The sequence below is a fragment of the Nocardiopsis sp. NPDC101807 genome, from assembly GCF_044766605.1.
Taxonomy (GTDB): Bacteria; Actinomycetota; Actinomycetes; order Streptosporangiales; family Streptosporangiaceae; genus Nocardiopsis; species Nocardiopsis tropica.
The window spans coordinates 657,363-713,641 of the sequence record NZ_JBIWMK010000001.1 but is presented as its reverse complement, the minus strand read 5'-3'; the positions used below and the strand labels follow the sequence as shown (position 1 = coordinate 713,641).

At 72.9% G+C, this 56,279-nt stretch carries 54 protein-coding genes (1 of these 54 only partly in view); 40 read left to right on the top strand and 14 right to left on the bottom strand.

All coding sequences use genetic code 11. The features are described 5' to 3' along the window. The 12 genes from murD to ACIRPH_RS03060 form a co-directional block, all read left to right on the top strand. Positions 1-723 carry the final stretch of a UDP-N-acetylmuramoyl-L-alanine--D-glutamate ligase gene (gene murD, locus ACIRPH_RS03115; RefSeq protein ID WP_402908582.1) on the top strand. It extends 750 nt beyond the left edge of the window, so the window shows 723 of its 1,473 coding nt (coding positions 751-1,473); its start codon lies beyond the left edge, outside the window; it ends in the stop codon at positions 721-723. A 164-nt stretch (positions 724-887) separates the two neighbouring features. Further along, complete coding sequence (ftsW, locus tag ACIRPH_RS03110) at positions 888-2,312, top strand: putative lipid II flippase FtsW (protein ID WP_402908580.1); 1,425 nt, start codon at positions 888-890, stop codon at positions 2,310-2,312. Beyond that, positions 2,309-3,469 (top strand): undecaprenyldiphospho-muramoylpentapeptide beta-N-acetylglucosaminyltransferase, encoded by a 1,161-nt coding sequence (gene murG / locus ACIRPH_RS03105; protein ID WP_330159622.1) that lies wholly within the window; start codon positions 2,309-2,311, stop codon positions 3,467-3,469. Before ftsW ends, murG begins: the two co-directional genes overlap by 4 nt. Further along, positions 3,466-4,932 (top strand): UDP-N-acetylmuramate--L-alanine ligase, encoded by a 1,467-nt coding sequence (gene murC, locus ACIRPH_RS03100; protein ID WP_402908577.1) that lies wholly within the window; start codon positions 3,466-3,468, stop codon positions 4,930-4,932. The genes murG and murC overlap by 4 nt, the downstream gene beginning before the upstream one ends. Before the next feature lie 26 nt (positions 4,933-4,958). Further along, on the top strand, positions 4,959-5,687 hold the full coding sequence (locus ACIRPH_RS03095; protein WP_402908575.1) for a cell division protein FtsQ/DivIB: 729 nt from the start codon (positions 4,959-4,961) through the stop codon (positions 5,685-5,687). Between the two features lie 505 nt (positions 5,688-6,192). Further along, complete coding sequence (gene ftsZ / locus ACIRPH_RS03090; RefSeq protein ID WP_402909494.1) at positions 6,193-7,668, top strand: cell division protein FtsZ; 1,476 nt, start codon at positions 6,193-6,195, stop codon at positions 7,666-7,668. A 128-nt stretch (positions 7,669-7,796) separates the two neighbouring features. Beyond that, positions 7,797-8,516: a peptidoglycan editing factor PgeF gene (gene pgeF, locus ACIRPH_RS03085; protein WP_402908573.1), complete on the top strand. Its 720-nt coding sequence runs from the start codon at positions 7,797-7,799 to the stop codon at positions 8,514-8,516. A gap of 155 nt (positions 8,517-8,671) precedes the next feature. Continuing rightward, a complete protein-coding gene (locus ACIRPH_RS03080) occupies positions 8,672-9,400 on the top strand; it encodes a YggS family pyridoxal phosphate-dependent enzyme (protein WP_402908571.1) in 729 nt (242 codons plus the stop codon). Positions 9,401-9,536: 136 nt separating this feature from the next. Continuing rightward, positions 9,537-10,064 (top strand): cell division protein SepF, encoded by a 528-nt coding sequence (locus ACIRPH_RS03075; protein ID WP_402908569.1) that lies wholly within the window; start codon positions 9,537-9,539, stop codon positions 10,062-10,064. A 39-nt stretch (positions 10,065-10,103) separates the two neighbouring features. Further along, positions 10,104-10,391 (top strand): YggT family protein, encoded by a 288-nt coding sequence (locus ACIRPH_RS03070; RefSeq protein ID WP_267945813.1) that lies wholly within the window; start codon positions 10,104-10,106, stop codon positions 10,389-10,391. Positions 10,392-10,525: 134 nt separating this feature from the next. After that, positions 10,526-11,404 carry a DivIVA domain-containing protein gene (locus tag ACIRPH_RS03065; protein ID WP_267945812.1) on the top strand — a complete coding sequence of 293 codons (879 nt, stop codon included), beginning with the start codon at positions 10,526-10,528 and terminating at the stop codon, positions 11,402-11,404. Positions 11,405-11,472: 68 nt separating this feature from the next. Then, positions 11,473-13,230 (top strand): hypothetical protein, encoded by a 1,758-nt coding sequence (locus ACIRPH_RS03060; RefSeq protein ID WP_402908566.1) that lies wholly within the window; start codon positions 11,473-11,475, stop codon positions 13,228-13,230. A gap of 175 nt (positions 13,231-13,405) precedes the next feature. On the opposite strand, the gene ileS is transcribed toward ACIRPH_RS03060, so the two are convergent. Then, on the bottom strand, positions 13,406-16,606 hold the full coding sequence (ileS, locus tag ACIRPH_RS03055) for an isoleucine--tRNA ligase (RefSeq protein ID WP_402908564.1): 3,201 nt from the start codon (positions 16,604-16,606) through the stop codon (positions 13,406-13,408). Positions 16,607-16,972: 366 nt separating this feature from the next. On the opposite strand from ileS, the gene ACIRPH_RS03050 reads away from it, so the two are divergent. The 4 genes from ACIRPH_RS03050 (at position 16,973) to ACIRPH_RS03035 (ending at position 19,353) form a co-directional block, all read left to right on the top strand. After that, positions 16,973-17,233, top strand: a complete 261-nt coding sequence (locus ACIRPH_RS03050; protein ID WP_402908562.1) for a hypothetical protein — start codon at positions 16,973-16,975, stop codon at positions 17,231-17,233. Positions 17,234-17,408: 175 nt separating this feature from the next. Next, the gene (locus ACIRPH_RS03045; RefSeq protein ID WP_402908560.1) at positions 17,409-17,819 is read left to right on the top strand and encodes a TraR/DksA family transcriptional regulator; all 411 of its coding nucleotides are present in this window, start codon (positions 17,409-17,411) and stop codon (positions 17,817-17,819) included. 29 nt (positions 17,820-17,848) lie between these two features. Continuing rightward, entirely contained in the window at positions 17,849-18,430 is a 582-nt protein-coding gene (gene lspA / locus ACIRPH_RS03040; RefSeq protein WP_402908558.1) for a signal peptidase II, read from the top strand. Further along, on the top strand, positions 18,427-19,353 hold the full coding sequence (locus ACIRPH_RS03035) for an RluA family pseudouridine synthase (protein ID WP_402908556.1): 927 nt from the start codon (positions 18,427-18,429) through the stop codon (positions 19,351-19,353). Before lspA ends, ACIRPH_RS03035 begins: the two co-directional genes overlap by 4 nt. A 58-nt stretch (positions 19,354-19,411) precedes the next feature. Here ACIRPH_RS03035 and ACIRPH_RS03030 read toward each other — a convergent pair whose 3' ends face one another. Continuing rightward, positions 19,412-20,383: a DMT family transporter gene (locus ACIRPH_RS03030; RefSeq protein ID WP_402908554.1), complete on the bottom strand. Its 972-nt coding sequence runs from the start codon at positions 20,381-20,383 to the stop codon at positions 19,412-19,414. 73 nt (positions 20,384-20,456) lie between these two features. Here ACIRPH_RS03030 and ACIRPH_RS03025 point away from each other — a divergent pair, with 73 nt between their 5' ends. Continuing rightward, positions 20,457-21,362, top strand: a complete 906-nt coding sequence (locus ACIRPH_RS03025) for a LysR family transcriptional regulator (protein ID WP_267945804.1) — start codon at positions 20,457-20,459, stop codon at positions 21,360-21,362. Positions 21,363-21,431: 69 nt separating this feature from the next. Here ACIRPH_RS03025 and ACIRPH_RS03020 read toward each other — a convergent pair whose 3' ends face one another. The 4 genes from ACIRPH_RS03020 to ACIRPH_RS03005 all read right to left on the bottom strand — a co-directional run bounded on the left by ACIRPH_RS03020 (position 21,432) and on the right by ACIRPH_RS03005 (position 25,521). After that, positions 21,432-23,114, bottom strand: coding sequence for a thiamine pyrophosphate-dependent enzyme (locus tag ACIRPH_RS03020; protein ID WP_402908551.1), 1,683 nt, complete (start codon positions 23,112-23,114; stop codon positions 21,432-21,434). 241 nt (positions 23,115-23,355) lie between these two features. Continuing rightward, a complete protein-coding gene (locus tag ACIRPH_RS03015) occupies positions 23,356-23,670 on the bottom strand; it encodes an AzlD domain-containing protein (protein WP_402908549.1) in 315 nt (104 codons plus the stop codon). Continuing rightward, positions 23,667-24,368: an AzlC family ABC transporter permease gene (locus tag ACIRPH_RS03010; RefSeq protein WP_402909491.1), complete on the bottom strand. Its 702-nt coding sequence runs from the start codon at positions 24,366-24,368 to the stop codon at positions 23,667-23,669. The genes ACIRPH_RS03015 and ACIRPH_RS03010 overlap by 4 nt, the downstream gene beginning before the upstream one ends. Positions 24,369-24,663: 295 nt before the next feature. Then, positions 24,664-25,521, bottom strand: coding sequence for a helix-turn-helix domain-containing protein (locus tag ACIRPH_RS03005; protein ID WP_402908547.1), 858 nt, complete (start codon positions 25,519-25,521; stop codon positions 24,664-24,666). A 59-nt stretch (positions 25,522-25,580) separates the two neighbouring features. Between ACIRPH_RS03005 and ACIRPH_RS03000 the strand changes: the two genes are divergently transcribed. The 3 genes from ACIRPH_RS03000 (at position 25,581) to ACIRPH_RS02990 (ending at position 27,481) form a co-directional block, all read left to right on the top strand. Beyond that, positions 25,581-26,018 carry a GNAT family N-acetyltransferase gene (locus tag ACIRPH_RS03000; protein ID WP_402908545.1) on the top strand — a complete coding sequence of 146 codons (438 nt, stop codon included), beginning with the start codon at positions 25,581-25,583 and terminating at the stop codon, positions 26,016-26,018. Positions 26,019-26,162: 144 nt separating this feature from the next. Next, entirely contained in the window at positions 26,163-26,819 is a 657-nt protein-coding gene (locus ACIRPH_RS02995) for a PaaI family thioesterase (RefSeq protein WP_402908543.1), read from the top strand. A gap of 311 nt (positions 26,820-27,130) precedes the next feature. Then, a complete protein-coding gene (locus ACIRPH_RS02990; protein WP_402908541.1) occupies positions 27,131-27,481 on the top strand; it encodes a chorismate mutase in 351 nt (116 codons plus the stop codon). Between the two features lie 44 nt (positions 27,482-27,525). On the opposite strand, the gene ACIRPH_RS02985 is transcribed toward ACIRPH_RS02990, so the two are convergent. Further along, on the bottom strand, positions 27,526-28,830 hold the full coding sequence (locus ACIRPH_RS02985; RefSeq protein WP_402908539.1) for an endonuclease/exonuclease/phosphatase family protein: 1,305 nt from the start codon (positions 28,828-28,830) through the stop codon (positions 27,526-27,528). A gap of 237 nt (positions 28,831-29,067) precedes the next feature. On the opposite strand from ACIRPH_RS02985, the gene ACIRPH_RS02980 reads away from it, so the two are divergent. From ACIRPH_RS02980 to ACIRPH_RS02955, 6 genes are all read left to right on the top strand, one after another. Beyond that, entirely contained in the window at positions 29,068-29,931 is an 864-nt protein-coding gene (locus ACIRPH_RS02980; protein ID WP_402908537.1) for a hypothetical protein, read from the top strand. Positions 29,932-30,277: 346 nt separating this feature from the next. Continuing rightward, positions 30,278-31,159 carry a Scr1 family TA system antitoxin-like transcriptional regulator gene (locus ACIRPH_RS02975; RefSeq protein ID WP_402908535.1) on the top strand — a complete coding sequence of 294 codons (882 nt, stop codon included), beginning with the start codon at positions 30,278-30,280 and terminating at the stop codon, positions 31,157-31,159. Then, positions 31,156-31,413 (top strand): DUF397 domain-containing protein, encoded by a 258-nt coding sequence (locus ACIRPH_RS02970; protein WP_402908533.1) that lies wholly within the window; start codon positions 31,156-31,158, stop codon positions 31,411-31,413. Before ACIRPH_RS02975 ends, ACIRPH_RS02970 begins: the two co-directional genes overlap by 4 nt. Before the next feature lie 222 nt (positions 31,414-31,635). Then, on the top strand, positions 31,636-31,866 hold the full coding sequence (locus tag ACIRPH_RS02965) for a DUF397 domain-containing protein (RefSeq protein WP_402908531.1): 231 nt from the start codon (positions 31,636-31,638) through the stop codon (positions 31,864-31,866). Positions 31,867-32,005: 139 nt separating this feature from the next. Further along, a complete protein-coding gene (gene dnaE / locus ACIRPH_RS02960; RefSeq protein ID WP_402908529.1) occupies positions 32,006-35,569 on the top strand; it encodes a DNA polymerase III subunit alpha in 3,564 nt (1,187 codons plus the stop codon). Between the two features lie 150 nt (positions 35,570-35,719). Further along, on the top strand, positions 35,720-36,529 hold the full coding sequence (locus tag ACIRPH_RS02955) for a PadR family transcriptional regulator (RefSeq protein WP_402908527.1): 810 nt from the start codon (positions 35,720-35,722) through the stop codon (positions 36,527-36,529). An 84-nt stretch (positions 36,530-36,613) separates the two neighbouring features. On the opposite strand, the gene ACIRPH_RS02950 is transcribed toward ACIRPH_RS02955, so the two are convergent. Continuing rightward, positions 36,614-37,147: a DinB family protein gene (locus ACIRPH_RS02950; RefSeq protein WP_402908525.1), complete on the bottom strand. Its 534-nt coding sequence runs from the start codon at positions 37,145-37,147 to the stop codon at positions 36,614-36,616. Positions 37,148-37,270: 123 nt separating this feature from the next. Further along, positions 37,271-37,801 carry a DinB family protein gene (locus tag ACIRPH_RS02945; RefSeq protein ID WP_402908523.1) on the bottom strand — a complete coding sequence of 177 codons (531 nt, stop codon included), beginning with the start codon at positions 37,799-37,801 and terminating at the stop codon, positions 37,271-37,273. Positions 37,802-37,884: 83 nt separating this feature from the next. On the opposite strand from ACIRPH_RS02945, the gene ACIRPH_RS02940 reads away from it, so the two are divergent. Continuing rightward, positions 37,885-38,586 carry a hypothetical protein gene (locus ACIRPH_RS02940; RefSeq protein ID WP_402908521.1) on the top strand — a complete coding sequence of 234 codons (702 nt, stop codon included), beginning with the start codon at positions 37,885-37,887 and terminating at the stop codon, positions 38,584-38,586. 18 nt (positions 38,587-38,604) lie between these two features. On the opposite strand, the gene ACIRPH_RS02935 is transcribed toward ACIRPH_RS02940, so the two are convergent. The 4 genes from ACIRPH_RS02935 to ACIRPH_RS02920 all read right to left on the bottom strand — a co-directional run bounded on the left by ACIRPH_RS02935 (position 38,605) and on the right by ACIRPH_RS02920 (position 42,824). Further along, positions 38,605-40,464, bottom strand: coding sequence for an AMP-dependent synthetase/ligase (locus ACIRPH_RS02935; RefSeq protein WP_402908519.1), 1,860 nt, complete (start codon positions 40,462-40,464; stop codon positions 38,605-38,607). A gap of 141 nt (positions 40,465-40,605) precedes the next feature. Further along, a complete protein-coding gene (gene ybaK, locus ACIRPH_RS02930) occupies positions 40,606-41,091 on the bottom strand; it encodes a Cys-tRNA(Pro) deacylase (protein ID WP_402908517.1) in 486 nt (161 codons plus the stop codon). A gap of 207 nt (positions 41,092-41,298) precedes the next feature. After that, positions 41,299-42,075 carry an LON peptidase substrate-binding domain-containing protein gene (locus ACIRPH_RS02925; RefSeq protein WP_402908515.1) on the bottom strand — a complete coding sequence of 259 codons (777 nt, stop codon included), beginning with the start codon at positions 42,073-42,075 and terminating at the stop codon, positions 41,299-41,301. Between the two features lie 188 nt (positions 42,076-42,263). Beyond that, entirely contained in the window at positions 42,264-42,824 is a 561-nt protein-coding gene (locus ACIRPH_RS02920) for a ferritin (RefSeq protein ID WP_267945785.1), read from the bottom strand. A 248-nt stretch (positions 42,825-43,072) separates the two neighbouring features. Here ACIRPH_RS02920 and hisD point away from each other — a divergent pair, with 248 nt between their 5' ends. The 10 genes from hisD (at position 43,073) to ACIRPH_RS02870 (ending at position 53,644) form a co-directional block, all read left to right on the top strand. Next, entirely contained in the window at positions 43,073-44,374 is a 1,302-nt protein-coding gene (gene hisD, locus ACIRPH_RS02915) for a histidinol dehydrogenase (RefSeq protein WP_402908512.1), read from the top strand. 94 nt (positions 44,375-44,468) lie between these two features. Further along, positions 44,469-45,566: a histidinol-phosphate transaminase gene (locus ACIRPH_RS02910; protein ID WP_402908510.1), complete on the top strand. Its 1,098-nt coding sequence runs from the start codon at positions 44,469-44,471 to the stop codon at positions 45,564-45,566. Positions 45,567-45,637: 71 nt separating this feature from the next. Then, positions 45,638-46,231: an imidazoleglycerol-phosphate dehydratase HisB gene (gene hisB, locus ACIRPH_RS02905; protein ID WP_267945782.1), complete on the top strand. Its 594-nt coding sequence runs from the start codon at positions 45,638-45,640 to the stop codon at positions 46,229-46,231. Then, positions 46,232-46,393 (top strand): hypothetical protein, encoded by a 162-nt coding sequence (locus ACIRPH_RS02900; protein WP_402908507.1) that lies wholly within the window; start codon positions 46,232-46,234, stop codon positions 46,391-46,393. Between the two features lie 16 nt (positions 46,394-46,409). Then, positions 46,410-47,063 carry an imidazole glycerol phosphate synthase subunit HisH gene (hisH, locus tag ACIRPH_RS02895; RefSeq protein ID WP_402908505.1) on the top strand — a complete coding sequence of 218 codons (654 nt, stop codon included), beginning with the start codon at positions 46,410-46,412 and terminating at the stop codon, positions 47,061-47,063. Positions 47,064-47,096: 33 nt separating this feature from the next. Continuing rightward, the gene (gene priA, locus ACIRPH_RS02890) at positions 47,097-47,864 is read left to right on the top strand and encodes a bifunctional 1-(5-phosphoribosyl)-5-((5-phosphoribosylamino)methylideneamino)imidazole-4-carboxamide isomerase/phosphoribosylanthranilate isomerase PriA (protein WP_402908503.1); all 768 of its coding nucleotides are present in this window, start codon (positions 47,097-47,099) and stop codon (positions 47,862-47,864) included. Further along, on the top strand, positions 47,861-48,634 hold the full coding sequence (hisF, locus tag ACIRPH_RS02885; RefSeq protein ID WP_402908501.1) for an imidazole glycerol phosphate synthase subunit HisF: 774 nt from the start codon (positions 47,861-47,863) through the stop codon (positions 48,632-48,634). The genes priA and hisF overlap by 4 nt, the downstream gene beginning before the upstream one ends. Positions 48,635-48,813: 179 nt before the next feature. After that, on the top strand, positions 48,814-49,416 hold the full coding sequence (locus ACIRPH_RS02880) for a peptidoglycan-binding protein (protein ID WP_402908499.1): 603 nt from the start codon (positions 48,814-48,816) through the stop codon (positions 49,414-49,416). A 353-nt stretch (positions 49,417-49,769) separates the two neighbouring features. Continuing rightward, complete coding sequence (locus ACIRPH_RS02875) at positions 49,770-51,794, top strand: ABC transporter ATP-binding protein (RefSeq protein ID WP_402908497.1); 2,025 nt, start codon at positions 49,770-49,772, stop codon at positions 51,792-51,794. Next, complete coding sequence (locus tag ACIRPH_RS02870; RefSeq protein WP_402908495.1) at positions 51,791-53,644, top strand: ABC transporter ATP-binding protein; 1,854 nt, start codon at positions 51,791-51,793, stop codon at positions 53,642-53,644. Before ACIRPH_RS02875 ends, ACIRPH_RS02870 begins: the two co-directional genes overlap by 4 nt. Before the next feature lie 15 nt (positions 53,645-53,659). Here the strand turns inward: ACIRPH_RS02870 and ACIRPH_RS02865 are convergent, their stop codons facing one another. Beyond that, on the bottom strand, positions 53,660-54,661 hold the full coding sequence (locus ACIRPH_RS02865; protein WP_402908493.1) for a sugar isomerase: 1,002 nt from the start codon (positions 54,659-54,661) through the stop codon (positions 53,660-53,662). 201 nt (positions 54,662-54,862) lie between these two features. Here ACIRPH_RS02865 and hisI point away from each other — a divergent pair, with 201 nt between their 5' ends. Genes hisI through ACIRPH_RS02850 form a run of 3 tightly spaced genes read left to right on the top strand, consistent with a single transcriptional unit; the run spans position 54,863 to position 56,189 of the window. Then, positions 54,863-55,207, top strand: coding sequence for a phosphoribosyl-AMP cyclohydrolase (gene hisI, locus ACIRPH_RS02860; protein ID WP_267945773.1), 345 nt, complete (start codon positions 54,863-54,865; stop codon positions 55,205-55,207). After that, positions 55,204-55,908 carry a Trp biosynthesis-associated membrane protein gene (locus tag ACIRPH_RS02855; protein ID WP_402908491.1) on the top strand — a complete coding sequence of 235 codons (705 nt, stop codon included), beginning with the start codon at positions 55,204-55,206 and terminating at the stop codon, positions 55,906-55,908. Before hisI ends, ACIRPH_RS02855 begins: the two co-directional genes overlap by 4 nt. After that, positions 55,908-56,189 (top strand): HGxxPAAW family protein, encoded by a 282-nt coding sequence (locus ACIRPH_RS02850; protein ID WP_402908489.1) that lies wholly within the window; start codon positions 55,908-55,910, stop codon positions 56,187-56,189. The genes ACIRPH_RS02855 and ACIRPH_RS02850 overlap by 1 nt, the downstream gene beginning before the upstream one ends. Positions 56,190-56,279 lie beyond the last annotated feature (90 nt).

The window sequence follows — 56,279 nt, the reverse complement described above, 5'->3', positions numbered from 1 at the left end:
GAGGACGGCGACCCGCACGCCCCGCTCGTCGGGTTCCGGCTGGACACCCCGAGGGCCGGCGAGCTGGGAGTGGTCGAGGACCTGCTCGTCGACCGGGCCTTCTCCGCCGACCCCGGCAGCAGCGCCGAGGAGCTGGCCACCCTCGCCGACGTCCGCCCGGCCGCGCCGCACAACGTCGCCAACGCCCTGGCCGCGGCGGCGCTCGCCCGCTCGATCGGCGTCGCACCGGCGTCGGTGCGGGCCGGCCTGGCCGCGTTCCGACCGGAGCCCCACCGCATCGCGCACGTGGCCTCCGTCGGAGGCGTCGACTACGTGGACGACTCCAAGGCGACCAACCCGCACGCCGCGGCGGCCTCGCTCGGGGCCTACGCGTCCGTGGTGTGGATCGCCGGCGGCCTGCTCAAGGGCGCCGCGGTCGACGACCTGGTCGCCGCGGCGGCCGGCCGGCTGCGGGGCGCGGTACTGATCGGCGCGGACCGGGCCCGGCTGCGCGAGGCCCTGGCCGAGCACGCCCCCGCCGTCCCCGTGGTCGAGGTCGAGGGCCCGGCCCCGGACGCGCCCGCGGGCCACACGGTGATGGACGCCGTGGTCGCCGAGGCCGCGGCCATGGCCCGGAAGGGCGACACGGTGCTGCTGGCCCCGGCCGCCGCGTCCATGGACATGTTCACCAACTACCCCGAGCGCGGACGGCTGTTCTCCGAGGCCGTGCACCGCCTGCCCTGAGTGACCGGACGCCGCCCGTACGTGACGAAGTCCGCGCGGGCGGCGTCCGCTGTGCCCACCGCCACCCGACCGGTCGCCAAAGATGGCCAACACGCGGGAAATGTCCACGGTTCCCGACCCGGGCGTGCGCCAGTATTGAGGCGCGAATCGTGCGGAGGGTGTGGATGGCGACGACAGCGGTTCCAGGAATGGCCCGGGCCAAGGCGAGGACGGACGCCGGAGGGCGCGGGCACGCCCTGTGGCGTGAGTGGGCCCGGTCCCTCGACCGCCCCCTCACCTCCTACTACCTCATCCTGGGCACGGCGGTCCTCCTGATCGCCCTCGGCCTCGTCATGGTGCTGTCCTCCACCATGGTCAAGTCCATCACCGAGACCGGCTCCTCCTTCTCGCTCTTCCAGAAGCAGCTGGTGTCGGCCGTCGTGGGCCTGCCCCTGATGATCCTGGCCTCGCACATGCCCCAGGCGCTGTTCCGCCTGGTCGGCTACCCCACCATGATCCTCTCGGTGGCGCTGCTGCTGCTCACCGTCTTCCAGGGCGTGGAGGTCAACGGCGCCACCCGCTGGCTGGACGTCGGCGGACTGGTCGTGCAGCCCTCCGAACCCGCCAAGCTCTCCTTCGCCCTGTGGGGCGCCAACATCCTCGCCCGCAAGGACGAGCTGCGCGAGCTCACCGAGTGGCGGCACCTCCTCATCCCGCTGCTGCCCGGGTGCGGGCTCCTGGTGCTCCTGGTCCTCCTCGGGTCCAACCTCTCCACCGCCCTCGTGTTCCTCATTACGTTCCTGGGCCTGCTGTGGGTGGTGGGGGCGCCGGGCAAGCTCTTCGTCACCATGTTCGGCCTCGTCCTGGCGCTGGCCGTGATCGTCATCGCGATCGAGCCCTACCGGATGGCGCGCGTCACCTCCTTCCTCGACCCCGGGGCCGACCCGCTGGGCTCGGGCAACCAGTCACTGCACGGCCTCTACGCGCTGGGCACCGGAGGGATCTTCGGCGTCGGCATCGGGGCCAGCCGGGAGAAGTGGGGGTTCCTCCCCTTCGCCGAGTCCGACTTCGTCTTCGCGATCATCGGGGAGGAGTTCGGCCTGATCGGGACCCTCCTGGTGCTCGCCCTGTTCGGCGTGCTCGGCTACGCGGGCCTGAGGGTGGCCACCCGTGTCAAGGAGCCGTTCCCGCGCCTGGCCTCCTTCGCGATCGTCACCTGGCTCATGGGACAGGTCATGATCAACGTGGGCGCCGTCATCGGGCTGCTGCCCGTCACCGGCGTCCCCCTGCCGCTGGTCTCCTACGGGGGCTCGTCGCTGATCACCACCATGGTCGCCCTCGGCGTGCTCCTCGCGCTCGCCAAGGCCGAGCCCCAGGCCGCCAGGGCGCTGGAGGCCCGGGGTCCGAGTCAGGTACAAAGGGCTCTAAGCTGGCTGGGCCTGGAGAACTTCGTGGCCTCGATGAACAACCGGGGCGGAACGACCTCCAGGCGCGTCGCCGCAGGACGAGGCCCGCGTACGCCGGGCCCCCGCGGCGGCAGGACAACGGCCAAGCACAGGAACGGACCGGTCCCGGCGGGTGACCGGCCAAGGAGGAATCGGCAACGATGAGGGTAGCCCTCGCCGGAGGCGGCACGGCCGGGCATATCGAGCCCGCGCTCTCCCTAGCGGACGCGCTTCGACGCATCGACCCCAGCACGGAGATCCTCTGCCTGGGAACCGAGCGGGGTCTGGAGACCCGGCTGGTGCCCATGCGCGGCTACGAGCTGGGTCTGATCCCGGCGGTCCCGCTGCCCCGCAAGATCACCCCGCAGCTCCTCAGCGTCCCGGGCAAGCTCGCCGGCGCGCTGAGCGCGGCGGGCGAGCACCTGGACCGGTTGCAGGCGGACGTCATCGTCGGCTTCGGCGGCTACGTGGCCACCCCCGGCTACCTGGCGGCGCGCCGGCGGCGGATCCCCATCGTCGTGCACGAGGCCAACCCCCTCCCGGGCCTGGCCAACCGGCTCGGCGCGCGCATGACACCGCACGTGTTCACCGGACACCCCCACACCCAGATCCGCAACGGCCGCTTCGTCGGCATCCCCCTGCGCCAGCAGATCACCACCCTCGACCGGCTCGCCATGGGCGACAAGGCGCGCACCTACTTCGGCCTGCGCCCGGACCTCCCCACCCTGCTGATCTTCGGCGGCTCCCAGGGCGCGCAGCGCCTCAACGAGACCGCGTTCGCCTCCCGCGACGCCTTCCGCGACCGGGGCGTGCAGGTCCTGCACGTCGTCGGCCCCAAGAACGCGGAGGAGCCCCAGGACCTCACCCAGGCGGGCGTGCCCTACGTGGCCGTCCCCTACGTGGACCGCATGGACATGGCCTACGCCGCCGCCGACGTCGCCATGTGCCGCTCCGGTGCGATGACCTGCGCCGAGCTGACCGCCGTCGGCCTGCCCGGCGCCTTCGTCCCGCTGGCCATCGGCAACGGCGAGCAGGCGCTCAACGCCGAGCCGATCGTCCAGGCGGGCGGGGGCCTGATGATCAACAACGCGGACATCTCCGTGGAGTGGATCGTCAACCAGCTCATCCCGCTGCTCACCGACACCGACAGGGTCGTGGCCATGTCCGAGGCCGCCGCCCGGATGGGCCGCCGCGACGCCGACATGGCACTCGCCCGCGAGGTCATGGCCGTCGCCCGCGGCGACCGCCCCACCCCCGAGATCCCGCTGTCCGACGACGACGGCGAGGACGCGTTCTACGACGACGGGAAGGACGCCCGATGAGCCTGGTCCGTCCGACCGAGCCGGTCCCCGTCGACAAGCTCGGCCGCACCCACTTCATCGGCCTGGGCGGGGCCGGCATGTCCGGCATCGCCCGCGTCCTGCTCCAGTCCGGGGTCGAGGTGTCCGGCAGCGACGCCCGCGACGGCGACACCCTGCGCGAGCTGGAGCAGATGGGGGCCGACGTCCACGTCGGCCACGCCGCGGGGAACCTCGGCGCCGCCGAGACCCTCGTGGTCTCCTCGGCGATCCGCGAGGACAACCCCGAACTCGTCGAGGCCCGCCGCCGCGGCCTGCGCGTCCTGCCCCGGGCCGCGGCCCTGGGGGCGCTCCTGCTGGGCCGCGAGGGCATCGCGGTCTCCGGCACCCACGGCAAGACCACCACGACCTCCATGGTCACCGTGGTGCTCCAGCACCTGGGGGTCGACCCCGGCTACGTGATCGGCGGAAAGCTGGTCACCACCGGCCTGGGCGCCGACGCCGGCCTGGGCGAGGTCATCGCCGTGGAGGCCGACGAGAGCGACGGCTCCTTCCTCATGCTCTCCCCGAAGGTCGCCGTGGTCACCAACGTCGAGGCCGACCACCTCGACAACTACAGCGGCATCGAGGAGATCCACGCCAACTTCGCGGCGTTCGTCGACCGCGTCGGGCGCACCCTGATCGTCGGGATCGACGACCCGGGCGCCCGGCAGGTCGCGGAGCTGGCCCGCGAGCGCGGCAAGAAGGTCCTGACGTACGGCGAGGCCGAGGACGCCGACTACCGGATCACCCGGGTGCGCGCCCGCGGTTTCACGACCGAGTTCACGATCCGCACGGCCGAGGGCGAGCCCATCGACGGCACGCTCGCCGTCCCCGGCCGGCACAACGTGCTCAACGCCGCCGCGGCCGTGGCCGTGGCGGACGAGCTCGGCCACGACCTGGAGGTCGCGGTGGAGGGCATCGCGGACTTCGCGGGGGCCGCGCGCCGCTTCGAGATCAAGGGCGAGGCCGGGGGCGTCGCCGTCTACGACAGCTACGCCCACCACCCGACCGAGATCGAGGCCGACCTGAGGGCCACGCGCGCCGCGCTGGACTCGTTCGCCGAGGACGGGGACGAGGCGGGGGGGCCGGCGCCCGGGGGCAGGGTCGTCGCCCTGTTCCAGCCGCACCTGTACAGCCGTACCCGCATCTTCGCCGAGGAGTTCGCGACCGCGCTGGGCCTCGCGGACGAGGTCGTGGTGATGGAGGTCTACGCGGCCAGGGAGGACCCCGAGCCCGGGGTCACCGGTGAGCTGATCACCTCCCGCGTCCCCCACGACCGGGTGCGGTACGCGCCGGGCCGCGAGGAGGCCGTGCGGACGGTGGCCGGACTGGTCCGGCCGGGCGACATCGTCCTCACCATGGGCGCGGGGGACGTGACCGAGCTGGGGCCGCTGATCGTGGACGCGATCGCCGAGGCGGCCGACGGAGCGCCCGGAAGCCGGTAGGCGCGGGAGAGAAGAAGAGGACACGGGTGAGCGCGGACGAGGGCGGGGCGGCGGACGGGGCCGCACCACGGGGCGGGTCCGATCCGTGGAAGGTCGCCTTCGTGGCGCTGCTCGTGGTGGCGCTGGTCTGCGTGGTCACCTGGGTGCTGCTCGGCTCCCGCCTGCTGGTGGTCCGCGACGTCGCGGTCACCGGGCTGGACCGGATGTCGCCGCAGGAGGTGGTGGCCGCCGTGGACGTGGCCACCGGGACCCCCCTGGTCAGGGTCGACCTCGACCGGAGCCGCGCCCGCGCCGAGTCCCTCCCGCTCGTGGAGGAGGCCACGGTGCGGCGCGGCTGGCCCGCGACCCTGGAGGTCGAGGTGGTGGAGCGCCAGCCCGTGCTGGCCGTCCCGGTGGGGGAGGAGTACCGGCTCGTGGACGGCGACGGCGTGCGCATCGAGGACTCCAGGACCCGTCCCGGCACCCATCCGGTGGTCAGGGTCACGGGGGAGGTCGAGGGCAGCGAGGCGGTCCGCGCCGCCGCCGACATCGTGGAGGCGGCGCCCGACTCGCTGATCGCCCAGATCCAGCTCATCGACGCCACCGACCCCGGGGCGATCACCATCGCGCTCGGCAACGGCGCCCTGGTGGAGTGGGGGACGTCCGAGGGGACCGCGGGCAAGAGCGACGTCCTGCGGGTGCTGCTGCGCGAGCACCCGCCCCAGGAGGGGCGCGTCTACGACGTCGGAACCCCCGATCTCGCCATCGTACGGTGAAGAAGTACCCAGCTCCAGGAAAAGGAAGAGGCGTGGCACGGAAAGTCGAACCGCCGTCCGGTGGGCCGCGCAGCGCACCCGTGAGAGGGTTCCGGACGGGCTCCCGGGCACCCGGCGGGGACATTCCAGACGCGACGCGCCGAGTGCGCACATCGCTTCCTTGCGTTATACGCCGTTAGGCTGACCTCGTCATCGGTTGCCCGCGGTCGGCGGTCCGCTTACTGTCGGGAAGCACAGCCAACGTCAACAAAGCAGCAAAACACGCTTTTCGGGGTACGCAGGAACCGTTTTGCTCCGCTCCTACAGCGGATCGCGCCAGCCCTCCCCGGGCAGGATCGCAACGGCTCCGGTGGCCCCGGGTCCCCGGACAACCGCGTCGAGGACGCCGTCGCGGGGACCCGAAACGCACACTGTAGAACCGGATGCCGGTCCGGAGGCGTACCCGGTGGCGAGAGCCACCGGGGCGTTCACGGAACGGCGTATGCGAGCGGAAAGGCCCCTCGTCGTGGCAGCACCGCAGAACTACCTCGCGGTCATCAAAGTCGTCGGCATCGGCGGCGGCGGTGTCAACGCCGTCAACCGAATGATCGAAGAGGGGCTCAAAGGCGTCGAGTTCATCGCCATCAATACCGACGCCCAGGCGCTGCTGATGAGTGACGCCGACGTCAAGCTCGACGTCGGCCGAGAGCTCACGCGCGGCCTGGGAGCCGGAGCCAACCCCGATGTCGGCCGCAAGGCGGCCGAGGACCACCGGGAGGAGATCGAGGAGGTCCTCAAGGGGGCCGACATGGTCTTCGTCACCGCTGGTGAGGGCGGCGGCACCGGTACCGGGGGCGCTCCCGTCGTCGCCAACATCGCCCGCTCCCTGGGAGCCCTCACCATCGGAGTGGTCACCCGCCCCTTCGGCTTCGAGGGCAAGCGGCGCGCGACCCAGGCCGAGTCGGGGATAGCGATGCTCCGCGAGGAGGTCGACACGCTCATCGTGATCCCCAACGACCGGCTGCTGTCCATCTCCGACCGCCAGGTCAGCGTGCTGGACGCCTTCAAGGCCGCGGACCAGGTGCTGCTCTCCGGTGTGCAGGGCATCACCGACCTGATCACCACGCCGGGCCTGATCAACCTGGACTTCGCCGACGTCAAGTCGGTCATGTCCGGGGCGGGGTCGGCGCTGATGGGCATCGGCTCCGCACGCGGGGACGACCGGGCCGTCGCGGCAGCGGAGATGGCCATCTCCTCGCCGCTGCTCGAAGCGAGCATCGACGGCGCCCACGGGGTGCTGCTGTCCATCCAGGGCGGCTCCGACCTGGGCCTGTTCGAGATCAACGAGGCGGCGCAGCTCGTCGCGAACTCGGCGGCCCCCGAGGCCAACATCATCTTCGGCGCCGTCATCGACGACGCCCTGGGCGACGAGGTGAGGGTCACCGTCATCGCGGCGGGGTTCGACGAACCCGAGGTCACCGGGCCCGTGGTCCGGGAGCGGCAGCCGGTGGACCCTCCTGAGGCCGTCGCCCACACCGCGGGCTCCGCGTCACGCAGGGAGCAGCAGCCCACCAGGGTGACGCCTCCCGCCGAGGACGCGGGCGGGACGGCGGCCACCTCCATGCCGTGGATCACGCCCTCCCGTCCCGCGCGGACCGAGCCGGAGGCGGCGCCCGCGCAGATGCCGCCGGTCCGGTTCCCGGCCGAACCGGAGCCCGTCCGCCAGGAGCAGGCCCCGGTCGAGCAGCCGCGCACGGAGACCCCCGCCCACGGCTCGGAGTCCCACGCCTCCTACGAGGCGCCCGTTCCGGCGGGGTCCTCCGAGGAGGGGCGGCCCGAGGGGGAGCGGGAGGAGCCCTCGCAGCACGGTGAGGTCCAGTCCGGCCCCGTCCACTCCGTCTCCGACTCCACCGCCGAACGGCGGGGGGACGTGCCCACGCCCCGCCGCCGGGTCATCTTCGACGACCCCGACGACCTGGACGTGCCCGAGTTCCTGAAGTAGCGCACCACCGTCCCGGTACCATCGACGTGTCAGCGGCCCCGACCCATGCGGCGGGGCCGTCGCCGCCCCCGGGGAAGCGCGCGCCGGCGCCGCCCCGGCGGGCCGAGGGAAGGACCGCGGTCACACGGATGGGCAACGTCATCGATCTGGGGCACGGCGTGCGTGCCGCCGTCACCGAACGGCACGGCGGGGTCAGCGCCCCGCCGTACGACTCGCTCAACCTGGGGCTGGGCTCGGGTGACGTGCGGGAGGCCGTCCTCGCCAACCGGCGGACCGCCGCCGCGGGCCTGGGGTTCGACATCGACCGGGTCGTGTGGATGCACCAGGTGCACAGCGCCGACGTGCTCGTCGCGGACGCGCCGGGCGGGGCGGGTACCTGCGACGGGGTCGTCACGACCCGGCCCGACCTGGTCCTGGCCTCGATGGCCGCCGACTGCCTGCCGGTCCTGGCCGCCGACGGCGAGGCGGGCGTCCTGGGGGCCGCGCACTCGGGCCGCCTCGGGACGGCGAACGGCGTGGCGGCCAACCTCGTCGGGTCGATGGTCGGCCAGGGGGCCCGCGCCGACCGGATCACCGTCTTCCTCGGGCCGGCCATCTGCGGCAAGTGCTACGAGGTGCCCCCGCAGGTGCAGGCCGAGACGGCCCGGGACACCCCGGAGGCCGCCTCCACCACCCGGAAGGGCACCGCGGGGGTGGACATGCTCGCGGCCGTCACCGCCCAGCTGCGGCGGGCGGGCGTGACCGACGTCCGGGCCGACGGCCGCTGCACGCTGGAGAGCCCCGAGCTGTTCTCCCACCGGGGCGGCGCGCCGACCGGAAGATTCGCCTCGTTCATCTGGCGGTCCTGACTGTCGTACCGGGCCGCCAGGATGGATTTCGGAACCGGACGGAACCGCCAGGGACCTCCCCTCCTGCGGTGACGCGTCCGAAACGCGGCCCCACCACCCCCGGGGACCGCGTCGGACTCCGGGGACACACCCGACGGGGAAAGAGAAGGAGCACCGTGCCACACGTCGACCCAGCTCGCGTCGAGCAGGTCCGCGCCAACCTCGCGGCCGTGCGGGCCAGGATCGAGCAGGCCTGTGCGCGCGCGGGCCGCGCGCCCGAGGAGGTGTCGCTGGTCGCGGTCACCAAGACCTATCCGGCCGACGATGTGCGGATTCTCGCCTCCCTGGGTGTCCGCGACGTCGGCGAGAACCGGGACCAGGAGGCCGCCCCGAAGGCGGCGGAGACCGCTGACCTCGACCTGACCTGGCATTTCGTCGGGCAGTTGCAGACCAACAAGGCACGCTCCGTGGCCTCCTACGCCGACGTCGTGCACTCGGTGGACCGCAGCAGGCTGGCCCGGGCGCTGGGGGAGCGGGCGGCGGCGGCCGGGCGCGGCCTCACCTGCCTCGTCCAGGTGAACCTGGACGACGACTCGCGGGCCGGCGTCATCGGACCGCGCGGCGGGGTCGACCCCGAGGACGCCCTCGCTCTCGCCGCCGACATCGAGGCGCACGAGTCGCTCACGCTCGGGGGCGTGATGGCGGTGGCCCCGAGAGAGGGCGACCCGGCCGAGGCCTTCGCCCGCCTCCACGAGGTGGCGAGTCGTGTTCGTGATCGCTATCCTCTGGCGACGGTGATCTCGGCGGGGATGAGCGCTGACCTCGAAGCGGCGATCGAGCGAGGAGCGACACACGTGCGACTCGGTACGGCGTTGCTCGGCAACCGCGGACCGATCGTGGGGTAATGTCCCCACATAGACCTTGGAACCCGTCTGTGGAGTTCGCCCGAAAGGGCGCCCCACCCCGTGGAACGCGGGGACGGCGGGCCAGTACGGAGGAGTCGGCTGCGGTGAAGGCCGCGGGGACGACGGAGGACATGAGATGGCCGGCGCGATGCGCAAGATGGCGGTCTACCTCGGCCTCGTGGAGGACGACCGTTACGATCACCGCTATGCGGACGAATATGATGAGTTCGACGATTTCGACGAGGCCGTGGAGGAGCAGCGCGACCGCGATGCAGACACTCCGCGTGGCGAGGAAACACGAGGCACCGCAGTGACGGACACCGGCGACTACCTGGGTACAGGTGAACGGCGCGGTGGAACGACCACGACTGCCTCAACCGCCGACCTCGCTCGGATCACCACGCTCCATCCGCGCACCTACAACGAGGCGCGTACGATCGGAGAGCACTTCCGGGAGGGCACACCGGTGATCATGAACCTGACCGAGATGGTCGACAGCGACGCCAAGCGTCTCGTCGACTTCGCGGCTGGTCTGATCTTCGGTCTGCATGGCAGTATCGAACGCGTGACCAACAAGGTGTTCCTGCTGTCGCCGGCCAACGTCGAGGTCACCGCCGAAGACAAGGCCCGGATCGCCGAGCGAGGGTTCTTCAATCAGAGCTAGACCATCACATTTGTCCAGAGATTGGGTCGGGGAACGACCGTGAGTATCGTCGTTGCAGTGCTGCTCTTCGCGCTACAGCTGTTCGTTTTCGTGCTGATCGCGAGGGTGGTCCTGGAGATGGTGCAGTCCTTCGCCAGGACGTGGCGGCCCACCGGGTTCGTACTCGTCCTCGCGGAGATCGTGTACACCGTCACCGACCCGCCACTGAGGTTCCTGCGACGGTTCATCAAGCCGGTGAGACTGGGGAGCGTCGCACTCGACCTGAGTGTCCTCGTCCTCTTCATCATCGTGTGGATCTTGATGGCTCTCATCGGGAGCCTCGCCTAGCAGGGAAGGGGCGCGGGGGCAAGCATCAGGTCCCCGGTCCCGTTATGTGGTCTTGGTCATGATCTGGATTGCCGTAAGGTCACGATCAGGTAGCGTCCCTACGGACAGACTCCAAGCGCGCCAAGGAGACGAACATGCCGCTGACACCCGCCGATGTGCGGAACAAGCAGTTCAGTACCACCCGGCTCCGGCCAGGGTACGACGAAGAAGAGGTCGACGCCTTTCTCGACGAGGTCGAGTCCGAGCTCGACCGCCTGATCCAGGAGAACGAGGAACTGCGCGGCAAGCTGGCCGAATGCCTGCGTGGCAAGGTGCCCAACGCCGGCATGCAGGACTTCCAGCAGCCCCAGGACCAGGCGCCGGAGCCCCAGCAGCACGAGCAGATGCGCCCGGAGCCCGTCCAGCAGCCGCAGGCCGTCGAGCCGCAGCCCCCGGTCCAGCAGCAGATGCCGATGACCGGTGCGAACATGGGGATGGGCGGTGAGGAGAACATGGACACGGCCGCCCGCGTCCTCGCCCTCGCCCAGCAGACCGCCGACCAGGCGATCTCCGACGCCCGCCGTGAGGCGGACGAGACCCTCGGCCGCGCCCGCCACGAGTCCGAGGACATCCTCGGCAAGGCCCGCCGCCAGGCGGACCAGATCATCGGTGAGGCCCGGGCGCGGTCGGAGAACCTCGACCGCGACGCCCAGGAGCGCCACCGCCAGGTCATGGGCAGCCTGGTGCAGCAGCGCGAGGAGCTGGAGCACAAGGTCAACGTGCTCAAGGACTTCGAGCGCGAGTACCGGAGCCGTCTGAAGGACTACTTCGAGCGCCAGCTGCGCGAGCTGAACGAGGAGGGCAAGCCCGTCGAGCCGAACCCGAACACCACGGGCGGCTTCCAGACGATGGCTCCGCAGGCCGGTGGCGCCCCCGCTCTCCAGCACGGCCCCGGTGGCAACCCGTTCGGTCAGCCCGAACCCGCCCAGCACGGTGGATTCCACCCGGGTGAGGCTCCGCACGAGCGTCGCTGACCAGCGGCTTTCGGCTCCGAACAACTGAAGACTCCGGATACAACACGTGTAAAGGCCCTGGTCGACCCGTGATCCTTAGCATCCTCGCAACCGTGGCGGTGCTGGCGGCCATCGCCGTCATCGCGGCTGCCCTGGCTCTCGCCGAGACGGTCCTGGTGTACATCGCACTCGGACTGGCCGGCACCAGCGTCCTCCTCCTCCTGGGGGGCATGGTCCAGGGACGCCTCGCCGAGAGCAGGACGGGTCGCCCCGGAACGGACGGTTTGGGGAAGTCGTCCGTCCCGACCGTCGCCGCCACCCCGGCGGCGACGGCAGCGGGCCCCCACGTCGTGCCGGAGTACTCCGGGCGCGTTCCCGTACCGGCCCACGGGCCGGTACGGGAAGCCCCCGCGGAGGACGCGCCCGTCTGGGCGGCCTCGGACGACGCCGGGCACGGGGAGCCGGAGTACGACGTCCCGCGCTGGCAGACCCCCACCGCGCACGAGTGGCCGGAACCGGACACGGCGCCCCACGCACCCGCCGGGAGCGCCTTCCACGCGGGATCCCCGGCCGAGCCCGGCCCCGCGGTTCCCGCCCCCGAGGCGTGGCGGGAAGAGGAACCGGTCGGCACGGCGGTCACCGCCGACGTCCCCGAGGCCCGGGAACGGGCCGGTGAGGACGGAGCGGAGCCCTCACGCGCCACCACGGGGGACGACGGGGCCGGGAGTGACCCCGCCCCCTTCACCTACAGCATTCCCGGGCAGGGCGCCTCCCAGGAGGACGAGCCCGCCCCGGTCGACGCGACCGCGGACCCCGACGACGGGGTGGCGGGCGCCGGGGCCCCGGAGACGGACGCCTTCTCCTACCGGATTCCCCGCGAGGCGGACCGGACCGAGCGGGCGGAGGACGACGCGGAGCCCGGCGAAGCGGACACGGCGCAGGTCCCGGTGCCCGACGCCTCCGCGGACGGCGACGGGGAGGCCCGCACGGACACCGGTGCGGCCCCGCACGCCGAGCAGGCCGCGGAGCACGCGGAGGCCGACCCCGCCCCCGAGTCCGACGAGGACGGCTCCCCGACCGCCATGGACGCCGGACCCGCCTCCACGGCCGTCGGCGAGGACCCGGACCACGACACGGATGACGCCGTGGCGCAGGAGGAGCGTGAGCACGCCTCCTCCGAGACGGACCCCGTACCCTCGGCGCACACCGACACCGACACCGACACGAGCGTGTCGGCGGAGGCGCGCGCCCCGGAGGCGGAGGACGCCGATCCCGGGCCGGAGGCCGTCGGGCGGGCCGAGGACGCGGACACCGCTACGGGCGGAGCCGAGGACGCGGACGCCGGGGACCCCGCCCCGCAGGCGGAGTCCGCCGAGGACGCGGACGGAGCCTTCGCCTACCGCCTGCCCGACCGGGGCGCCGCCCCGGAAGAGGGGGCCGACGCGGCGGAGAGCGACCGGGAGACCGCGGACACCGGGCGGACGTCGGCGTTCGGCTACCGGCTTCCGCAGCCCGAGGAGGGCGGGGCGGTCGCGGAGCGGTCCGACCGGGACGGCGGGGAGGACGACCCCGCGATCGGCTCCGCCGACGAGGACGATCCCGACACCGCCGCGCTGCCCGCCCCTCCGGAGCCGGAGGACGGTGCGGCCGACGAGCCGGGCGACGCGACCGGGGACGAGGAGCCGGACGGGAGCGCGCGGCCCGCGAAGGCGGAGGACGCGGAGGAGACCGGGGGCGCGGAGGAGGCCGGGGACGAGCACGCCGTCGCCTACGCGGCCGTTCTCGACGGGGACGCCGACATCGACGGCGACAAGGACCCGGACAAGGACTCCGACAAGGTCCACTGACCCCGACGCACGCGAACGGGCGCCGCCCCCTGGGGGACGGCGCCCGTTCGCGTCGGGACCCGGTCCGGCGGCCCCGGGGCCGCCGGACCGGACGCGGACCAGGTCGTGGTCCGCGGGGGCTCCCGGTCGGCTCGGCGCTTGCGCCGACCGCCGCGAGCCCCGAACGACCCGCGGCCTAGGCCTTGCGGAAACCGAAGGCCACGCCGAACTCCTCGGAGGAGGCGGTGTGCAGGTCCCGTGCCATCTCCCCGGCGGCGAACGCGTCGGCCAGCACCTCGCCGGCGATCGCCTCACCGTGCTCGGTGAGCGCCAGCTCGGTGCTCTCGTCCGTGGCCGTCCACCACACCTCGATGTGGTCGGACACGTCCAGGCCGCTCTTCTTGCGGGCGTCCTGGAGCATGCGGACCATCTCCCGGGCCAGACCGGCGCGGCGCAGACGCGGCGTCAGCTCCAGGTCCAGGGCGACGGTCTCACCGGCCTCGGACGCCACGGCCCAGCCCTCCCGGGGCTGCTCGGTCACGAGCAGCTCGTCGGCGCTGACCTCGACGGGCTCGTCCTCGACCCGCACCCGCGCCCAGCCGCTCCCACGGACCTGTTCCACCAGCGAAGCGGGGTCGGCGGCCTCGATGGCCTTGGCCACCAGCGGGGTGCGCTTGGCGAACCGCTTGCCCAGCGCCCGGAAGTTCGGCTTGACGATGAAGTCCACCAGGTCGCCGCCCACGGAGGACAGCGCGTCCAGCGACTCCACGTTGAGCTCGTCGGACACCTGGTCGCGGAGCTGCTCGGGCAGTCCGGCGAAACCGGCGGCGCCCACCAGGGCGCGGGCCAGCGGCTGCCGGGTCCGCACGGCGGAGTCCACCCGGGCCGACCGCCCCAGCTCCACCAGGCGGCGGACCAGCGCCATCTGCCGCGACAGGTCGGGGTCGACGAGGTCCTCGCGCACCTCGGGCCACGACGCCAGGTGCACCGACTCCGGAGCGTCCGGCCGGCGCACCGCCGCCCACACGTGGTCGGTCAGGAACGGCACGATCGGCGCCATCAGCAGCGTGACGGTCTCCAGGGCCTCGAACAGCGTCGCGAACGCGGCGGCGCCCTCGGGGGTGTCCGCGCCGCCCCAGAAGCGGCGGCGGGAACGGCGCACGTACCAGTTGGACACGTCGTCCACGAAGGCCGTCAGACGGCGTCCCGCGGCCGTGGTGTCGAACGAGTCCAGCGCCGCCGTGACGTCCCTGACGACCTCGTTCAGCTCCGAGAGCAGCCACCGGTCCAGGAGCGGGCGGTCCTCGGGGGCGGGGGCGTCCGCCAGCCGGGAGTGGTCCCAGCCGTCGCCGGCGTTCGAGTACAGGGTGAAGAACGAGACGGTGCTGTAGTAGGTCAGCAGCACCTTGCGGACGATCTCCTCCAGGGCGGAGTGGCCGACCCGGCGGGCGGTCCACGGCGAACCGCTCGCCAGCATGAACCAGCGCAGCGCGTCGGCGCCGTGCTTGTCCATGACCGCGATCGGCTCCATGACGTTGCCCAGGTGCTTGCTCATCTTCCGGCCGTCCTCGGCGAGGATGTGGCCGAGGACGACCACGTTCTCGAAGGAGTTGCGGCCGAACACCAGGGTGCTCACCGCCAGCAGGGAGTAGAACCACCCGCGGGTCTGGTCGATCGCCTCGGAGATGTACTGCGCCGGGAAGTTGTCCCGGAAGGTCTCCTCGTCGCGGTGGGGCGCTCCCCACTGGGCGAACGGCATGGAGCCGGAGTCGAACCAGGCGTCGATGACCTCGGGGACGCGGCGGGCGACCCGCTGCTCCTCGGGCAGGGAGGGGTCCGCGTCCGGGTCGGGGATGACGATGTCGTCCACGAAGGGGCGGTGCGGGTCCAGGGAGGACAGGTCCCGGCCGCTGAGGCGGCCCAGCTCCTCCAGGGAGCCCACGCAGATCTGGCGGCCGTCGGGGAACTCCCAGATCGGCAGCGGGGTGCCCCAGTAGCGGTTGCGGGACAGCGCCCAGTCCACGTTGCCGCGCAGCCACTCGCCGAAGCGGCCCTCCTTGACGTTCTCCGGCACCCAGTTGGTGACGTCGTTCTGCGCCAGGAGCTCGTCCTTGACCGCGGTGGTGCGGATGTACCAGGACGGGACCGCGTAGTACAGGAGCGCCGTGTGGCAGCGCCAGCAGTGCGGGTAGGAGTGCTCGTAGCTCAGGTGGCGGAAGAGGAGCCCGCGGTCCTTGAGGTCGCGGACGAGCGTCTTGTCGGCCTCCTTGAAGAACACCCCGCCGACCAGCGGCAGGGGGGCCTCGAAGGTGCCGTCCGGACGGACCGGGTTGACCACGGGCAGGCCGTAGGCGCGGCCCACGAGCATGTCGTCGGCGCCGAAGGCGGGCGCCTGGTGGACCAGGCCGGTGCCGTCGTCCACGGTGACGTAGTCGGCGAGCACCACGTAGTGGGCGGGCTCGTCGAAGGGCACCAGGTCGAAGGGGCGCTCGTAGGTCCAGCGCTCCATCTCCTCGCCCCCGTAGCTCTCGCCCGTGAGCTCCCAGCCCTCGCCGAGGACCTTGTCGAAGAGCGGACGGGCCACCACGAGGCGCTCGTCGCCGTCGGTGGCCACCACGTACTCCACGTCCGGGTGCACGGCCACGGCGGTGTTGGACACCAGCGTCCAGGGGGTGGTCGTCCAGACCAGCAGCGAGGTCGGGTGCTCGGGCGAGGCGAGCGGGCCGGAGGTCACGGGGAAGCGCACGTACACCGACGGGTCGGTGACGGTCTCGTACCCCTGCGCGAGCTCGTGGTCGGACAGGGTCGTGCCGCAGCGCGGGCAGTACGGGCTGATCCGGTAGTCGCGGACCAGCAGGCCCTTGTCCCAGATCTGCTTGAGGGCCCACCACACGGACTCCACGTACTGCGGGTCCATGGTGCGGTAGGCGTCGTCCATGTTCACCCAGTAGCCCATGCGCTCCGTCATGGCGGTGAACGCGTCGACGTTGCGCAGGACGGACTCGCGGCAGCGCTCGTTGAACTCGGCGATGCCGAAGGCCTCGATGTCCTTCTTGCCGGACAGGCCGAGCTCCTTCTCCACGGCGACCTCCACGGGCAGGCCGTGGCAGTCCCAGCCCGCCTTGCGGTCCACGTGGTAGCCGCGCATGGTGCGGAACCGGGGGAACACGTCCTTGAACGCGCGGGCCTCGACGTGGTGCACGCCGGGCTGGCCGTTGGCCGTGGGAGGGCCCTCGTAGAAGACCCAGTTGGGGCCGCCGCGGGTCTGGTCGAGCGAGCGCTGGAAGACGTCCTCCTTCGACCAGCGGCCGAGGACGTCCCGCTCCATGGCCGGCAGGTCGATCTGCGCGGGGAGCTGGGGCAGCGGTCGGGATGCGGGCCGGGGGTCGTTGGCCACGGTCGTACCTTTCCATCAGGGTCGTTCCTGACGGAGGGACGAGGCACGGGCCCCGCGGTACCACCCTCCTTGGACCGCGAGCGCGCCGCCGGGCGCGCGTCGGTAGGGTCCCACTTCGTTGCTCTGTGCCGGTTCTACTGGAGCCGCCCGCGCGGGCGGGCCCGTTCTTCCGGCGGTTCCGGGGTGATCTTCGCGCTGGTCGTGCCCCCGGGCTCGCACCGCCCCCGGGTCGCTTGGGCGGGCCAGGCCTTCTAGGCTGTGATCCGTCCGGTCGGGGCCAGCGCTACTCGTCCCCATCGACACCTGGAGCCAGGATAACGCAGCGCGGCGCTTCCGCCGCGCGTTCTTGTGACGGAGGGGGCCGCCGTGGCGGAGGACGTGAGGGGTGCGGTCCTCGTGACCCTGTCCGACCGGGACGACGCCGCGGAGCTGGCGGAGCAGCTCCTGGAGCAGGGCTACGAGCCGTGCCGCGTGCACCGGGACATGCTCGCGGGCGAGGACGACGCCGAGGACGCGGACTGGGTGATCGAGGTGCTGACCGGCCCCCACGGCGGGCCGGCCGTCTTCGACGAGCCCCACCTGGCCGCGCTGGCCGAGGACTACGGCGGTTTCGCGGCCGCGGAGTAGGGCCGGCCGCCCCCGCCGGGCCCAGAGGGACCGCCGGAGCGGCGCACCGTCCCGATCGTTGCCTTGCCCCGGGGGATTGCCTAGGCTTCGCGGCACCGATCACGGCACTGCCCGGGGGAGGACCCGCAGGTCGGCGAGGTCCGGGGTGTGCCGAACCGTTTGGGAGGGGAATGCGATGAAGGCCACCGAAGCCTCCATGCTGCCGGTCCTGCCGGGGGAGGACCCCTGGACCACGGAGGAGCTGACCGGGGTCCGGCGACGGCTGGAGGAGGAGATCGCGGTCGCGCGGCGGGAGATCCGTGAGGCGGAGGACGCGCTCGCCGACCGGCTCACCGACCCGGTGGACGGCGCCGGGGACGACCCCGCGGACGCCGGTGCGAAGACCTTCCAGCGCGAACATGATCTGGCGTTGGCCTACAATACTCGTGACCTGCTCTCCAAGAGCGAGCGGGCGATCGAACGGATGGACGCGGGAACCTACGGGGTCTGTGAGTCATGCAGCCTGGCCATCGGGAAGGCGCGACTTGAGGCCTTTCCGCGCGCCACCCTGTGCGTCACCTGCAAACAGCGCGAGGAGCGTCGCTGACTGAGGTAGAGCCCTCCGGGGACAGCAACATGACCACGTCCGACAAGACCGGCGCGCGCCCGCGCAGGTACCTTCTCCTGCTGCTGGTCGCAGCCGCCGCGATCGTCGCCGACTTCCTCACCAAGGAGTGGGTCCTGGCGACCTTCTCCCAGGGCGAGCGCGTCGACGTCGTCGGCAGCCTCCTCCAGTTCACGCTGGTGTACAACACCGGTGCCGCGTTCTCCATGGGCACCGACTTCACCTGGGTGTTCACCTGCATCGCCAGCCTCGTGGTCATCGCCATCGGGTACATGGGCCTGCGGGTCCGCAGCGTCTGGTGGGGCGTGACGCTCGGCCTGATGATGGGCGGCGCCGCGGGGAACCTCGTGGACCGGTACTTCCGGGAACCGGCGCCCTTCCACGGCGCGGTCGTCGACTTCATCAGCGTCGGGAACTTCCCGGTCTTCAACATCGCCGACTCGTGCGTGGTCGTCGGGGCGTGCCTGGTGGTGGCGCTGACCTTCAAGGGCCTCAACCTGGACGGCAGCGTCGTCGAGGAGGAGTCCGCGAAGAAGGACGACAAGGGTTCCGGGCCCGACCCGGACGAGACCACCGAAGGGAAGGGCCAGTGAGCGACACACGCAGCCTGCCCGTGCCCGACGGCCTGGAGGGCGACCGGCTCGACGCGGCCATCGCCCGCCTGTTCGGCCTGTCCCGCACACGGGCCGCCGAACTCATCCTCGACGGCAGCGTCCTGGTCGACGGGTCCGAGGCGGGAAAATCCGACCGGGTCCAGGCCGGGGCCTGGCTGGAGATCACCCTCCCGCCGCCGCCCACCGCGCCCGTGCCGCGCCCCGAGGCCGTCCCCGGCATGCGGATCGTGCACGAGGACACCGACATCATCGTGGTGGACAAGCCCGTCGGCGTGGTCGCCCACCCGACGGTCGGCTGGACCGGGCCCAGCGTGCTGGAGGGCCTGCTCGCCTCCGGCGTGCAGCTGGCGACCAGCGGCGCCGCCGAGCGCCAGGGCATCGTGCACCGGCTGGACGCCAACACCACCGGCCTCATGGTGGTCGCCAAGAGCGAGACCGCCTACAGCGTGCTCAAGCGGGCGTTCAAGGAGCGCACCGTGGACAAGCGCTACCACACGCTGGTGCAGGGGCACCCCGACCCGCTCCGCGGCACGGTGGACGCGCCCATCGACCGGCACCCCGCCGGCGACGGCCGCTGGGCCGTGGTCGCGGGCGGCCGTGCTTCGGTGACGCACTACGACACGCAGGAGGCCTTCCGGGCCGCCAGCCTCCTGGAGATCCGGCTGGAGACGGGCCGCACCCACCAGATCCGGGTGCACATGTCCGCGCTGCGCCACCCCTGCGTGGGAGACACGCTCTACGGGGCCGACCCCACCCTGGCCGAGCGGCTGGGCGTGCGCCGGCAGTGGCTGCACGCCGTCCGGCTGGGCTTCGAGCACCCCACCGAGCACCGCCCGGTGGAGTTCTCCAGCACCTACCCCGCCGACCTCGAAGCGGCGATCGACGCGCTCCGCGAGGACTGACGGCGCCCTTGCACGCGAAGGGGCGGCGGGCCCGGGCCCGCCGCCCCTTCGCGTGCGCTCAGGGCCCGGGCCGCGGCGGCGCGACGCGGCGGACGCGGACCACGCCCTGGCACAGGGCGGCCCCCAGCACGACGACCACCGCGCCCAGCGGCTGGTTCCAGGTCAGGGTCTCGCCCATGAGCACGATCCCGGCGGCGATCGCCACGACCGGCGCCACGTAGGTGACGGTCGTGGCCACGGTCGCCCCCGCCTCCCGGACGATCGCGTACTGGAGGATGTACGCCACCCCCGTGCCGAGTACGCCCAGGACGGCCACCGACGCCACCACCTGCCAGGTCACCCCCGTGGGCGCCTCGGTGAGGAACGGGACGAGCAGCGCCAGGGGGAGGGAGCCGAGGAGCAGCTGGAGCGAGCTCAGCTCCAGGGCGCCGTGGGAGCTGCCCGCGACGAAGCGGCGCAGATAGGGGGTGCCGACGCCGTAGCAGGCCGTCGCGCCCACGACGAACAGCATGCCGACGACGGCGTCGCGGTCGCCGGCGGCCACCTCGCCCAGCGTGTTCCACACCCCGAAGACGGTGAGCACGCCGAGGAAGCCGACCCCGAGCCCGAGGACCCTGTCCCGGTCGGGGCGCTCGTCCGAGAGCAGCACCATCGAGAACACCACGCCGAACAGGGGCGTCGCGGCGTTCACGATCCCCATCAGGGCGGAGGGGATGAGCTGCGCGGCGTACCCGAAGAGGGTGAAGGGGACCGTGTTGAGCAGCAGTGCCGCCACGAACATGTGGCCCACCAGGCGCGGAGAGGTGGGGAGGCGCCCTCCTCGCAGCAGTACGAGCGCCAGCAGGGGGAGCGCGCCCGCGACCATGCGGCCGAGCGCGAGCTGCGCGGGGGACAGCGCGCTCGCCCCGACCTTGATGAAGACGAAGCTCATACCCCAGATCAGGGCGAGGAGCGCGAACTTGGCGCGCCAGTCGGAGAGCGGGTGCGGCGGGGTGCCGGACGTGGTCGCGGCGGAGGGGACGGCGGTCATGGGATGTTTCTATCCTGCACCGACGCATTAGGACTACTTCGTATTTCTTAAGGTGAAGGTTAGGCTTGCTTACATGCTCAGCGTCGACCGTCTCCGGGTCCTCCACACCATCGCGACGCACGGCTCCCTCACCGCCGCCGCCGAGGCCCTCCACGTCACCAACTCCGCCGTCTCCCAGCAGCTCACCAAGCTCGAACGCGAGGTGGGCCAGCCCCTCGTCGAACGCAACGGCCGGGGCGTACGCCTCACCGACGCGGCCGAGCTCCTGGTCGAGCACACCGCGAAGATCCTCTCCCTGGTCCACCGGGCCGAGGCGGACCTAGAGGCGCACCGCGACGACGTCACGGGCCACCTGCGCCTGAGCGCCACACCCACGGCCGTCCGGGGGCTCCTGCCCCACGCGCTCACCTCCCTGCGCGAGGCGCACCCGGGCCTCCAGGTGGAGCTCCACGAGGAGGAGCCCCACGAGAGCGTGCCCTCGATGGCCCGGGGCGACGCCGACCTCGCCATGGTCATCGACTGGGTCGGCTCCCCGCTGGCCCTGCCCGCGGGGATGAGCCGGGCGCCGCTGCTGGAGGACGTCGGCGACATCGCCCTGCCCGCCGACCACCCCCTCGCCCACCGCGAGCTCCTCGAACCGGAGGAGATCCTCGACCTGCCCTGGATCAGCTGGTCGCGCGGGTCGATCTGCGACGACTGGCTCCACGGCATGATCCGGGCGCGCGGAGGCGAGCCCCGCGTCATCCACAATGTCGAGGAGCACCAGACCAAGCTGGCGCTCATCGCCGCCGGGATCGGAGCCGCCGTCATGCCCCGGCTGGGCCGGGGCCCCCTGCCGGACGGGGTGCGGGTGGTGCCGGTACAGCCCGCGCTGGTCCGGCAGGTGTACGCGTTCTGGCGCACCGACGCCTCGCGCCGCCCCGCGATCCGGGCCGCCGTCCGCGCCCTGCGTGAGGCCGCGGCCGCCTACGCGGACTGAGGCCGGGGCCCGGGCGGCACGCGGACCGGCCGCCCCGCCGCGCGGACGCGCCGCGCGGCGGGGAGCCCGCTACCGGTCCCCGCCCAACAGGCCGGACAGGGTCGCGGACGGGCTGATCACCTCCGGGTCGGTCCGGACGTCGACCAGTGTCGGAAGGTCCGCGCCGACCGCCTCGGCCAGCGCCTTCTCCAGTTCCTCACGGGTGTGGGCGGTCGCACCCCGGGCCCCCAGGGACCGCGCGTACCCGGCCAGGTCGAGCGGGCCGCTGATCCGCGTCCCCGCGATGCGCCCCAGTTCCCTGGCCTGGTGCATGGCGATCGTCCCGTAGAGCCCGTTCTGGAACACCACCACGGTCACCGCCGCGCCCTCCCGCACCGCGGTCTCCAGCTCCTGGCCGGTCATCAGCGCGCCTCCGTCGCCGGCCACGGCCACCACGGTCCGGTCGGGAGCGGCGATCTTGGCCGCCACCGCCGCCGGCACGGCGTAGCCCATGGCCCCGCTGGTGGGCGCCAACTGGGTGGAGGGGTGCCGGAACCACCAGCCCCGGTGCAGGAACGTCGCGAAGTTGCCCGCGTCGTTCGTGACCAGGGCGTCCTCGGGCAGGGCCGCGCGCATGGCCGAGACCACCGCCCACGGGTGCAGGCCCCGGCCCGCGTGGTCCCCGGCGTGGGCGGGCGGGACCGTGCTGTCCACCCACCTCCGGCGGGCCGCGCTCCAGTCGCGGTAGGGGGCCTGCACGGGGGCCCCGGCCAGCTCGCGCAGCGCCTCGCGAGCGTCGGCCACCGCACCGAACCACAGGTCGGCGGTGGCGCCCACCTGGCCGGGGTCGATGTCGATCTGCGCGACCCGTGCCCTCGCCGGGTCGGGCAGCCGGTACCCCTGCGTGGTGGTCTCGCTCATCCGGCACCCGACCACCAGCACCGCGTCCGCCTCCGTCAGGGCGTTGAGCACGGGCTTGGGGCAGCCCAGGCCCAGGTGGCCGAGGTAGAGCGGGTGGTCGTTGGGGAACACGTCCTGGCGCCGCCACGAGGCGTACACCCCGGCGCCGAAGCGCTCGGCCACCCGGACCAGGTCCTCCCGGGCCGCGCGTGCGCCCCCGCCCGCGACGATCACCGGGCGGACCGCCCTGGTCAGCCACGCGGCCAGCCGGTCACGGGCCTCCTCCCCCAGGGGAGGGCGGGGGACCACGTGCGGGCGCGGCGGGTCCTGCGGTCCCACCCGTCGGCCGAACAGGTCGCCGGGCACCGCGATCGCCACCGGCCCCGGACGGCCCGTGGTGGCGACGCGGACCGCCCTGGCGGTCACCTCCGCGAGCCGGTCGGCCCTGTGCACGGTGGTCGACCACTTGGTGATGGGGGCGTAGAACGCGGTGAGGTCCACCTCCTGGAAGGCCTCCCGGCCCAGCCGGTCGGTCTCCGCCTGCCCCAGGAACACGATCATCGGCGTGGAGTCCTGCATCGCGGTGTGCACGCCCACCGCCAGGTTGGACGCCCCGGGCCCCCGGGTGGCCGCGGCCACGGCCGGTGTCCCGGTCAGCTTGGCCTCGGCCTCCGCCATGAACCCGGCGCCGTTCTCGTGCCGGGTCGACACCAGCCGCATCAGGGGATGCCGGTCGACGGCGTCGGCGAGTTCGAGGAAGCTCTCCCCGGGGACGGTGTAGCACCGTCTGATCCCGGCGGAGGCGAGGACCTCCACCACCGCGTGGGCGGCGGTGTCGGTGGGTGGAGGGGTGCGGTCGGCGGCTGTGGCCATGGGGGTGGGATCCCTTCCATCGTCGCAAGGTCCACTCGGCGCGCCCGGGATCGGCCGGGCGCATGCGGCCGACTCTGACAGGCGGTCACGGGACGGTCAAGGACGGGCGCGGAGGCGGGAGGCGGTGGTGCGCGCCTGTTCCGACGGTGGCGGAAGGGCCGGACGCGGAGCGGTGGGCGGGCCGGGCCACGGCGAGGGGGCGGCGGAGGCCGGGCCGGGGAGCGCTCCCCGGCCCGGCGTGTCAGAGCCCCAGCGCGCGCAGGCCGGCCGTGACGGCCGCGGCCGCGACGATCACGACGAGGAACGGCGCCCTCAGGACGAGGGCGAGGACGGCGGCGCCCAGACCGCCCATCCGCGCGGTGTCCCAGGCCAGGGACTGGCCCTCGCCGCGGAGCGCCTCCACCGCGATCAGCGCGGCCAGCAGGGCGATGGGGACGGCGGTCGCGAACCGCCGCAGCCACGGGTCGTCGAGGAGCCGCCGCGGAGCGGCCAGACCCGCGTACTTGAGCAGGTAGCAGCCGGCGGCGGTGGCGACGAGGGCGATCCACAGGGTCATGGCCGGGCCTCCCGCGAGGTGGTCCCCGAGCCGGACGGGGACTGCGCGACCGTCGGGGCGGGCGGGTCGGCGGAAGGGCCCGCGAGCGCGATCAGCGCGGCCGAGGCGGCCAGCAGCACCGGCACCCCGGCGGGAAGCAGCGGGGTGGCGGCCAGGGCCAGTCCGGCTCCGGCTCCGGCGATCAGCCAGGTCCGGGCCCCGCCCTCGCGGAGACGGGGCCACAGCAGAGCGAGGAAGATCGCCGGGCCCACCGCGTCGAGGCCGAACGCGCCGATGTCGCTCACGCGCTCCGTCGCCAGCGCCCCCACCAGGGTGGTCGCCACCCAGAAGGAGCCCAGCACCGCGTAGGTCGTGACGAACGCGGTGCGCGCGGACTCCCGGTCCGGCTGGACCAGTGTGACCGCGGTGGTCTCGTCGATCACCCCGTGCGCGGCCAGGGCGCGGCGCGCGCCCCGCCATCCGAGGACGTCGGCCAGCCGCAGACCGTACAGCGTGTTGCGGGCGCCGAGGAGCAGTGCGCCCGCCGCCCCGGCGACCAGGCTTCCGCCGCCCGCGACCACGCCGACCAGGGCGAACTGCGAGGCTCCCGTGAACATGAACAGGCTCATGAACACGGACTGGGCCGGTGAGAGGCCCGCGGCCACCGCCGCGGTCCCGAAAGCGAGACCGGCGGCGCCCACGGCCACGCCGATCCCCATGCTGTCGCGTACCGCCGCCGAGCGGAGGTGCGAACGGAGAGAGAAGGATTTCACGGCGCCCACGCTAGGGGGGCGGGCGCGCGCCGTCTTGAACGTTCTTGCCCGGGAGGCGCGCCCCCGCGGTCGCGGGCCGCGGGCCGCGACCCGCGCGGCGCCGGGGAGGGCGCGGAGGGGCTACGGGAGGCACGCGGGCGTCGGCGTTCTGCCCCTGCCGGGCGGCGGCCCGGGGCGCGGACGGAGGGGCGGGCCGGGTCCTCCGCCCTCCGGAGGCGGGCGGCGCGGGCGGGGCCTCGGGTCAGGGGGTGAGCAGGGCGCGCTGGTAGGCGCCGGGCGGCACGCCCAGGTGGCGCTTGAAGTGGCGCGTCAGGTGGGCCTGGTCGGCGAAACCGACCTCGGTCGCCACCTCGGCCGCCCGGCGGCCGGCGAGGAGGAGCTGTCTGGCCCGGTCCACCCGCACCTGGTTGAGGTAGGCGTGCGGGGGCAGCCCGTACGCGGCCCGGAAGGCGCGGGACAGGGCGAACGGCCCGATCCCCAGCCGGGCGGCGAGCTCGTCCAGGGTCGGCGGGTCGAGCAGGTGTGAGGAGAGGACCTCCCTGGCCCGCGCCACCTCGGGGCGCGCGGCGTGCGGGGCGGGATCGGCGGCCCGCTCCCGGCCGTGGGAGCGCAGCAGCATGCCCAGGCCCCGCCGCGCGAGGGCCGAGGACGTCAGGCGGTCGCCGTGCTCGGCGGCCACGTGGGCGGAGGCCAGGACACGGGCGGCCTCGGGCGCGTGGATGTCCGACTCCGTGAACCAGGGGGTGCCGCGCATCCCCAGTTCGCGGGCGATGTCCTCCACGACCTCGGGGGACGGGTAGAACACCCGGTACCCCCAGCCCTCGGGGACGCCGGCGTGGCCGGTGTGCACCTCCCCGGGGCCGACCACCGCCAGGCCGCCGGGGCCCACGCGGGCCTTGCCGCGCGAGTGGGAGTACTCCTCGATGCCGCCGGTGATCACGCCGATGGTGTAGGTGGGGTGGGTGTGCCGGGTGAACGAGGTGGTGACGAAGCGCGCGGTGAGGAGTTCGGTGCCGGGCAGTCCGGAGAAGCGCCAGTAGCGCGCGCTCTCCGTGCCCGGGTCGTCCACGCCGGGGTGTGTGGTGCTGGGCATGCCCATACCCACAGGTTAGGGGGCCTCCCCGCGGGGCGGGCCGTGCCCGGGGCTAACCTTCGGGGATGACTACGACCGAGATCCGACTGGCACGGGACGAGCGCGACCGTGCCGCCGTGTTCGTCATCCGGGGCGCCGTGTTCGTCTCCGAGCAGCAGGTCCCCGTCGAGGAGGAGTGGGACGAGCGCGACACCGCCGCCGTCCACCTCCTCGCGCTGACCGACGGGGTCCCCGTCGGCACCGTCAGGCTGGTGGACCAGGGCGACGGCGCGGGCCTCCTGGGGAGGCTGGCCGTGCTGCCCAAGGGGCGGGGGAACGGAACCGGGGCCGCCCTGGTCAGGGCGGTGGAGGAGCGGGCGCGCGAACGCGGGCTCGCCCGGGTGGAGCTGCACGCGCAGACCCACGCGCTGGGCTTCTACGCGCGGCTCGGCTACACGGCCCACGGCGACGAGTTCCTGGACGCCGGGATCCCCCACCTGCACATGGTGCGCGACCTGGCCTGACGCCGCGACCGTGCTCCCCGTCCCGGTGCGGTGTGACGGGGAGCGCACGGCCGGACGGGGTGCGGCCGGAATACTACCGAGTAGGATTCGGTTCGACATCGGTGCCCCCACCACCCGTGCCCACACCGACCCGACGAGGAATACATGACGGTCAACACGCAGCCGGCGATCGAGCGGCCGGACCCCCGGGCCTTCGGCCTCCCCGTGGTCGAGCAGGCCGAGATCCCCTCCGAGCTGCGCTCCCTGGTGGCGCGTGTCCACGACCTCATCGACGCCGTCGCCAACACCGAGGCCGACGGCGCCACCCTCGCCGAGGCCGCGGCGACCGTGGAGGGCCTCACCGGCAGGCTCAACGTGGCCCGCAGACAGATCGGCACCATGGTCCTGCGCGAGCTGCCCGGCGGCGACACCGAGTACGGGACCATCACCAACGTGGTGTCCGGTGACACCAACCCCGCGGCCCCGCCGCTGTTCCTGGACGTGACCGAGGAGGGGGTGCGCGGCGAGGTCACCCTCAACACCGTCTACCAGGGCCCGCCCGGACTCGTCCACGGCGGCTGGATCGCCGCCATGCTGGACCAGGCCGTCGGCTCCGCCTCCTCCCTCGCGACCTCGCCCGGCCTCACCGCCAGGCTGGAGGTCGACTACCGCAAGCCCACGCCGCTCTTCACGCCCCTGGAGGTCGTCGCGCGGGTGACCGGCACCGAGCGGCGCAAGGTGTACGTCACCGGGGAGATCCGCGTCAACGGCGAGGTCACGGCCGAGGCGACCGCCCTCATGGTGCGCGTCGAGGTGCCCTGACCGGCACGCGGGACACGGCCCCGGGGGCGGTCCGTACCCCGGTACGGGCCGCCCCCGCCCGTGCGAGGGGCGGACGCGGTAGGATGGCGCCCGTGACCCACCGCACGTGCGTGTTTAGCAGGCCGACGAGCCCGTCGGCCGCTTCCACGTAGGCGGAACAGGGAACGTCGGCAGCAGAGCACCCGGGCGGGAGCCCCGGTGCTCTTCCGTTTTCCAGGCGGCCGACGCCCCAGCACGTGTCACGCCCGTTCCCGCGGGACGTACGGCCGCACCGCACCCGCGTCCGTGGACGCGTCCCGTCGGAGGCCACCGTGAACCACCCGTCCGCCATCCCCGAGCCCGCGCCCGGCGTCCCCCCGGCCGCGCCGGAGGAGCAGATCGCCCTGTTGCGCGGGCGCATCGACCGCCTGGACGCCGAGCTGGCCGCGCTCCTCGAACGGCGGGCGCTGGTCGCCGCCCAGGTGCAGAGGCTCAAGCCGGTCGGGTACTTCGCCGGCCGCGACGCCGACCGCGAGCGGGCGCTGGTCGAGCGGATGGCCCGCCACGCCCCGCGCCTGGGCCCCGGCCGGATCGCCGAGATCATGGACAGCGTCATCAGCGCCGGGCTCTCCGCGGCCGAGGAGGAGGCGGGAGCCCGGAGGGCGGGCCCGGCCCGGGCGTGAGCGGGCGGGTCGCCGCCCCGGACGCCCGCGCCCGGGACGGCGGCTCAGGGGCGGACCAGGTCCACCCAGACCAGGCGGTGGTCGGAGCTCGGGAACGGGTAGTCGCCCGTCAGGCGGAAGAGGCTGTCGTCCACGGTCGGCCAGAACACCCCCGACCCGCGGACCGGGACGATCCGTGAGGGCAGCACGTAGTCCACGCGCAGGTTCCCCGGCCCCGGCTCGTCCGTGAAGTCGGCGCTGTCGAGGCCCGGGTCGCCCGCGTGGCCCTCGTTCGCGCCGCCCTGGCGCTGGGCGGCGCCCCTGCCGCCCTGGCTGGAGGGGCGGGGGTCGGTGATCCCCGGGTGCTCCAGGAGGCGTGCGATCGCGCCGGGGTGGCCGTCCCCGTCGTGGGGATCGGCGTTCAGGTCGCCCGCGATGACGAAGGGTGCGCCGACCGGAAGGCCTCCCCTCCGGCCCTCGTCGTCGTAGATGTAGGAGCCCGCGCGCGGGGTGACGTAGTCGGCCCAGAAGCGGATCTCGTCGTGGTTGCGCAGGACGTTGCGCCTCTCGGGCCCGTCGAAGGCCGGCGGCGTGGGGTGGCTGGCCAGGAGGTGGATCGGGCGCCCCCTCCCCGTGTCGACCGGGATGTCCCAGTGGCTCTTGGAGGAGAGGCGGAGGACCTCCAGCGCCTCGTCGGAGTAGTACGGTCCGCCGGTCGCGGGGTCGGCGGGCAGCAGCGCGTCCGGCATGTCCGCCCAGCGGAAGGTCTGGAAGGTGCGCACCCGCTCGGTGACGATCGGGTACATCGAGTACACGACCATCCCGTACTGGCCGGGGAAGGCGCCGTAGCCGAGCGCGTCCTCGGCGTAGCCGGGGGTTCCGGGCTCCGTCACCGCCCGGCCGTCCCCGTCGAGGTCCGCGCCCGAGGGCACGCCCGTGTTGACCGGGGCGGTGTACACGTACGGGTAGTCGATGGCCTCGGCGTCGTTCTGGCCGACGGAGAGGTAGTTGTCCTGGAACAGGCGGGCGCCCTCGCCCTCCTCGTCGTGGTCGAACTCGTTGACGAGGAGCACGTCGGGCCGTACGTGCTGGATGATCTCCGCGACGTTGCGGGCCTGCTCGCTGTCCGGGGTGGCGAGCTCGGCCGCGAGGGCCCCCTGCCCGGGGCGCTCGAGGGCGGTGTTGAACGTCGCGAACCGGACCTGGTGCGGGCCGGGAGGTCCGGGGACGGACGGCGACTCCGCAGCCGAGGCGGGTGCCGCCACCAGGGCCGACGCCGCGAGGACGAGCGTGGCGGTGGAGGCCACGCGGCGTCGGGCCGGGCCGGTCGGGGCCCCGGGCCGGGGGGCGCGGTTCACGGACGGGAGCATGGAGGCATCCTCTCACCGGGGGAACGGGGGGCGGTGCCGCCACCCCGACCGCGGGAGGGTAACAGGCCGGGGTGAACCGGAGGCGGACCCGGGCGGTCCACCGGGCGCGGGTGGCGCGGGTGGCGCGGGTGGCGCGGGTGGCGCGGGTGGCGCGGGTGGCGCGGGTGGCGCGGGCCCTGGGCCCCGGCACCCGGAAAAGCGCTTGGCCGCAGGGCCGGCGGTTGGTTCCATGGGGCCATGGACCAGATCGAACCCGTCCGCCCCTTCCGCTGGAACGTGGCGGGCGGCGACCGGCTGGGGTCCCTCGTCGGAGACGGGTCCGAGGAGTGCGACCCCGGTTACGTCGCCGAACTCACCGAGTGCGCGGCGAAGGTCGTCGCGCGCAGCGCCGACGGAGACCTGTTCTTCGTCGGCCGCTCTCCCGACAGCCTGTACGACCTGCTGGGCGGGGTCCTCGCGGGGACGGCCGACGCCGAGCGCCTGCACCGCCTGCCGCTGTCCCTCTACGGGTACGAGGGGCGGGCGACCACTCCGCAGGAGCGGCGGCAGCTGCGCGTCAACCTGGCCGACGCGGGGCTGTCCCCGGTGGGGCTGGCGGGCCGCAGGCGACCCGTGGTCCTCGTCGACCTGGTCGCCGCGGGCTCCACCTTCGGGAACCTCCACCGGGAGCTGCGGGACTGGATCGACGACGAGCGCGCCGCCTGGAACGTGATCCGGACGAAGGTCCGCTACCTGGGGGTCACCGCCAGGGGGAGGACGAGCCCGAAGACCTGGCGCTGGCAGCAGCACGCCGACTGGGTGGGCGAGCTCCCGGCCCGCGCGGTGCGCAACGTGTCCGTCCCCGGTTGGCTGTGGTGCTATCTGGGCAACAGCCAGCCCAAGGTCGAGCACTCCTTCCGGCGCCACCGCTGGGCGGACCCGGGTGTGACCGTGCCCCGGCGCGACGAGGAGGCCCGCGCGGCCCTGAACGGCGCGGTCGTCCTGCACGGGTACGGGCGCACCCCCGAGGCCAGGGAACGCTTCCGCCGGGTCCTGGCGGGCGAGCCCGGCTTCCGGGAGCCCTGGCTGCGCGCCCTCGCCGGCCGTGTCCGCGCCGCCTGAGCACCGCCCGGCCCCGATCCCGGGCGAACCCGTCCTCTTGCGTCTCGGCCCGGGGTCGGGGCGCCGAAGCGGGCGGCCGTCCCGATCCGCCGGGGCCGGGCGGCCGGACACCACGGGGAGCGGTGGGCCCCGCCGCCCCCGGAGCGGCGCCGTGATCCGGGACGCGGGCCTACGGGCCGCCGTGGTCGTGCCCTGGCCGACCGTGAGCGGAGGGGGAGGAGCGTGGACCCGGTGACCGGGGCCGGTGGAATGCCTCAACCGATGGCGGTCGCGAAACTACGCTGGGAGAGTCGGCCGCGACGGTCGGCACCTCTCGTCACTCCCCGCGCCTGCCGGAGCGTTCGCCATGACCGACCTGCACCTTGTCCCGGAAGAGGGAGCCGAGCCCGGGCCGCGTGCGGCTTCGCCGGCGCTGAGGTACTACGCCACCGAACTCAAGCGGCACCGTGAGGCCGCCGGGTTGACCCAGGCCCAGCTGGCCGACCTCATCCCGTACTCGAAGTCCATGGTCTCCATGGTCGAGACGGCCAAGCGGTCGCCGTTGGATGCCCGAGAGGGCGGCACGGTCACGTCCAAGTTCACGGAGTACTGCGACGGGGCGCTGAAGACCGGTGGTGCCCTGCAACGGATACTGCCCCTTCTCGAGGACACGGGTGGCCCGTACCCTCCGTGGTTCAGGCCCTACGCCAACCTGGAGGCCGAGGCCACAGCCATCCACGAGTACCAGACGCAGGCCGTCCCGGGCCTTCTCCAGACAGCGGAGTACGCCCGCGCCGTGCTGGGCTGCGGGACCCCTCCCATCGGAGCGGACGAGGTCGAGGAACAGGTAGCGGCACGAATCCGACGGCAAGGGGTCTTCGGACGGAAACAGCCGCCGTTCATGTGGGTGGTGGTGGACGAGATCGTCCTCCGGAGGCCCATCGGCGGACGGGACGTGCTGCGACGGCAGTTGGAACATCTGATCGAGGTCGCGCAGCGGCCGTATGTCACGTTCGTGGTCGTGCCCAGCGGAGTGGAGGAGCACGCGGCGCTGGACGGCTCGTTCAGCATCCTCACGTTCGCCGAGGACGCACCCCTGCTCTACGTGGAAGGGCGGCGCACAGCGGCGATGACGAACCTGAAACAGGATGTCACGCCGGTCCTCCAGAGCTTCATGACCCTGTGTGCCCAGGGGCTGTCCCCACGGGAGACCCGGGGACTGCTCGCTGGCATCATGGGAGGACTATGACTGAGATGTGCAACTCGGACGGGCATCGGCGGCGCGAGTCCGGCCACAGCGTTGACCAGGTCCGCGACCGTACGGCTCCGGCCCCGCAGTGGCGGAAGTCCTCGTACAGCGGCAGCCAGGGGGGCAATTGCGTGGAGGTGTCCGAGGCCGGACACCGCATGCGTCTGCGCGACTCCGAGAACCCCGGGCTGGGCCACTTCTCCTTCGGAGCAGAGGCGTGGAACGCCTTTCTCAGGACTGCCGGGCGGGACTGACTCCTTCCGGTGCCTCGGTGTGCGGCCCGGAGTGGCGGGCCCGGCCACAGGCATCCTGTGGGCGGGCGACCGAAATGCCGTCAAGCCCTGTGCCCGACTGTGACCGCGCCCCTCTCATTGTGAGCCGGGTGTCGGTGTCCGGCCGTGGGTGCGGGGGCATCGTCTCGATAACCACGCAGGCTGTGGCCGAGCGGTTGCCGGTGACGAGCTGAGGAGATGTCGGTGCGCGACTTGTACGAGCTGGATCTGAGCGAGCTGTCATGGGCGAAGCCCTGCGGAGGCAACAGCGACGACGACGGCGACGAGGAGTCGTGCGTTCTCTTCGCGGACACTTCCGGGGTGGTCGCCCTGCGGGACTCCAAGAACCCCGGAGCCGAGGCCCTGCGCTTCACCAAGGCGGAGATGGAGGCGTTCGTCCGCCACTACGCCCGTGAGAACGGCATCGTGATCTAGGGCACAGGGATTCGCCCGGCTCCGTGCCCGCAGGTGCGGAGCCCGGTCCGTCGTCCACAGGGGGCCACGAGCGTCGTGGGAAAGTCGTAGGCTCGGGAGATACCACCCGACCTACGACCCTCATGGGGGCACCCGAACCATGGCCGACTCCTTCACCCATCTGCACGTCCACACCGAGTACTCGATGCTGGACGGCGCCGCGAAGTTGAAGCCCCTGTTCAAGGAGGCGGCGCGGTTGGGGATGCCGGCGGTCGCCATGACCGACCACGGCAACATGTTCGGCGCCTACGAGTTCTACCAGCAGTCCAAGGGCACCGGTGTCAAGCCCATCATCGGCATCGAGGCGTACGTGGCCCCCGAGTCGCGGTTCCACAAGAAGCGCGTGTTCTGGGGGCGGTCCAACACCTCGGACGACGCTTCCTCCGAGGGGGCCAAGGACATCTCCGGCGGCGGCCGCTTCCTCCACATGACGATGCTGGCGCAGAACGAGACCGGGCTGCGCAACCTCTTCCGGATGTCCTCGCTGGCGTCCATGGAGGGCTACTACATGAAGCCCCGCATGGACCTGGAGCTCATGCAGGAGTACAACGAGGGCATCATCGTCTCCACGGGCTGCCCGTCGGGCGGCGTGCAGACGCGGCTGCGGCTGGGCCAGGAGAAGGAGGCCATCGAGTACGCGGCCGGGCTCCAGGACATCTTCGGCCGGGACAACGTCTTCCTGGAGCTGATGGACCACGGTGTGAGCATCGAGAAGGAGGTCCGCGACGGCCTCCTCAAGGTCGGCCGCGAGCTGAACATCCCGCCGCTGGTCACCAACGACTCCCACTACGTGTACGAGAACCAGGCGGCGGCGCACGACGCCCTGCTGGCGGTGGGCGTGGGCAAGAACCTGGACGACCCCACCCGGTTCCGGTTCAACGGCTCGGGCTACTACCTCAAGACCGCCGACGAGATGCGCGGCATCCTCGACTTCGACGAGTGGAAGCAGGGGTGCAAGAACACACTGCTCATCGCCGAGCGCATCGATCCCAACGCCTATGACGCCGTGTTCAAGCACCGGGACCTCATGCCGGTCTTCCCGGTGCCGGAGGGGGAGACCCAGGCCTCCTGGCTGGCCAAGGAGGTCCAGCGGCTGCTTCCGACGCGCTACCCGGACGGGGCCGGCGAGGAGGTCCAGAAGCGGGTCGAGTTCGAGTTGGAGATCATCAACGAGATGGGCTTCCCGGCCTACTTCCTCGTGGTCGCCGACATCTGCCAGTACGCGCGCAAGAGCAAGATCGCCCTGGGTCCGGGGCGCGGTTCGGCGGCCGGGTCCATGATCGCCTACGTCCTCGGCATCACCGACCTCGACCCGCTCGAGCACGGCCTGCTGTTCGAGCGGTTCCTCAACCCCGAGCGCGTGTCCATGCCCGATGTCGACCTGGACTTCGACGAGCGTCGGCGCGGCGAGATGATCGAGTACGTCACGCGGCTGTACGGCGAGGAGCGCGTCGCCCAGATCCTCACCTTCGGCACCATCAAGGCCAAGGCCGCGGTGAAGGACTCCACCCGCATCCTGGGCATGCCCTACTCGGTGGGCGACCAGATCACGAAGGCGTTCCCGGCCGCGGTCGGAGGCAAGGAGATTCCGCTCGACGCGGTGTTCAACACCGAGCACGAGCGTTACTCGGAGACGACCGAGCTCCGCAGCCTGGTCGACAACGACCCGCAGGTCAACAAGGTCATGGAGACCGCGCGGGGCATCGAGGGCCTGACCCGCGGCACCGGTGTGCACGCGGCGGGCGTCATCCTGTCCAAGGAACCCCTGCTCGACGTCATCCCGCTGCACAAGCGGGACAACGACGGGGCCATCATCACGGGCTTTCCCTATCCTCAGTGCGAGGACATGGGCCTGCTCAAGATGGACTTCCTGGGCCTGCGCAACCTGACGATCATGGACGACGCGGTCAAGAGCATCAAAGAGGCGGAAGGGGTCGACATCGACCTCATCAAGCTTCCGCTGGACGACAAGAAGACCTACCAGCTCCTCTCACGCGGCGACACCCTGGGCGTGTTCCAGCTGGACGGCGGCGCGATGCGCAACCTGCTCAAGCGGATGCAGCCGAAGAAGTTCGGTGACATCGCGGCGGTCAACGCCCTGTACCGGCCCGGCCCGATGGCCGCGAACGCGCACAACGACTACGCCGACCGGTCGAACGGGCGCCAGGAGGTCACCGCGATCCACCCGGAGTTGAAGGACGCCCTGGAGCCGATCCTCCAGGAGACCTTCCACCTGATCGTCTATCAGGAGCAGATCATGGCCATCGCCCAGCAGCTGGCCGGTTACACGCTGGGCGGCGCCGACCTCATGCGTCGCGCGATGGGCAAGAAGAAGAAGGAGGCTCTGGAGGAGGAGGAGGCCAAGTTCTTCCCCGGCGCCATGGAGAGGGGGTTCTCCAAGGAGGCCGTCCAGGCCCTGTGGGACGTCATGCTTCCCTTCGCCGGGTACGCGTTCAACAAGTCGCACGCCGCCGGCTACGCGCTGGTCTCCTACTGGACCGCCTACCTCAAGGCCAACTACCCGGCCGCCTACATGGCCGCGCTGCTGACCTCGGTCAGCGACGACAAGGACAAGATGGCGGTCTACCTGGCGGAGTGCCGGTCCCAGGGCATCAAGGTGCTCCCCCCGGACGTCAACGAGTCGGGTCTGCGCTTCACCCCGGTCGGCAAGGACATCCGCTTCGGCATGGGCGCGGTCCGCAACGTCGGCGCCAACGTGGTCAACTCCATCGTCAAGACCCGCACGGAGAAGGGCAAGTACACGTCCTTCACCGACTTCCTGGCCAAGATCGAGCTGGCGGCCTGCAACAAGAGGGTCATCGAGTCGCTGATCAAGGCGGGCGGGTTCGACTCGCTCGGCCAGCCGCGGCGCGAGCTGTACCGCCACCACGAGACCGCGGTCGACGGCATGATCAGCTCCAAGAAGCAGGAGGCGCACGGCCAGTTCGACCTGTTCGGCGGTGCGGAGGAGGGCGGCGACTCCACCCCCATCGGCCTCAACATCAACTGGGGGGACGAGGAGTGGGACCGCAAGACCAAGCTGGCGTTCGAGCGGGAGATGCTGGGCCTGTACGTGTCCAGCCACCCGCTGGCGGGGGCCGAGCGGGTCCTGGCGCGGTCGCGTGACACGTCCATCGCGCAGATCGTCGCGGGCGACCTGAGCCGCGAACGGGGTGAGGTGCGGATCTCCGGCCTGATCTCCAAGGTGGACAAGCGCACCAACAAGGCGGGCAACCAGTGGGCCATCGCCACGGTGGAGGACCTGGACGCCTCCATGGAGGTGCTGTTCTTCCCCAAGACCTACCCCCTCTACGTGGAGGCCCTGCTGGAGGACACGGCGGTCACGGTCAAGGGCCGCCTGAACGACCGGGACGGCACGTGGTCGATGTTCGCCTCGGAGATGTCGATCCTGGACATCTCGCACATCACCGAGGGCGAGCCGCCCGTGCTGCTGACCGTGGACGAGAAGCGCCTCACCCCGGAGCTGGTCGGTGACCTGCGCCAGGTCCTGGCCACGCACAAGGGGGAGACCCCGGTGCGGATCAGGGTGGACAACCCGGTCCGGTCGAGGATCTACGCGGTGGACCGCTTCTCGGTGCGGATCTCCCCGGAGTTCAACGGCGAGGTGAAGAGCCTGCTGGGGGCGTACGCGGTCGACTACTGACCCCGAACGACCAGGATCCCCGTGAGCCGCGCGGTGCGGCCCACGGGGATTCTTCTGTGTCCGGGGCTTGCCGGAGGACAGTTAACGATATATCTTTGAGCTATCAGAACAGAGTAGACAGTCTCTCTGTATCGATAGAAGGAGAACACCATGAGCGCCATGGCACTTCCCGGCCCCTGGTCCTGGGGCGCACGCGGCGGACGCTCCGAGCGTGCGCGGCTTCCCTGGGACCGGCACCCGGCCGACGCACACCCCGGCCACCACCCGCATCCCCACCCGCACGGGCACGAGCACGGCGGTGACCGGGCGCAGTTCGGACCGCCTCCGCCTCCGCCTCCGCCGCCCCCCGGCGTCCCGCCGGGAGGCGGGCCCTGGGGAGGTGCGGGGCTCCCCTTCGGGGGGCCGTTCGGCGGTTTCGGACCCGGTCCCGGCGGCCACCGGGGCGGTCGCGGCGACGGGCGCCGGGCCCGGCGCGGCGACGTCCGCACCGGCATCCTGCTGCTCATCGCCGAGGAGCCGCGCAGCGGCTACGAGATCATCCGCGAGGGCCGCGACCGCAGCGGCGGCATGTGGCGGCCCAGCCCCGGGTCCGTCTACCCGATGCTCCAGCAGTTGGAGGACGAGGGGCTGGTCGCGCAGGAGGAGGGGGAGGGGCGTCGCCGCCCCTACCGGCTCACGGAGGAGGGCATCGCCTACCTGGACGAGAACGGCGCCGGGCTCACCCCGCCCTGGGAGGCGGGTGCGGACGCCCACGCCGACAGCCGGTCCCGCTACGAGGAGATCGGCGGCCTGGCGTACCAGCTGGCGGCGGCCGCCGCCCAGGTCGCCCAGGCGGGCACCGACGACCAGCTGGAACGCGCCAAGCGGATCCTGGCCGAGACGCGGCGCAACCTCTACCTGATCCTGGCCGAGGAGGACGCCGCCCCGGAACCGGACCCCGAGGAGGACACCGGTCTCTGAGTCGGCATCGCAGGGGGCCCGTGAACGCGACCCTGGGTTTCCAGCGGTCGGCACGGGCCCTCCGCGGTCCGGCCCCGACCCGCCCTACTCGCCGGTCACGCCGTCGGCGAGTTCGCGCAGCAGGTCCAGGTGTCCGTTGTGGCGGGCGGTCTCCTCGATCATGTGGACCAGGACCCAGCGCAGGGTGGTGGGATCCTCGTCCTTCCGGGCGGTGACGGCCACCGCGTCCAGGTCGAGCCCCGCGGTGATCTCGCGCGAGCGCGCGCACTGCGCCTCGTACTCTTCGAGCAGCACGGCCAGGGGGAGCTCACCGCCGCGCCGCCACTCGGCGTCGGGGTCCCCGGGGGTCGCGTGCCCGTTCTCGGGCAGTCCCATCAGGAGCTTCTCGAACCAGGCGTGCTCCACCCAGCGCAGGTGCGAGACCACTGCGCCGACGCTCATGAGCGGCGACGTCGGAAGCGGGGTGGCTGAGGCGTGCCCGGGGGACAGGCCCACGCACTTGGCGTGCACCGTGGCGCGGTGCCACTCCAGCCACGTCGTGAGCATGGTGCGCTCGTCGGCCGCCATGGGCGGATCGACGCGGCCGGGGGCGGTCAGGGGAGCGTTCTCGTCGTTCATCCCCGTATTGTCCGGTCGGCGCCCCTCGCGCGCCAGCGCATTTCCGGAGGCGCCGGCCCCGATCCGGGGCCCGGTCCGGGGGCGGGGAGGACTTCGGGGGCGCGCCCCGGCCCCGGTCCTGTCCTACTGCCCGGTCACGCCGTCGGCGAGCTCGCGCAGCAGGTCCAGGTGCCCGTTGTGGCGGGCGGTCTCCTCGATCATGTGCAGGAGCACCCAGCGCAGGGTCGGCTGCGGCCGCGAACGGCGGGCCGACGTCCCCAGCTCCAGCCTCGCGGTGATCTCGCGCGAACGCGCGCACTGGGCCGCGTACTCGTCGAGCAGCCCCGTGAGCGGCAGCCCGGCGCCGACGCGGAACTCCGCGTCCGGGTCCTCCAGCGAGTACGGCGCCCGGTCGGCCTGGTTGAGCATCACCACCTCGAACCAGAACGCCTCCACCCACCGCAGGTGGGACACGAGGCCGCCCACGGTCATCAGCGGAGAGGTGGGGAGCGGGGCCGCCCCCGACAGCTCCGAGGCCAGACCGGCGCACTTGAGGTGGACCGTGGCGCGCTGCCCGTCCAGGTAGCTGGTGAGCATGGTGCGCTCGTCGGCCGCCAGGGGAGGTTCGACACGCCGGGACGCGGGTGCGGCCGGAGGGCTGTTCTTGTCGCTCATGCCGGTATTCTCCGTTCCGGCTATGCCCTGTATCCACTGGTTTTCCGGGGTGGGACCGGGACGGGGCGAGGAGAGTTGGGGAGATGACGGAGCAGAACCGCGCGGACGGGGCGGCGCCGCTACGACAGCTGGCCGTGGGGGCGTGCGTCTTCGGGGCCCTGGTTCTGCTGGGCGCGCTGCTGGGCCTGGTGTGGTGGCAGTTCGCGCCCCGCGCGGAGGGCACCGCGCTGGGCGACGGGCAGGTCTTCACTGGTACCACCGAGGACGTGTTCGCCGGTGAGGGCTACTTCGTCGTCATGACCGCGCTCGCCGGCCTTGCCACCGGGTACGCGGCCTACATGGTCCAGTTCCCGCTGGCCCGGCGCCGCCTCCAGGACCTGCGCCTGGCCGTCCTGGTCGCGGGTTTCCTGGGCGCGGTCGCGGGCGCCCTGCTCACCTGGCGCGTCGGGGTGGCCCTGGACGGCGGGGCCCACGCCGCCGTCGGGGCGGCGGAGTCCGGCGCGACGGTCGTGACCGGGCTCCAGTTGGACGCGACCGCGTTCCTGGTGGCCTGGCCCTTCGTGTTCGTGCTCCAGTACGGTCTGCTCGACGCGGTCAGCATCGTGCGCCGCGACTTGCCCGGTGTCCCCCCGCCCGCGCCCGCGCCGCCCGCGGGGGGAGCTGTCGGGCAGGAGGACGGGGACCGGGCGCCGCAGGACGGCGGGCGGCCCCCGGCGCCGCCCGGCCACGGTGCGCCGGTCGCGGTCGAGCACGACCCGCCCGGACCGGAGGGCGCCGGGCGCTGACCCCCGGCCGCGTGCGCCTCAGAGGGGTCGGACCGCGTCCTCGTACATGGCGTCGAGGAGGTGCCGGTACTTGGCCTCGATCGTCCTCCGCCTCATCTTGAGGCTGGGAGTGATCTCGCCCTCCTCGACGGTCAGGTCGTGGGGGAGGACGGTGAACCTCTTGACCGTCTCGTGCCGGGGCAGGCCCCTGTTGAGCTCGTCGACGGCCTCCTGGACCATCCGCCGCACCCGGGGCTCCGCGGTCAGTTCCGTGTAGTCGAGGGCGCCCAGCCCGTTCTCGGCCGCCCACACGGCGATGGCCTCGGGGTCCAGGGCCACCAGCGCGGTGCAGTAGGGGCGCCTGTCGCCGTGCACGACCAGGTTGCTCACGTAGGGGCACAGCGCCTTGAAGCGGCTCTCGATCCCCTGCGGTGCGACGTACTTGCCGCCGGACGTCTTGATGAGCTCCTTCTTGCGGTCGGTGATCCGCAGGCGTCCGCCCTCCAGGACGCCGATGTCGCCGGTGGCGAACCATCCGTCCGGGCCGAGCGCCTCCTCGGTGGCCCCGGACAGGTTGTGGTAGCCGCGCATCACGCACCCGCCGCGGATGAGGACCTCACCGTCCTCGGCGAGCTTGACCTCCGTGCCGGGCATGGGCAGGCCCACGGTGCCGAAGCGGACCGAACCCGGCCGGTTGAGGAACGTGCCCGCGCTGGTCTCGGTGAGTCCGTAGCCCTCCAGGATGAGGATCCCGGCCCCGTAGAAGAACCGGCCGATCTCGGGGGAGAGCGGGGCGCTGCCGGAGACGAAGAACTTGAGGCGCTCCCCGAAGCGCGCCCGCAGCCCGGAGAACACGAGCCGGTCCGCCACCCGGTGCTGGACGGCCAGCAGGCCGGTGGGCGTCCGCCCCTCCTCCTTCTCGCGGGCGACCCGGTCCGCGACCCCCGCGGCCCACCGGAAGACCCGGTACTTGGCGGCGCCGCCCTCCGCGGCCTGCATGACGACCCGGTTGTACACCTTCTCGAAGATGCGCGGCGCGGCCGCCATGAAGGTGGGCTGCACGATCGCCAGGTTGTCCACGATCTTGTCGACCCGGCCGTCCACGGCGGTCCGGAAACCGATCCGCAACTGGCTGACCTGCATGAGCTTGCCGAAGACGTGGGACAGGGGCAGCCAGAGGTACTGGACGTCGTCGGGGGTGAGCATCTCCCAGCCCTGCCCGCGCAGCTCCTCGTCCAGGTCCTGGACCGCCTGGGCCTCGTACAGCCAGTTGGAGTGGTCCAGGCGCACGCCCTTGGGTCTTCCGGTACTGCCGGAGGTGTAGATGAGGGTGGCCAGGTGGTCGGGCCGGACCGCCGCGACGAGTTCGTCGAACAGGCCGGGTCTCTCCTCCCGGAGCTCCGCGCCCAGCGCGGACAGCTCGTCCAGGGTGATGACCCAGTCGCCGTCCCCGTCACCGTCGAAGACGACCACCTTGGACACGCCGGGGATCTGCGCCCGCTGGTCGAGGAGCTTGGCGACCTGTGCGGCGTCCTCGGCGAAGACCACCATGCTGCCGGAGTCGGAGAGGATGTAGGCGCAGTCGGGCGGGGTGCTGGAGGGGTAGACGGTGGTGGAGGCGCCGCCGGCGCACAGGATGGCCAGGTCGGCGAGGATCCACTCCATCCGGGTGCCGGAGGCGATGGCGCACCGTGCCTGGGAGGTCACCCCCAGGGAGTGCAGGCCCAGCGCGAGGTCGCGCACGCGGTCGAGGGTCTGGGACCAGGTGAGGGTCTCCCACTTCTCGGGAGCGCCGCCCGGGTCGGGGACGGGATGGCTGAACGCCACGGCGTCACCGGACTCGGCGACGCGGTGGATGAACATACCGGGAACGGAGGAGAAGGGGGATGTGTTGCCCATTGCGCAAAGCTACCCCCGGGTAGGCAGCCCGGCAACAGCCCTTCCGAGGGCGTATTCGGACGTCGTCCCGGCGGGGAGGGCAGCGCGAAGACCTCCCGCACCCCGCCCCCGTACGGGCCGCCGCCCGTGGCCGGGCCGGTGTCAGCCGGCGCCGATCGGGGCGGTGACCGCCTCGGTGAGCGCGATCAGGTCGTTCGGGCGCAGCTCCATCTGCAGGCCGCGCCTCCCCGCCGAGACGTAGACGGAGGCCAGATCCCTCACCGAGGAGTCGATCACCGTCCGCAGCCGCTTGCGCTGGCCCAGCGGGCTGATCCCGCCCCGGACGTAGCCGGTGATCTTCTCGGCCCTGGCGGGGTCGGCCATGGCGGCCTTCTTGCCGCCCACCGCGGCGGCGAGCGCCTTGAGGTCGAGCGAGGTGCTCACCGGGACGACCCCCACCGTGAACACCCCGTCCACCTCGGCGATCAGCGTCTTGAAGACGTGCTCGCGGGGCACCCCGAGCGCGTCGGCGGCGTCGGCTCCGTAGGAGCTCCCCTCCGAGCCGCCCTCCGCCTCGTAGGGGTGCAGGGTGTAGGTGGTCTTGGTCCGCCCGGCGGCCACGGTCGCGGGTGTGGCTTTTCCGCTCATCGCAATCCCTGGTTCCTGTCTGCGCGCGAGCGCGCGGATGTGCGTCGACGGTCCGCGCGAAGCGTCCGGGCCGGTCCCGGGCGGGCCGCGCCGGCCGCACCTGTCCGTACAGCAGGCTAGACCCGGACCCGTGCGACCGACGGGAGGACCTGCGTGGAGGGAGGGGCCTTCCGGTGGCCGGGTGCGGATCGCCGTCCGCGCCCCGGGTCAGTTGAAGGAGACGCCGTTGCTCAGGAAGGGGCCCGCGGGCAGGTTGGGGAGGGTGGGGGCCGCCACGATGCGGTTCTCCCGGCGCAGGAACCTGGCCGCCACCGCGAGCCGTGTCGCGGCGTCCTCCGCCTCCAGCATCCGCTGCTTCTCCGCCTGGTCCAGCACGACCGATGCGGCCACGGAGTACGACAGGGCGATGGGGTCCTTGGGCAGTTCGGGCGCGGCGTCCGGCGACATGCCGATCGAAGCCAACCGCTGGGAGTAGGTCCCGAACAGGTCCCGTACGTGCTCGGCGTGCTCGTCGGCGTCGGGCCCGAGGGGCTCGGGCAGGAACGACACCGAGGCGGTCGAGTACACCTCGGGGGAGGAGGCGTCCACCTCTGCCAGGTCGGTGACCGCGAACCGGGCGCCCCCCTCCACCACCAGGTCGTAGCGCCCGTCGTCGTAGGTGCGCACGTTGCGCAGCAGGGCGGTGCAGCCGGTGGCGGCCACCCTGGGGAGCGAGGTCCCCGGACCGCCGATCGTCGGCACCCCCGTGTCGGCCCCGCCCGCGCCCTGGCCCGACTCGGCGGCCACCTCGTGTCCCAGCTCGATCCACACCACGCCGAACCGGCGCGGTCCCCGGTCGTGCCCGGTCACCTCGCTCTGGGCGAGGGCGGGGCCGAGCAGCTCCGAGACCAGGGCCCGGTACCGCCGCTCGAAGACGTGCAGGGGAACGGTCATACCGGGGAACAGGACGGTGTTCAACGGGAAGATCGGCAGTGCCACGGGCATGCCCCCAGTATGCCTCCCTCCCGGCGGGGCGGCGGCGTCGCACGGGTCGGCGCGTCCGGGCGCGCGTCCGGGCGCGCGTGCGGCCCGGGCCCGGCGCCCGGCTCCCCCTCGGGAGCGGGCGACCGGACCCGGGCCGCACGGGGCGCGGCCGCCCACCGGGCGGCCGCGTGGCCGAAGGGCCGCGCCGGTCAGGAGACCGCGGGGCCCGCGGTGCCGGGAGCGCCCTGGCTCCCGTTGTCCTCGCTGGGCATGTCGCGGGCCACGAAGGTCTCCACGTCGAACAGGTTGCCCTGGGCGCGGTCCACCACGTTGAGGAGCGTCGACATCTTGGCGACCTCCTCGGTCTGCTCCTGGATGAACCACTGGAGGAACTGCTCGCCCGTGTAGTCGTCCTCGTCGCGGGCGACCTTGGCCAGTCTCTGGAACTGGTCGGTCACCTCGCGCTCCTGGCGCAGGGCCAGGGCGACCAGGTCGCGGGGGGTGGAGAAATCGGTCTCGATCTCGTCCACGGAGGGGAGGGCGAACTGGATGTCGCTGTCGAGAAGGAACCGCACGATCATCATCGCGTGGTCCCTCTCCTCCAGGGACTGCTCGTAGAAGACCCGCGCCAGCTGGGGCAGGTCCTGGTCGTCGAACCAGGCGGCGATGGCGACGTACTGGTGCGAGGCCGTGAACTCGTGCCGTACCTGGTCGACCAGGAGGCGGTGGAACTTGGAAAGGCCGATATCGCTGCTCTTGTTCGAAGTCATGGCCCTACGATAACCCATCGATTAGAGTTTTACGAAACGCACCAAAACGCGTCGCGCATTGTTAGGCAAGCCTTTCTGAAGCTAAATTAGGTTAGGTGTCCCAAAGTTAGGCGACACTTATTCGCGGTATTTGCGGTGGTTGTCCGCCGAGGTCGCCGCGATCGCGTACCCGCCGGTCGCGAAGGTGTGGTGTCCATCATCCGGACACCGCAGCCCACCGAATGCGCGAGGCCCCCTAGACTGGGCCCGTGATCAGTCGAATCGACCTCCGAGGCACCCAAGGCGACCCGCGCGAAGCCCTTCCGCGCGCAGAACTGGACGTGGCGGCCGCCGCCGACCGCGTACGTCCCATCTGCGAGGACGTGCGCCATCGGGGGACCGAGGCGCTGATCGAGCTCACCGAGCGCTTCGACGGCGTCCGGCTCACCGACATCCGCGTGCCCGCCGAGGCGATCGAGGCGGCCCTGGCCGACCTCGACCCGGCCGTGCGCGCCGCGCTGGAGGAGTCGATCCGCCGCGCCCGCAAGGTCCACCGGGACCAGCGCCGCTCCGACCACACCACCCAGGTCGTCCCGGGCGGCACCGTCACCGAGAAGTGGATCCCGGTCGACCGCGTCGGCCTCTACGTGCCGGGCGGCCGGGCCGTCTACCCCTCCAGCGTCATCATGAACGTCGTCCCCGCCCAGGAGGCGGGTGTGCGCTCCCTGGCGGTCACCTCGCCGCCGCAGAGCGACTTCGGCGGGCTGCCGCACCCGACCATCCTCGCCGCGTGCGCCCTGCTGGGCGTGGACGAGGTCTACGCGGTCGGCGGCGCCCAGGCCATCGCCATGTTCGCCTACGGCGCCGAGGGGTGCGAGCGCGCCGACATGGTCACCGGTCCGGGCAACATCTGGGTGGCCGCGGCCAAGCGCCTCCTCAAGGGCGTCATCGGCATCGACGCCGAGGCGGGCCCCACCGAGATCGCGATCCTGGCGGACTCCACCGCCAACGCCGACTACGTCGCGGCCGACCTCGTCAGCCAGGCCGAGCACGACGTCGTCGCGGCCTCGGTCCTGGTCACCCCGGACGAGGCGCTCGCCGACGCCGTCACCGGGCACCTGGAGCGGCGCGTCGCCGCCACCAAGCACAGCGACCGCGTCCGCGAGGCCCTGTCCGGGCCGCAGTCCGGCATCGTCCTGGTGGACGACCTCGAGCACGGGCTCGCGGTCGTCGACGCCTACGCCGCCGAGCACCTGGAGATCATGACCGTGGACGCACCCGCGCGGGCCGCGCGCGTGCGCAACGCGGGGGCCGTCTTCGTCGGCGACTTCTCCCCGGTCTCCCTCGGCGACTACGCCGCCGGGTCCAACCACGTGCTGCCCACCGGCGGCTGCGCCTGCCACTCCGGCGGCCTGAGCGTGCAGACCTTCCTGCGCGGGGTGCACATCGTGGACTACGACCGCGACGCGCTGGCCGACGTCGCCCACCACGTCATCACCCTGGCCGACGCCGAGGACCTGCCCGCGCACGGCGAGGCCGTCGCCGCGCGCACGCACCCGGTGACGGCCTGAGCCCTGCGGCCGACCGCCCGGCGGGAGGGGCCGGGGGACCGCGCGGCCGCACGGGCCGCGAGAGCCCCGCACACCCGCCCGCCCACAACCGACCATGAGCGTGGAACCCGTGAGCTTCACACTGAACGACCTGCCACTCCGCGACGACCTGCGGGGGCGCTCGCCCTACGGGGCGCCCCAACTGGACGTGCCGGTGGTCCTCAACACCAACGAGAACCCGCACGCGCCCTCGCCCCGCCTCGCCGGGGCCCTGGCCGACGCCGTCGCCGCCACCGCGCTGGGCCTCAACCGCTACCCCGACCGGGACGCGGTCCGCCTGCGCGAGGGCCTGGCCTCCTACCTCGGCCACGGTCTGACCGGCGCGCACGTGTGGGCGGCCAACGGGTCCAACGAGGTCCTCCAGCAGATCCTCCAGGCCTTCGGAGGGCCGGGCCGGACCGCCATGGGCTTCGAGCCGTCCTACTCGATGCACCCGATCATCTCCCGGGGCACCGGGACGGGATGGGTGTCCGTGCCGCGCGACGCCGACTTCCGGATCGACACCGACACCGCCCTGGCCGCGATCGCCGAGCACCGACCCAGCGTGGTCTTCCTCACCTCGCCCAACAACCCCACCGGCACCGCCCTGGACATCGCCGACATCGCGCGCGTCGCCGAGGCGGCGCCCGGGGTCGTGGTCGTGGACGAGGCCTACGCCGAGTTCCGCCGCACGGGCACGCCCAGCGCGCTCACCCTGCTGGCCGACCACCCCAGGCTGATCGTCTCGCGCACGATGTCCAAGGCGTTCGCCCTGGCCGGGGCCCGCGTCGGCTACCTGGCCGCGCACCCGGCCGTGGTCGACGCCCTCCAGCTGGTCCGCCTGCCCTACCACTTGTCCGCCGTCACCCAGACGGTCGCGCTCACCGCGCTCGACCACGCCGACGAGCTCCTCGGCGCCGTCGACGACCTGCGCGCCGAACGCGACGCCGCCGTCGCGTGGCTGCGCGAGCACGGCTTCGCCGTGGCCGACTCCGACGCGAACTTCGTCCTGTTCGGTGAGTTCGAGGACCGCACCCGGGTGTGGCAGGCGATGCTCGACCAGCAGGTCCTCATCCGCGAGGTCGGCCCGCCGGGCTGGCTGCGCGTCACCGTCGGCACCCCCGAGGAGATGGCCGCCTTCCGGGCGGCGCTCCTCCGCGCGACCGGCCGCTGACCGCGCAGCCGGGACCCGCCGGCCACCGAACCCGCCCCACCGCACCCGCCAGAACCACCGGGAGAGTCACCATGAGCCGTATCGGGCGCGTCGAACGCGCAACCAAGGAAACCAAGGTCCTGGTCGAGATCGACCTGGACGGCACCGGCGTCGCCGACGTCTCCACCGGCGTCGGCTTCTTCGACCACATGCTCGACCAGCTCGCCAAGCACGGCCTGTTCGACCTGACCGTGCGCACCGAGGGCGACCTGCACATCGACTCGCACCACACCATGGAGGACACCGCCCTGGCCCTGGGCGCGGCCTTCCGGGAGGCGCTCGGCGACAAGGCCGGCATCCGCCGCTTCGCCGACGCCAAGGTGCCCCTCGACGAGGCCCTCGCCGAGGTGACCGTCGACGTCTCCGGCCGCCCCTACCTGGTCCACAGCGAACCCGAGGGCATGGCGCCGATCATCGGCCGCGACTACGACACCACCATGACCCGCCACATCCTGGAGTCCTTCGTCGCCCAGGCGCGGGTCGCCCTGCACGTGCGCGTCCCCTACGGGCGCAACGCCCACCACATCGTGGAGTGCCAGTTCAAGGCGCTGGCGCGCGCCCTGCGCTCCGCCACGGAGAAGGACCCGCGCGTCAGCGGCATCCCCTCCACCAAGGGCGCCCTGTAGATGGACGCCGACCTGTGGGGGATCGCCCTCGTCGTGCTGGGCGGGTTCCTGGCCGGGGGCGCGTACGCGATGTGGAAGGTCAACAGGCTCATCGCCGTGGCCCTGGCCGGCTGCACCGTGCTCGCCGTCGCCTCCGGCGCTCTCCGACTGGGCTACCTGTAGAGGAAGGGCAGTTCCCATGCCGTCACGAGTGGTCGTCTTCGACTACGGCTCCGGCAACCTGCGCTCGGCGCAGCGCGCCATGGAGCGCACCGGCGCCGACGTCACCGTCACGTCCGACCCGCACGCCGCCCTGGAGGCGGACGGCCTCGTCGTCCCGGGCGTCGGCGCGTTCAGCGCCTGCATGTCCAGCCTCAGGGCGGCCGGCGGCGACCGGATCATCGGTCGGCGCGTGGCCGGGGGCCGACCCGTCCTGGGCATCTGCGTGGGGATGCAGGTCCTCTTCGAGCGGGGCGTGGAACGGGCCGACCCGGAGGCCGGGGACCAGGTGTCCGAGGGCTGCGGCGAGTGGCCCGGCACCGTGGACCGCCTGCGCGCGCCCATCGTGCCGCACATGGGCTGGAACACCGTCCGGCCTCCCGCGGACACGCGGCTCTTCGCCGGGATCGGCCCGGAGGAGCGCTTCTACTTCGTGCACTCCTACGCGGTGCGCGAGTGGGAGTTCTCCCCGCACAACGAGCGCATCCGCGAGCCCAGTGTGACCTGGGCCGAGCACGGCGAGCCGTTCGTGGCCGCCGTCGAGAACGGACCGCTGTGCGCGACCCAGTTCCACCCGGAGAAGTCCGGCGACGCGGGCGCCCGCCTGCTCGCCAACTGGGTCGCCACCCTCTGACCGACGTTTTCCCACCGAGCACGAGAAGGTTTCATGACCGGCGAGCACACCCCGTCGTCCCCCGCACTCGAACTGCTTCCCGCCGTGGACGTGGCGGGCGGGCAGGCCGTCCAGCTCGTCCAGGGCAAGGCCGGTTCCGGGGGCCAGTACGGCGACCCCTTCGAGGCCGCCACGGCCTGGCAGGAGGCCGGGGCCGAGTGGATCCACCTGGTGGACCTGGACGCCGCGTTCGGGCGCGGACACAACCGCGACCTGCTGCGCGACATCGTGGGACGCCTGGACGTCAAGGTGGAGATGTCGGGGGGCATCCGCGACGACGAGTCGCTGGCCGCCGCGCTGTCCACCGGCTGCCGCCGGGTCAACATCGGCACCGCCGCCCTGGAGAACCCGGAGTGGTGCGCCAGGATCATCGCCGAGCACGGCGACCGGATCGCGATCGGCCTGGACGTGCGCGGCACGACCCTGGCCGCGCGCGGCTGGACCCGGGACGGCGGCGACCTGTTCGCGACCCTGGACCGGCTGGAGTCGGAGGGCTGCGCCCGTTACGTCGTCACCGACGTCAACAAGGACGGCACCCTCAAGGGCCCCAACCTGGACCTGCTGCGCACCGTGTGCGAGCGCACCGACAAGCCGGTGGTCGCCAGCGGCGGCGTGTCCAGCCTGGACGACCTGAGGGCCATCGCCACCCTGGTCCCGCTGGGGGTGGAGGGCGCCATCATGGGCACCGCGCTGTACGAGGGCGCGTTCACCCTGGAGGACGCCCTGGCGGCGGTGCGCGGCGCCGAGGACGTGTCCCGGTGAGCCTGGCCGTGCGCGTCATCCCCTGCCTGGACGTGGACGCCGGGCGGGTGGTCAAGGGCGTCAACTTCGAGAACCTGCGCGACGCGGGCGACCCGGTGGAGCTCGCCCACGGCTACGACGCCGCCGGCGCCGACGAACTCACCTTCCTCGACGTCACCGCCTCAAGCGGCGACCGGGAGACCACCTACGACGTGGTCCGCCGCACCGCCGACCAGGTGTTCATCCCGCTGACCGTGGGCGGCGGGGTGCGCACCGCCGACGACGTCGACCTCCTGCTGCGGGCGGGAGCGGACAAGGTGGGCGTCAACACGGCCGCCATCGCCCGGCCGGAGCTCATCGGGGAGATCGCCGAGCGCTTCGGCCGCCAGGTCCTCGTGCTCTCCGCCGACGTGCGCCGGGTACGCGAGGGCGACCGGACGACCCCCAGCGGGTTCGAGGTGACCACCCACGGCGGCCGCCGCGGGACCGGGATCGACGCACTGGAGTGGTGCGAGCGCGCCGCCGGGCTGGGCGCGGGGGAGATCCTGCTCAACTCGATGGACGCCGACGGCACCAGGGCCGGCTTCGACCTGGAGCTGATCCGCGGGGCGCGGGCCCGCGTGGACGTGCCCCTGATCGCCTCCGGCGGAGCGGGGGCGGTCGAGCACTTCGTCCCCGCGGTGGAGGCGGGCGCGGACGCGGTGCTGGCCGCGACGGTCTTCCACTTCGGCGAGTTCACCGTCGCCGACGTCAAGCGGAGCCTGCGGGAGGCCGGCCACCCGGTGCGCTGAGGGGTTTTCGCAGGTGGAGGCGGTCAAGGTCCCCGGGACGAGTACGTCCCGGGGACCTTCGCGCGCCCGGATCACGACACGTAGTCGTTTCCGTGTGGCGTTGCATCGACACGCCGATGGTTCGTGTGAGCATGATCCCCGTAGTGCCCACTACCCACGGGGGAAGGACCTTTTTTCGCATGTTTCCGCACTTCTTTGGTGGTTTTGGTAGGCGTTTCGTCTCCCTGATCGCCGCCTCTGCGGTCGCCGCCACCGCCGTCGTCGCCACCGCTCCCTCGGCCTCCGCCGACAACCTCAACCGGACCTCCGAGCAGGTCGTCGCCCAGATCGAGGCCGAGGCGTGGCCGTACTACGTGAGGGGCGACCGGTCGGTCGACATCGCGGCCGCACGCAAGCTGCTCGCCCACCACGGCTACCGCTCCGACAGCACCACCTCGCGGTTCTTCAACCTCAGCCTCGAGAACACGGTCAAGCGCTACCAGCGGGACAACCCGAACGACCTCGTCGAGACCGGGGCGCTCGACGAGGAGACCTGGCTGCTGCTGCGCGAGCGCACCTTCGGCGAGTACGGCCCGGGCACCCGCGGCCTCGTCGTCGAGGCGATCCAGGTCCTCCTCAAGGAGAAGGGCATCGCCTCCGGCCTCGCCGTCGACGGTCAGTACGGCCCCGCCACCGAGCGGGCGGTCCGCGCCGCGCAGCGCGAGTTCGGCATCGGGGTCGACGGCATCACCGGCCGCCTGACCTTCCGCGCGCTGGTCACCTACCAGGTCGCGGCCCAGTAGTACCCGGCGGTCGGAGGACGGCCGCTCCGGCCGCCACGGCGCCCGGACCACCTCGGTGGTCCGGGCGCCCGCCGACCGCCGCGAACCCCTCCGCCGGCCCCGGGCGCAGCCCCCGCCGCCCCGCCCCCGGGCGGCCCCGCGCCCTATCCCGCTCCCGCGACCGCCGTATCCTCCCGGCCGGAATAGCCCCGGCGCGAACCGCGCTGAAACAATCCGGTGGAACCTTGTCGGTCCCGCTGGATAGGTTGGCCCGACACACGCACCCACGTCCCCTTCGGCATGCCCGGAGGGCGTCGGCGCGTAAGGGGCCGGGCCGTGCCGGTGGAACCGGCAGGCAGACGAACGGGGGGCGTATGGCGCAGGGCACCAGCACGAGGGAACCGGAGGCCGGGGAGGGCTCCGCGCCACCGGAGGAGCACGCCGGCGGCGCCGGGACCGGCGACCGCGCCGCGGACACCGCCGGAACCGGGATCTTCGGCCGGGGCATGCGCGTCCTGTGGGTCGCCGCGCGCACCGAACCGTGGATCTTCCTCGCCGCCGTCGCCGGAGCCATGCTGCACGCCGGCGTCACCGTCGGCTCGGCCTCCGTCCTCGGTCACCTCACCGACACCACCATCCTCCCCGCGTTCGCCCGGGGCAGCACCACCGCGGCCGCGCTCGCCGCCGCCGCCGGACTGCTCCTCGCGGTCGGCCTGGGCAAGGCCGTCGGCATCGCCATGCGCCGCATGCTCGCCGCCCTCATGCAGTTCCGCATGCAGGCCCGCTACCGCCGCGCCGTCGCCCGCAAGTACCTCGAACTCCCGCTCTCCTGGCACCACCGCCACCCCACCGGCCAGCTCCTCTCCAACGCCAACGCCGACGTCGAGGCCGCCTGGCAGCCGCTCGCCCCGCTGCCCATGGCCGTCGGCAGCGTCTTCATGCTCGCCATCGCCGCGGTGGCCATGCTCGTCACCGACCCCGTGCTCGCCCTGGTCGCCTTCGTCGTCTTCCCCGTCCTGGCCGCCGCCAACGTCGTCTTCCAGCGCCGCGTCTCACCCATGGCCTCCCGGGCCCAGGCCCTGCGCGCCGAGGTCAGCGGCGTCGCCCACGAGTCCTTCGACGGCGCCCTCGTCGTCAAGACCCTCGGCAGGGAGGACACCGAGACCGAGCGCTTCACCCGGTCCGCGCACAGCCTCCGCGACGCCCTCATCCAGGTCGGCCGCATGCGCTCCATGTTCGACCCGGTCATGGAGGCCCTGCCCAACTTCGGCGTGCTCGCCGTCCTGCTCCTCGGCATGTGGCGGCTCTCCACCGGCGCCATCGACCCCGGCGACCTCGTCCAGATCGCCTTCCTCTTCACCCTCCTGGCCCTGCCGATCCGCTCCTTCGGGTGGATCCTCGGCGACCTGCCCCGCAGCGTCGTCGGCTGGGACCGGGTCCAGTCCGTCCTCGGATCCGGCGGCACCATGGAGCACGGCGACCGGACCCTGGAGGACAGCCCCCGCGGTATCGCCCTGAGCGCCCGCGGCGTCACCTTCTCCTACGCCGACTCCTACGACGCCGACGGCGGCGGCCGCGACCTGATGGACGACGGGGAGTCCACCGCCCGCACCACCGTCCTCAACGGTGTGGACCTGGACATCGCCCCCGGCCGCACCGTCGCCCTCGTCGGCCCCACCGGCTCGGGCAAGTCCACGCTCACCACCCTGCTCATGCGCCTCGTCGACCCCGACACGGGCCACATCCGCCTCGACGGCGTCGACGTCCGCGACCTCGCCCGCGGCCAGGTCTCCGAGCACGCAGCCCTCGTACCCCAGGGCACCTTCGTGTTCGAGGACTCGGTCCGCGACAACATCACCCTCGGCGCCGACATCGACGACGAGCAGGTGTGGGCCGCACTGCGCCTGGCCCGCGCCGACGGCTTCATCAGGGAACTCGACGGCGGCCTCGACGCCCCGCTCGGGGAGAAGGGCACCACCCTGTCCGGCGGCCAGCGCCAGCGCCTCGCCCTGGCCCGCGCCGTCGTGCGCCGGCCCCGGCTGCTGATCATGGACGACGCCACCTCCGCCGTCGACCCGCAGGTCGAGGCCCAGATCCTCGCCGGGCTGCGCGCACGCGACGACGCCGCCACCGTGGTCGTCGTCGCCTACCGGCGCGCCACCATCGAACTCGCCGACGAGGTCCTCTACATGGAACGGGGCCGCGTCCTGGCCCGCGGCACCCACGACGAACTCCTCACCGCCTCACCCGGCTACACCAGGCTGGTCACCGCGTACGAACGGGCCTCCGCTGAGGGCGAGGCCGAGCGCGAACCCGTCCCCGAGGAACCCGGACCACTCGAACCCGCCCCGCCCGCCACCGCGCACGGCGACCACGCCACCGAGGAGACGAGCCGATGAGCGCACCCGCCCAGACCCGCGCCGAACAGCGGCCCGACCCCGAACCCGGGCGGGAGGCCGACGGCGCCGCCGACCCGCTCCTCTCCCTGCACCGCTCCACCGACACGGCCATGGGCACGATCAGGCGCGGCCTGCGGCTCTCCCCGGAGTTCGCCAAGGGCCTCTGGCTCACCCTGGTGTTCGCCGTCGTCGCCACGGCCGGCAAGATCGTCGTCCCCGTCGCCGTCCAGCAGATCATCGACAACGGGCTCTCCGGCCCGGAAGGCCCCGACCTCGCCTTCGTCGCCCGCATGGTGGCCGCCTGCGCCGGGCTCCTCGTGGTCACCATGGTCGCGTCCTACCTGATGAACCTGCGCCTGTACCGGGCCACCGAGTCCGGCCTGGCCACCCTGCGCCGCAAGGCGTTCCGACACGTCCACGACCTGTCCGTGCTCACCCAGAACAGCGAGCGCAAGGGCGCCCTGGTCTCCCGCGTCACCAGCGACGTCGACCAGATCAGCACCTTCATGCAGTGGGGCGGCCTGCTCCTGCTCGTCAGCGCCGGCCAGCTCCTCGTCGCCACCGTCCTCATGGCGGTCTACTCCTGGCAGCTCACCATCGTGGTGTGGGTCTGCGTGCTGCCGCTGCTGTTCGGCGTCCGCTGGCTCCAGAAGCACCTGTCCACGGCGTACATGAAGGTCCGCGAGAACACCGGCGACATGCTCGGCGTCATCGGCGAGACCGTCATGGGCGCCGCCGTCATCCGCGCCCACGGCACCGAGGAGCGCACTGCGGAGCGCATCGACTCCACCGTGACCAGGACCCGGCGCTCCCAGGTCCGCGCCCAGCGGCTGGCCATGGCGGTCTCGCCCTTCGCCGAGATCGTCTCCGCGGTCGGCAACGCGGCCGTGGTCCTCGTCGGCGTCTGGCTCGGCCTGGGCGGCGACCTGACCGCCGGGCAGCTCATCGCCTTCCTGTTCCTGCTGACCCTGTTCATCCAGCCCATGATGATGGCGACCGAGATCTTCAACGAGGCCCAGAACGCCATCGCCGGATGGCGCAGGGTCCTGGGGGTCCTGGACACCGCGCCCGACATCGCCGACCCCGGGGAGGCCGGCAAGGTCCTGCCCCGCGGCCCGGTCCGGGTCGCCTTCGACGACGTCACCTACTCCTACCCCGACGGTCCCGTCGTCCTGGACGACGTCGCGGTCGACATCACCCCGGGCACCCGGGTCGCGGTCGTGGGGGAGACGGGCTCGGGCAAGACCACCTTCGTCAAACTCCTCACCAGGCTCATGGACCCCGTCCAGGGCACCGTGCGCCTCGACGGCGCCGACCTGCGCGAGGTGGCCTTCTCGTCCCTGCGCAGCCGCGTCGTCATGGTCCCGCAGGAGGGCTTCCTCTTCGACAGCTCCCTGGGCGACAACATCCGCTTCGCCCGACCCGAGAGCACCGACGCCGAGCTGGAGGCCGCCGTCACCGAACTCGGCCTCTCCGAGTGGCTCGACTCCCTCGCGCACGGCCTGGACACACCGGTCGGCCAGCGCGGAGAGTCCCTGTCGGCGGGGGAGCGGCAGCTCGTCGCCCTCGTGCGCGCCTACGTCGCCGACCCCGACCTGCTCGTCCTCGACGAGGCCACGTCGGCCGTGGACCCCCACACCGAGGTCCGCATCCAGCGGGCCCTGGACCGGCTCACCCGGGGGCGCACCTCCGTGGCCATCGCCCACCGCCTGTCCACCGCCGAGGCGGCCGACCGGGTACTGGTCTTCGACGACGGCCGCATCGTCCAGAGCGGATCGCACGCCGAACTCGTCGCGCGGCCCGGCGTGTACGCCGACCTGTACGCCTCCTGGGTCAGCTCCTCGGCCTGACCCCGCCACCGTCCCTCAGCGGCGGGACGCCCTCCACCAGTGGGCGGCCAGCAGCTCCGCCACCAGCGGCTCCACCAGCAGGCTCACGTCCGGGTCGGAGTCGCCCGGGTAGCGGACGGTCAGCTCCGCCCCCGGCACGCGCTCGTGCCCGGGGGTGGGGCCCACGGCCACGAACGTGCCGCGCAGGTGCCCCAGGTGCTCGGCGAACCGCTCGTCGTAGGCCGACCCCGCGAACAGCAGCGCCCGGTAGTCCGTCACGGCCGCCAGGTAGCGGTCCGTGTGCGACCACTCGCCGGTCTCGCACGCGTACGCCGCCCGCACCGGGCCCTTGCGCAGGGCCTGGACCCCCTGCGAGGCCGACGCCATCCGCTCGTCCGGCGCCACCAGGTGCACGCCGTGCGGCGACTCCAGGATCCGCGCCGCCTCGGGCACCCACTCCGGGGCGTTCGCCAGCAGGGACTTCGCGGCGTTGGCCGCCCGGCGCAGCAGTCCCGGGAAGTTCTGGCTGCTCCCGGACGCCGGGGCGCCCAGGCGGTGGCCCAGCAGAAGGAGCAGGGCCAGCGCGTGCTGATAGGCCCGGCACGCCAGTCCGCTCGCCTCCTCGCCCGCGTGCAGCGGCACCAACAGGTCCGCGTAGTGCCCCACCACCAGGTCCGCGGACGGGGCCAGCACGATCACCGGGGACCGCGCGACGTACCGGTCCAGCACCGTGTACAGCTCCCTCTGGCCGCCGCCCAGGGACACCGCCACCACCAGCGTCTCCGGGCCGGCGGGCGGCTGCTCCGCGGACGAGGAGCGGTCCGCGCTCGCCGCGATGCCCGCGCGCCGCAGCCGGGCCGCCGCCACCTCGCAGGCGTAACGCGCCGAACCCAGGCCGACGAACCGCACGGCGGCGGGCTCGTCGGCCAGGAGCGCGGGCAGCGCGGCGTAGGGGTCCCACCGGGGGAAGCGGGTGGCGAGCGAGGTCAGCGCTGCGGGCTTGCCCGCCAGGTCGGCGGACAGGTTCTCGGCGGTCACGGAACTCCCAGGGTGGAGACGGCGGACGGAAGGGGCGGGGGAGCGCGGCGGGCGCCGGGGACGGCCCGCGGCGCCCGAACCGGGAGGACGCACGAACTCTAACCGCCCCGGACGAACGCCCCCAAGAGGACGCCCCGCACCCGGCCCCGCTGGACACGACCCGGTGCGGACCGCTGGACGGTCGGCCATAACCTGGAGGACATGAGCGTCACCAGCCTCGACCCGGCCATCGCCGCCCGACTCAAGCGGACCGCGGACGGCCTCGTCCCCGCCGTCGTCCAGCAGCACGACACCGGGGAGGTGCTCATGCTCGCCTGGATGGACGACGAGGCGCTGCACCGCACCCTCACGACCCGCGCCGCCACCTACTGGTCGCGCAGCCGCAACGAGTACTGGGTCAAGGGGGCCACCTCGGGCCACACCCAGCGTGTGGTGTCGGTCGCACTGGACTGCGACGGCGACACGCTCCTGGTCCGCGTCGACCAGGAGGGCGCCGCCTGCCACACGGGCGACCGCACGTGCTTCGACGCCGGAGAACTGCTGTGAGCTCCCCCACGACCTCCCCCCGCGTCCGGCGCGAGTACGGCGCCACCATGCTCGGACTGGCCGCCGGCGCCGGACTCCTCCTCGCCGCCGCCGGACAGCAGTGGGCGACCGGCCAGCTCACGGCTCCCGGGCCGGTCCCGCCGGTCCCCGTCGCACTCACCGGGGCCGACCTGACCGGCGCGCCCAGCGGCATCGGATGGGCCGGCCTGGCCGGCATCGCGGGCCTGTACGCCACGCGCGGATGGGCCCGGCGGCTCGTCGGCGCCCTCGTCGCCGCGGGCGGCGTCCTCGCCCTGACCTCCGTGTGGGGAGCGACACGGCCCGACGCCCTCATGGAGGCCGTGGCGAAGAACGCCACCGACGCCGCGGGCACCGCCCAGGTGGCGGCGGCGCCCCACCTGGCCGCGCTCGGCCCCGCCATGGCCGCGGGGGGCGCCGTCCTCCTGGTCCTCGCCGGGCTCCTCTCCGCGGTACGAGCCCCTGCCTGGCCGGGCATGGGCACCCGGTACGATCGGGACGCCGCACCGCGCGCGACCCGGGCCGAGACGCCTGCCGACCTGTGGAAATCGCTGGATGCCGGTGACGATCCCACACTCGACGCCCCTGACGGCGGCCGGTCCGAGGACCCCGCCGGCCCCGGGGACGCCGCCGAACCCGCACCGCTGGCAGCACGGCCAGCCGAACCGAAGGAGAACCACTGATGGCCGACGAACACCACGACGACCACGGCAACACCGTTTCCGCCTGGTTCCTCACCATCTCCTGGATCGTGGCCTGGACCGTGGCGGCCGTCGCCATCATCCTCGGCGGCGACCTGGTGACGTGGACCCTCATCGGGCTCGGCCTCAGCGTCGTCCTCGCCGTCATCGCCGGCGTCATGAAGAAGGCCGGCCTCGGCCGCAAGTCGCCGCGCCCCTACCCGCAGACCCGCGAGGCGTGGGAAGCCGCACAGAAGGTCTCGGCGACGGCGGGCAACAACTGACTCCCACCCGTGAAACCGCAGCTCACAACGAGTGAATAACGGAAAATGGACGAAGGTCCCATGGGGCAGGTAGATTCACCACACCGGACC

Coding starts and splice junctions, on each gene's coding strand:
- ACIRPH_RS02950 (WP_402908525.1), bottom strand. CDS start 37,147: ATGAACGACGAGAACGCTCCCCTGACCGCCCCCGGCCGCGTCGATCCG.
- murC (WP_402908577.1), top strand. CDS start 3,466: ATGAGCCTGGTCCGTCCGACCGAGCCGGTCCCCGTCGACAAGCTCGGC.
- ACIRPH_RS02910 (WP_402908510.1), top strand. CDS start 44,469: ATGAGCGTGGAACCCGTGAGCTTCACACTGAACGACCTGCCACTCCGC.
- murG (WP_330159622.1), top strand. CDS start 2,309: ATGAGGGTAGCCCTCGCCGGAGGCGGCACGGCCGGGCATATCGAGCCC.
- ACIRPH_RS02900 (WP_402908507.1), top strand. CDS start 46,232: ATGGACGCCGACCTGTGGGGGATCGCCCTCGTCGTGCTGGGCGGGTTC.
- ACIRPH_RS03025 (WP_267945804.1), top strand. CDS start 20,457: ATGCTCAGCGTCGACCGTCTCCGGGTCCTCCACACCATCGCGACGCAC.
- priA (WP_402908503.1), top strand. CDS start 47,097: ATGACCGGCGAGCACACCCCGTCGTCCCCCGCACTCGAACTGCTTCCC.
- ACIRPH_RS02970 (WP_402908533.1), top strand. CDS start 31,156: ATGACTGAGATGTGCAACTCGGACGGGCATCGGCGGCGCGAGTCCGGC.
- ACIRPH_RS02920 (WP_267945785.1), bottom strand. CDS start 42,824: ATGACTTCGAACAAGAGCAGCGATATCGGCCTTTCCAAGTTCCACCGC.
- lspA (WP_402908558.1), top strand. CDS start 17,849: ATGACCACGTCCGACAAGACCGGCGCGCGCCCGCGCAGGTACCTTCTC.
- ftsW (WP_402908580.1), top strand. CDS start 888: ATGGCGACGACAGCGGTTCCAGGAATGGCCCGGGCCAAGGCGAGGACG.
- ACIRPH_RS02925 (WP_402908515.1), bottom strand. CDS start 42,075: ATGCCCGTGGCACTGCCGATCTTCCCGTTGAACACCGTCCTGTTCCCC.
- ACIRPH_RS02875 (WP_402908497.1), top strand. CDS start 49,770: ATGGCGCAGGGCACCAGCACGAGGGAACCGGAGGCCGGGGAGGGCTCC.
- ACIRPH_RS02955 (WP_402908527.1), top strand. CDS start 35,720: ATGAGCGCCATGGCACTTCCCGGCCCCTGGTCCTGGGGCGCACGCGGC.
- hisB (WP_267945782.1), top strand. CDS start 45,638: ATGAGCCGTATCGGGCGCGTCGAACGCGCAACCAAGGAAACCAAGGTC.
- ACIRPH_RS03015 (WP_402908549.1), bottom strand. CDS start 23,670: ATGACCCTGTGGATCGCCCTCGTCGCCACCGCCGCCGGCTGCTACCTG.
- hisI (WP_267945773.1), top strand. CDS start 54,863: ATGAGCGTCACCAGCCTCGACCCGGCCATCGCCGCCCGACTCAAGCGG.
- ACIRPH_RS02985 (WP_402908539.1), bottom strand. CDS start 28,830: ATGCTCCCGTCCGTGAACCGCGCCCCCCGGCCCGGGGCCCCGACCGGC.
- ACIRPH_RS03045 (WP_402908560.1), top strand. CDS start 17,409: ATGAAGGCCACCGAAGCCTCCATGCTGCCGGTCCTGCCGGGGGAGGAC.
- ACIRPH_RS02850 (WP_402908489.1), top strand. CDS start 55,908: ATGGCCGACGAACACCACGACGACCACGGCAACACCGTTTCCGCCTGG.
- hisH (WP_402908505.1), top strand. CDS start 46,410: ATGCCGTCACGAGTGGTCGTCTTCGACTACGGCTCCGGCAACCTGCGC.
- ACIRPH_RS02935 (WP_402908519.1), bottom strand. CDS start 40,464: ATGGGCAACACATCCCCCTTCTCCTCCGTTCCCGGTATGTTCATCCAC.
- ACIRPH_RS02995 (WP_402908543.1), top strand. CDS start 26,163: ATGACGGTCAACACGCAGCCGGCGATCGAGCGGCCGGACCCCCGGGCC.
- ACIRPH_RS03075 (WP_402908569.1), top strand. CDS start 9,537: ATGGCCGGCGCGATGCGCAAGATGGCGGTCTACCTCGGCCTCGTGGAG.
- ACIRPH_RS03005 (WP_402908547.1), bottom strand. CDS start 25,521: ATGGGCATGCCCAGCACCACACACCCCGGCGTGGACGACCCGGGCACG.
- pgeF (WP_402908573.1), top strand. CDS start 7,797: ATGGGCAACGTCATCGATCTGGGGCACGGCGTGCGTGCCGCCGTCACC.
- ybaK (WP_402908517.1), bottom strand. CDS start 41,091: ATGAGCGGAAAAGCCACACCCGCGACCGTGGCCGCCGGGCGGACCAAG.
- ACIRPH_RS02940 (WP_402908521.1), top strand. CDS start 37,885: ATGACGGAGCAGAACCGCGCGGACGGGGCGGCGCCGCTACGACAGCTG.
- ACIRPH_RS03065 (WP_267945812.1), top strand. CDS start 10,526: ATGCCGCTGACACCCGCCGATGTGCGGAACAAGCAGTTCAGTACCACC.
- ACIRPH_RS02975 (WP_402908535.1), top strand. CDS start 30,278: ATGACCGACCTGCACCTTGTCCCGGAAGAGGGAGCCGAGCCCGGGCCG.
- ACIRPH_RS02945 (WP_402908523.1), bottom strand. CDS start 37,801: ATGAGCGACAAGAACAGCCCTCCGGCCGCACCCGCGTCCCGGCGTGTC.
- ACIRPH_RS02980 (WP_402908537.1), top strand. CDS start 29,068: ATGGACCAGATCGAACCCGTCCGCCCCTTCCGCTGGAACGTGGCGGGC.
- dnaE (WP_402908529.1), top strand. CDS start 32,006: ATGGCCGACTCCTTCACCCATCTGCACGTCCACACCGAGTACTCGATG.
- ACIRPH_RS03000 (WP_402908545.1), top strand. CDS start 25,581: ATGACTACGACCGAGATCCGACTGGCACGGGACGAGCGCGACCGTGCC.
- ACIRPH_RS03020 (WP_402908551.1), bottom strand. CDS start 23,114: ATGGCCACAGCCGCCGACCGCACCCCTCCACCCACCGACACCGCCGCC.
- ACIRPH_RS02880 (WP_402908499.1), top strand. CDS start 48,814: ATGTTTCCGCACTTCTTTGGTGGTTTTGGTAGGCGTTTCGTCTCCCTG.
- ACIRPH_RS02870 (WP_402908495.1), top strand. CDS start 51,791: ATGAGCGCACCCGCCCAGACCCGCGCCGAACAGCGGCCCGACCCCGAA.
- ACIRPH_RS03030 (WP_402908554.1), bottom strand. CDS start 20,383: ATGACCGCCGTCCCCTCCGCCGCGACCACGTCCGGCACCCCGCCGCAC.
- ACIRPH_RS03010 (WP_402909491.1), bottom strand. CDS start 24,368: ATGGGGATCGGCGTGGCCGTGGGCGCCGCCGGTCTCGCTTTCGGGACC.